58 protein-coding genes, 1 riboswitch and 1 other annotated feature are annotated in these 57,414 nt (G+C 40.6%); of the genes, 22 read left to right on the forward strand and 36 right to left on the reverse strand.

Annotated elements, in window-relative coordinates; genetic code table 11:
- Window positions 1-56: 56 nt before the first annotated feature.
- From B7E06_RS15535 to B7E06_RS15555, 5 genes are all read right to left on the reverse strand, one after another.
- Window positions 57-1,193, reverse strand: coding sequence for a bifunctional cystathionine gamma-lyase/homocysteine desulfhydrase (locus B7E06_RS15535; RefSeq protein ID WP_082234849.1), 1,137 nt, complete (start codon window positions 1,191-1,193; stop codon window positions 57-59).
- Window positions 1,190-2,116: a PLP-dependent cysteine synthase family protein gene (locus tag B7E06_RS15540; protein WP_082234850.1), complete on the reverse strand. Its 927-nt coding sequence runs from the start codon at window positions 2,114-2,116 to the stop codon at window positions 1,190-1,192. Before B7E06_RS15540 ends, B7E06_RS15535 begins: the two co-directional genes overlap by 4 nt.
- A gap of 23 nt (window positions 2,117-2,139) precedes the next feature.
- Window positions 2,140-2,598, reverse strand: a complete 459-nt coding sequence (locus B7E06_RS15545) for an S-ribosylhomocysteine lyase (protein WP_082234851.1) — start codon at window positions 2,596-2,598, stop codon at window positions 2,140-2,142.
- A 3-nt stretch (window positions 2,599-2,601) separates the two neighbouring features.
- On the reverse strand, window positions 2,602-3,243 hold the full coding sequence (locus B7E06_RS15550) for a class I SAM-dependent DNA methyltransferase (protein ID WP_082234852.1): 642 nt from the start codon (window positions 3,241-3,243) through the stop codon (window positions 2,602-2,604).
- Between the two features lie 170 nt (window positions 3,244-3,413).
- Window positions 3,414-4,589 carry a DEAD/DEAH box helicase gene (locus B7E06_RS15555; protein ID WP_143414507.1) on the reverse strand — a complete coding sequence of 392 codons (1,176 nt, stop codon included), beginning with the start codon at window positions 4,587-4,589 and terminating at the stop codon, window positions 3,414-3,416.
- 101 nt (window positions 4,590-4,690) lie between these two features.
- Between B7E06_RS15555 and B7E06_RS15560 the strand changes: the two genes are divergently transcribed.
- Complete coding sequence (locus B7E06_RS15560; RefSeq protein ID WP_082234854.1) at window positions 4,691-5,878, forward strand: M14 family metallopeptidase; 1,188 nt, start codon at window positions 4,691-4,693, stop codon at window positions 5,876-5,878.
- A 42-nt stretch (window positions 5,879-5,920) separates the two neighbouring features.
- On the opposite strand, the gene B7E06_RS15565 is transcribed toward B7E06_RS15560, so the two are convergent.
- From B7E06_RS15565 to B7E06_RS15585, 5 genes are all read right to left on the reverse strand, one after another.
- The gene (locus B7E06_RS15565; RefSeq protein ID WP_082234855.1) at window positions 5,921-6,271 is read right to left on the reverse strand and encodes a hypothetical protein; all 351 of its coding nucleotides are present in this window, start codon (window positions 6,269-6,271) and stop codon (window positions 5,921-5,923) included.
- Between the two features lie 576 nt (window positions 6,272-6,847).
- Entirely contained in the window at window positions 6,848-8,017 is a 1,170-nt protein-coding gene (locus tag B7E06_RS15570; protein ID WP_082234856.1) for an acetyl-CoA C-acyltransferase, read from the reverse strand.
- A 275-nt stretch (window positions 8,018-8,292) separates the two neighbouring features.
- A complete protein-coding gene (gene argH / locus B7E06_RS15575; RefSeq protein WP_082234857.1) occupies window positions 8,293-9,666 on the reverse strand; it encodes an argininosuccinate lyase in 1,374 nt (457 codons plus the stop codon).
- Window positions 9,659-10,894 (reverse strand): argininosuccinate synthase, encoded by a 1,236-nt coding sequence (locus B7E06_RS15580; protein ID WP_082234858.1) that lies wholly within the window; start codon window positions 10,892-10,894, stop codon window positions 9,659-9,661. Before B7E06_RS15580 ends, argH begins: the two co-directional genes overlap by 8 nt.
- Before the next feature lie 50 nt (window positions 10,895-10,944).
- Window positions 10,945-11,162 (reverse strand) — a binding site (T-box leader).
- Between the two features lie 176 nt (window positions 11,163-11,338).
- Window positions 11,339-11,668, reverse strand: a complete 330-nt coding sequence (locus B7E06_RS15585) for a four-helix bundle copper-binding protein (protein ID WP_082234859.1) — start codon at window positions 11,666-11,668, stop codon at window positions 11,339-11,341.
- Window positions 11,669-12,417: 749 nt separating this feature from the next.
- On the opposite strand from B7E06_RS15585, the gene B7E06_RS15590 reads away from it, so the two are divergent.
- Window positions 12,418-13,860 carry an MDR family MFS transporter gene (locus tag B7E06_RS15590; protein ID WP_082234860.1) on the forward strand — a complete coding sequence of 481 codons (1,443 nt, stop codon included), beginning with the start codon at window positions 12,418-12,420 and terminating at the stop codon, window positions 13,858-13,860.
- 28 nt (window positions 13,861-13,888) lie between these two features.
- Here B7E06_RS15590 and B7E06_RS15595 read toward each other — a convergent pair whose 3' ends face one another.
- The 7 genes from B7E06_RS15595 to B7E06_RS15625 form a co-directional block, all read right to left on the reverse strand.
- Window positions 13,889-14,104, reverse strand: coding sequence for a hypothetical protein (locus tag B7E06_RS15595; protein WP_082234861.1), 216 nt, complete (start codon window positions 14,102-14,104; stop codon window positions 13,889-13,891).
- An 89-nt stretch (window positions 14,105-14,193) separates the two neighbouring features.
- Window positions 14,194-15,003, reverse strand: a complete 810-nt coding sequence (locus B7E06_RS15600; RefSeq protein WP_179134066.1) for a multinuclear nonheme iron-dependent oxidase — start codon at window positions 15,001-15,003, stop codon at window positions 14,194-14,196.
- Between the two features lie 33 nt (window positions 15,004-15,036).
- The gene (locus tag B7E06_RS15605) at window positions 15,037-15,753 is read right to left on the reverse strand and encodes a metallophosphoesterase family protein (RefSeq protein WP_082234863.1); all 717 of its coding nucleotides are present in this window, start codon (window positions 15,751-15,753) and stop codon (window positions 15,037-15,039) included.
- 879 nt (window positions 15,754-16,632) lie between these two features.
- Entirely contained in the window at window positions 16,633-17,760 is a 1,128-nt protein-coding gene (locus B7E06_RS15610) for a mannitol-1-phosphate 5-dehydrogenase (RefSeq protein WP_082234864.1), read from the reverse strand.
- A 1-nt stretch (window position 17,761) separates the two neighbouring features.
- Window positions 17,762-18,199, reverse strand: coding sequence for a PTS mannitol transporter subunit IIA (locus B7E06_RS15615; protein WP_179134141.1), 438 nt, complete (start codon window positions 18,197-18,199; stop codon window positions 17,762-17,764).
- A 2-nt stretch (window positions 18,200-18,201) separates the two neighbouring features.
- The gene (locus B7E06_RS15620) at window positions 18,202-20,313 is read right to left on the reverse strand and encodes a BglG family transcription antiterminator (protein ID WP_179134067.1); all 2,112 of its coding nucleotides are present in this window, start codon (window positions 20,311-20,313) and stop codon (window positions 18,202-18,204) included.
- 161 nt (window positions 20,314-20,474) lie between these two features.
- A complete protein-coding gene (locus B7E06_RS15625; RefSeq protein WP_281249109.1) occupies window positions 20,475-22,283 on the reverse strand; it encodes a PTS mannitol transporter subunit IIBC in 1,809 nt (602 codons plus the stop codon).
- A gap of 489 nt (window positions 22,284-22,772) precedes the next feature.
- Here B7E06_RS15625 and ectA point away from each other — a divergent pair, with 489 nt between their 5' ends.
- From ectA to B7E06_RS15645, 4 genes are all read left to right on the forward strand, one after another.
- Entirely contained in the window at window positions 22,773-23,333 is a 561-nt protein-coding gene (gene ectA, locus B7E06_RS15630; protein ID WP_082234867.1) for a diaminobutyrate acetyltransferase, read from the forward strand.
- A gap of 38 nt (window positions 23,334-23,371) precedes the next feature.
- A complete protein-coding gene (gene ectB, locus B7E06_RS15635; RefSeq protein ID WP_082234868.1) occupies window positions 23,372-24,652 on the forward strand; it encodes a diaminobutyrate--2-oxoglutarate transaminase in 1,281 nt (426 codons plus the stop codon).
- An 84-nt stretch (window positions 24,653-24,736) separates the two neighbouring features.
- Window positions 24,737-25,129, forward strand: coding sequence for an ectoine synthase (locus B7E06_RS15640; RefSeq protein WP_082234869.1), 393 nt, complete (start codon window positions 24,737-24,739; stop codon window positions 25,127-25,129).
- A gap of 164 nt (window positions 25,130-25,293) precedes the next feature.
- Complete coding sequence (locus B7E06_RS15645; protein ID WP_082234870.1) at window positions 25,294-25,713, forward strand: VOC family protein; 420 nt, start codon at window positions 25,294-25,296, stop codon at window positions 25,711-25,713.
- A 2-nt stretch (window positions 25,714-25,715) separates the two neighbouring features.
- Here the strand turns inward: B7E06_RS15645 and B7E06_RS22135 are convergent, their stop codons facing one another.
- The 4 genes from B7E06_RS22135 to B7E06_RS22430 form a co-directional block, all read right to left on the reverse strand.
- A complete protein-coding gene (locus tag B7E06_RS22135) occupies window positions 25,716-25,808 on the reverse strand; it encodes a putative holin-like toxin (protein WP_245807755.1) in 93 nt (30 codons plus the stop codon).
- 317 nt (window positions 25,809-26,125) lie between these two features.
- The gene (locus B7E06_RS15650; protein ID WP_082234871.1) at window positions 26,126-26,257 is read right to left on the reverse strand and encodes a YpzI family protein; all 132 of its coding nucleotides are present in this window, start codon (window positions 26,255-26,257) and stop codon (window positions 26,126-26,128) included.
- Window positions 26,258-26,361: 104 nt separating this feature from the next.
- Window positions 26,362-27,048, reverse strand: a complete 687-nt coding sequence (locus B7E06_RS15655) for a Dph6-related ATP pyrophosphatase (protein WP_082234872.1) — start codon at window positions 27,046-27,048, stop codon at window positions 26,362-26,364.
- Between the two features lie 339 nt (window positions 27,049-27,387).
- Entirely contained in the window at window positions 27,388-27,465 is a 78-nt protein-coding gene (locus B7E06_RS22430; protein ID WP_371809626.1) for a putative holin-like toxin, read from the reverse strand.
- Between the two features lie 381 nt (window positions 27,466-27,846).
- Window positions 27,847-27,952: riboswitch (TPP riboswitch) on the forward strand.
- 99 nt (window positions 27,953-28,051) lie between these two features.
- Here B7E06_RS22430 and B7E06_RS15660 point away from each other — a divergent pair.
- Genes B7E06_RS15660 through B7E06_RS15675 form a run of 4 tightly spaced genes read left to right on the forward strand, consistent with a single transcriptional unit; the run spans window position 28,052 to window position 31,615 of the window.
- A complete protein-coding gene (locus tag B7E06_RS15660; protein WP_082234873.1) occupies window positions 28,052-28,651 on the forward strand; it encodes a YkoF family thiamine/hydroxymethylpyrimidine-binding protein in 600 nt (199 codons plus the stop codon).
- Window positions 28,652-29,230, forward strand: coding sequence for an ECF transporter S component (locus B7E06_RS15665; protein WP_082234874.1), 579 nt, complete (start codon window positions 28,652-28,654; stop codon window positions 29,228-29,230). It begins immediately after the preceding gene.
- Window positions 29,227-30,849 carry an ABC transporter ATP-binding protein gene (locus B7E06_RS15670; protein WP_082234875.1) on the forward strand — a complete coding sequence of 541 codons (1,623 nt, stop codon included), beginning with the start codon at window positions 29,227-29,229 and terminating at the stop codon, window positions 30,847-30,849. Before B7E06_RS15665 ends, B7E06_RS15670 begins: the two co-directional genes overlap by 4 nt.
- Complete coding sequence (locus tag B7E06_RS15675) at window positions 30,836-31,615, forward strand: energy-coupling factor transporter transmembrane component T family protein (protein ID WP_082234876.1); 780 nt, start codon at window positions 30,836-30,838, stop codon at window positions 31,613-31,615. The genes B7E06_RS15670 and B7E06_RS15675 overlap by 14 nt, the downstream gene beginning before the upstream one ends.
- Before the next feature lie 25 nt (window positions 31,616-31,640).
- On the opposite strand, the gene B7E06_RS15680 is transcribed toward B7E06_RS15675, so the two are convergent.
- Complete coding sequence (locus tag B7E06_RS15680; protein ID WP_082234877.1) at window positions 31,641-32,540, reverse strand: NAD(P)/FAD-dependent oxidoreductase; 900 nt, start codon at window positions 32,538-32,540, stop codon at window positions 31,641-31,643.
- A 222-nt stretch (window positions 32,541-32,762) separates the two neighbouring features.
- Between B7E06_RS15680 and B7E06_RS15685 the strand changes: the two genes are divergently transcribed.
- From B7E06_RS15685 to B7E06_RS15705, 5 genes are all read left to right on the forward strand, one after another.
- Window positions 32,763-33,395 (forward strand): response regulator, encoded by a 633-nt coding sequence (locus tag B7E06_RS15685; protein ID WP_082234878.1) that lies wholly within the window; start codon window positions 32,763-32,765, stop codon window positions 33,393-33,395.
- 190 nt (window positions 33,396-33,585) lie between these two features.
- Window positions 33,586-34,416: a hypothetical protein gene (locus B7E06_RS21915; RefSeq protein WP_082234879.1), complete on the forward strand. Its 831-nt coding sequence runs from the start codon at window positions 33,586-33,588 to the stop codon at window positions 34,414-34,416.
- A complete protein-coding gene (gene sipW, locus B7E06_RS15695; RefSeq protein WP_425432202.1) occupies window positions 34,400-34,951 on the forward strand; it encodes a signal peptidase I SipW in 552 nt (183 codons plus the stop codon). Before B7E06_RS21915 ends, sipW begins: the two co-directional genes overlap by 17 nt.
- Before the next feature lie 60 nt (window positions 34,952-35,011).
- Window positions 35,012-35,608 (forward strand): CalY family protein, encoded by a 597-nt coding sequence (locus tag B7E06_RS15700; protein ID WP_082234880.1) that lies wholly within the window; start codon window positions 35,012-35,014, stop codon window positions 35,606-35,608.
- A 39-nt stretch (window positions 35,609-35,647) separates the two neighbouring features.
- Window positions 35,648-37,300, forward strand: coding sequence for a M4 family metallopeptidase (locus tag B7E06_RS15705; protein WP_082234881.1), 1,653 nt, complete (start codon window positions 35,648-35,650; stop codon window positions 37,298-37,300).
- 53 nt (window positions 37,301-37,353) lie between these two features.
- On the opposite strand, the gene B7E06_RS15710 is transcribed toward B7E06_RS15705, so the two are convergent.
- Window positions 37,354-38,208: an AraC family transcriptional regulator gene (locus tag B7E06_RS15710; RefSeq protein ID WP_082234882.1), complete on the reverse strand. Its 855-nt coding sequence runs from the start codon at window positions 38,206-38,208 to the stop codon at window positions 37,354-37,356.
- Window positions 38,209-39,094: 886 nt separating this feature from the next.
- Window positions 39,095-39,739, reverse strand: a complete 645-nt coding sequence (locus B7E06_RS15715) for a FusB/FusC family EF-G-binding protein (RefSeq protein ID WP_082234883.1) — start codon at window positions 39,737-39,739, stop codon at window positions 39,095-39,097.
- Between the two features lie 133 nt (window positions 39,740-39,872).
- Between B7E06_RS15715 and B7E06_RS15720 the strand changes: the two genes are divergently transcribed.
- Window positions 39,873-40,451 carry a DNA-3-methyladenine glycosylase gene (locus B7E06_RS15720; RefSeq protein WP_082234884.1) on the forward strand — a complete coding sequence of 193 codons (579 nt, stop codon included), beginning with the start codon at window positions 39,873-39,875 and terminating at the stop codon, window positions 40,449-40,451.
- Here the strand turns inward: B7E06_RS15720 and B7E06_RS15725 are convergent.
- Together B7E06_RS15725 and B7E06_RS15730 are read right to left on the reverse strand one after the other, a co-directional pair.
- Complete coding sequence (locus B7E06_RS15725) at window positions 40,443-41,504, reverse strand: NAD(P)H-dependent flavin oxidoreductase (RefSeq protein ID WP_082234885.1); 1,062 nt, start codon at window positions 41,502-41,504, stop codon at window positions 40,443-40,445. The genes B7E06_RS15720 and B7E06_RS15725 overlap by 9 nt on opposite strands.
- Window positions 41,505-41,517: 13 nt before the next feature.
- Entirely contained in the window at window positions 41,518-41,889 is a 372-nt protein-coding gene (locus tag B7E06_RS15730) for a VOC family protein (protein WP_082234886.1), read from the reverse strand.
- A gap of 164 nt (window positions 41,890-42,053) precedes the next feature.
- Between B7E06_RS15730 and B7E06_RS15735 the strand changes: the two genes are divergently transcribed.
- Window positions 42,054-43,274, forward strand: coding sequence for a dicarboxylate/amino acid:cation symporter (locus tag B7E06_RS15735; protein WP_082234887.1), 1,221 nt, complete (start codon window positions 42,054-42,056; stop codon window positions 43,272-43,274).
- Between the two features lie 276 nt (window positions 43,275-43,550).
- Window positions 43,551-45,071, forward strand: a complete 1,521-nt coding sequence (locus B7E06_RS15740; protein WP_082234888.1) for an AbgT family transporter — start codon at window positions 43,551-43,553, stop codon at window positions 45,069-45,071.
- 108 nt (window positions 45,072-45,179) lie between these two features.
- Here B7E06_RS15740 and B7E06_RS22260 read toward each other — a convergent pair whose 3' ends face one another.
- Window positions 45,180-45,314, reverse strand: a complete 135-nt coding sequence (locus B7E06_RS22260) for a hypothetical protein (protein ID WP_281249110.1) — start codon at window positions 45,312-45,314, stop codon at window positions 45,180-45,182.
- Window positions 45,315-45,387: 73 nt separating this feature from the next.
- Between B7E06_RS22260 and B7E06_RS15745 the strand changes: the two genes are divergently transcribed.
- Window positions 45,388-46,164, forward strand: a complete 777-nt coding sequence (locus B7E06_RS15745) for a TatD family hydrolase (protein WP_082234889.1) — start codon at window positions 45,388-45,390, stop codon at window positions 46,162-46,164.
- A 26-nt stretch (window positions 46,165-46,190) separates the two neighbouring features.
- Here B7E06_RS15745 and B7E06_RS15750 read toward each other — a convergent pair whose 3' ends face one another.
- From B7E06_RS15750 to cidR, 6 genes are all read right to left on the reverse strand, one after another.
- A complete protein-coding gene (locus B7E06_RS15750) occupies window positions 46,191-47,237 on the reverse strand; it encodes an ABC transporter substrate-binding protein (RefSeq protein WP_425432229.1) in 1,047 nt (348 codons plus the stop codon).
- Window positions 47,238-47,288: 51 nt separating this feature from the next.
- Window positions 47,289-48,062, reverse strand: a complete 774-nt coding sequence (locus tag B7E06_RS15755) for an ABC transporter ATP-binding protein (protein WP_082234891.1) — start codon at window positions 48,060-48,062, stop codon at window positions 47,289-47,291.
- Between the two features lie 19 nt (window positions 48,063-48,081).
- The gene (locus B7E06_RS15760) at window positions 48,082-48,888 is read right to left on the reverse strand and encodes an ABC transporter permease (protein ID WP_082234892.1); all 807 of its coding nucleotides are present in this window, start codon (window positions 48,886-48,888) and stop codon (window positions 48,082-48,084) included.
- A 156-nt stretch (window positions 48,889-49,044) separates the two neighbouring features.
- Entirely contained in the window at window positions 49,045-49,419 is a 375-nt protein-coding gene (locus tag B7E06_RS15765) for a hypothetical protein (RefSeq protein ID WP_082234893.1), read from the reverse strand.
- The gene (locus B7E06_RS15770) at window positions 49,419-49,952 is read right to left on the reverse strand and encodes an acyl-CoA thioesterase (RefSeq protein WP_082234894.1); all 534 of its coding nucleotides are present in this window, start codon (window positions 49,950-49,952) and stop codon (window positions 49,419-49,421) included. Before B7E06_RS15770 ends, B7E06_RS15765 begins: the two co-directional genes overlap by 1 nt.
- A gap of 399 nt (window positions 49,953-50,351) precedes the next feature.
- Entirely contained in the window at window positions 50,352-51,239 is an 888-nt protein-coding gene (gene cidR, locus B7E06_RS15775; RefSeq protein ID WP_082234895.1) for a cidABC operon transcriptional activator CidR, read from the reverse strand.
- Window positions 51,240-51,456: 217 nt separating this feature from the next.
- Here cidR and B7E06_RS15780 point away from each other — a divergent pair, with 217 nt between their 5' ends.
- The gene (locus B7E06_RS15780; protein ID WP_143414508.1) at window positions 51,457-52,572 is read left to right on the forward strand and encodes a DUF2515 family protein; all 1,116 of its coding nucleotides are present in this window, start codon (window positions 51,457-51,459) and stop codon (window positions 52,570-52,572) included.
- A gap of 92 nt (window positions 52,573-52,664) precedes the next feature.
- Window positions 52,665-53,855 carry a cytochrome P450 family protein gene (locus tag B7E06_RS15785; RefSeq protein WP_082234896.1) on the forward strand — a complete coding sequence of 397 codons (1,191 nt, stop codon included), beginning with the start codon at window positions 52,665-52,667 and terminating at the stop codon, window positions 53,853-53,855.
- 33 nt (window positions 53,856-53,888) lie between these two features.
- Here B7E06_RS15785 and B7E06_RS15790 read toward each other — a convergent pair whose 3' ends face one another.
- From B7E06_RS15790 to rpsN, 3 genes are read right to left on the reverse strand one after another with little or no spacing between them, the layout of a single operon-like run.
- The gene (locus tag B7E06_RS15790; RefSeq protein ID WP_082234897.1) at window positions 53,889-55,079 is read right to left on the reverse strand and encodes a GTP-binding protein; all 1,191 of its coding nucleotides are present in this window, start codon (window positions 55,077-55,079) and stop codon (window positions 53,889-53,891) included.
- Window positions 55,048-56,256, reverse strand: coding sequence for an FAD/NAD(P)-binding protein (locus B7E06_RS15795; RefSeq protein WP_179134068.1), 1,209 nt, complete (start codon window positions 56,254-56,256; stop codon window positions 55,048-55,050). The genes B7E06_RS15790 and B7E06_RS15795 overlap by 32 nt, the downstream gene beginning before the upstream one ends.
- A 25-nt stretch (window positions 56,257-56,281) precedes the next feature.
- The gene (rpsN, locus tag B7E06_RS15800) at window positions 56,282-56,551 is read right to left on the reverse strand and encodes a 30S ribosomal protein S14 (protein ID WP_082234899.1); all 270 of its coding nucleotides are present in this window, start codon (window positions 56,549-56,551) and stop codon (window positions 56,282-56,284) included.
- A 202-nt stretch (window positions 56,552-56,753) separates the two neighbouring features.
- On the opposite strand from rpsN, the gene B7E06_RS15805 reads away from it, so the two are divergent.
- Entirely contained in the window at window positions 56,754-57,131 is a 378-nt protein-coding gene (locus B7E06_RS15805) for a DUF2512 family protein (protein WP_082234900.1), read from the forward strand.
- The last annotated feature ends 283 nt before the right edge of the window (window positions 57,132-57,414 follow it).

Raw genomic sequence — 57,414 nt, forward strand, 5'->3', positions numbered from 1 at the left:
AAAAAAAAAAAAAAAAAAAAAAAAATACGGAAGTCGAGTAACTCTCGACAACCGTATTACTTTCTTAATGCTTCCAGAAAATCTTCTTTTAAATCTTCAATATCCTCAAGTCCAATGGAAACACGCACGAGCCCATCAGAAATTCCGAGTTCTGCTCTGCGATCTGCTGGTATGGACGCATGAGTCATCATGGCAGGGACCGATATTAAGCTTTCCACAGCTCCAAGACTTTCTGCCAGAGTGAAATACTTAACATTTCGCAGTACCTTATCTGCTTTTTCCCCGCTTCCTACGTCAAAGGAAATCATGCCGCCATTTCCTTTTGCCTGCTTCTTATGAACTTCATGACCGGCGTGAGATTCAAGTCCTGGATAGTAAATGTTTGTAATCTCAGGCAGTCCTTCTAAAAATTCTACAAACTGCTTTGTATTACTTTCAATTTCTTCCATACGCACCCCAAGCGTTTTAATTCCACGCATTAACAGCCAGGAATCTTGCGGCCCTAAAATGCCCCCTGAAGAATTCAATACGAAATGTACATCTTCAGCCAGCTGCTTTGAATTAACAACAACTAAGCCTGCAACCACATCGCTGTGGCCTCCAAGATATTTAGTCGCACTATGAAGCACCACGTCAGCTCCAAAATCTATTGGATTCTGCCAATAAGGTGTGCTGAATGTATTGTCGACAATGAAGGTTAAGTCTTTAGACTTTGCCAGCTCTGAAACTTTATTCATGTCGGTTATTTTTAATAACGGATTTGTCGGTGTTTCTACATAAATTGCTTTCGTCCGGTCATTAACCGCGGCTTCGATGTTTTCAATATGGCTCGTGTCTACAAAGCTTGCTTCAATGCCAAAACGGTTCATCACTTTAGATACAAGCCTGTAGCTGCCCCCATATACATCATCAGTAAAAACTATATGATCTCCTTGATTATATGTCATTAATACAGCAGTAATGGCTGCCATACCGGAGCCGAAAGCAAAGCCTGCATAACCGCCCTCCAGCTCTTTAATTAATTCTTCTAAAGCAAACCGCGTAGGGTTTCCCGTTCGTGAATATTCATAACCAGAGTGTTTGCCCACACCTTCCTGTTTGTACGTACTTACTTGATAAATTGGGACAGAAACAGCTCCTGTCTTTTCATCTCCTGTAATGCCTCCATGAATTAGCTGGGTTTTCTTCCTCATTTTATTTCCTCCTCGTAAATACCCTGACTGATATATCGTTCACTGCTGTCTGGAAAAATGGTAACAATTTTTGTTCCCGGCTCCGCTGACTCCGCTTCCCTCATCGCAGCTTCAAAGGCTGCGCCAGAAGAGCTAGCCACAAGAAGCCCCTCATGCAGCGCAAGTTTTTTAAGCCTGGAGAAAGCGATTTCATCAGTTATCGTATGAATGGAATCAAAGTATCGCTTATCCATATACTCCGGCAAAAACTCCATTCCTATGCCTTCCGTCCGGTGTGGACCTGATTTGCCTCCATTTAAGATAGAGCCTTGAGGTTCCACGATTACTGTTTTTATCTTTGGATTTTTTTCTTTTAAGAATTGAGACGTTCCCATAAAAGTACCGCCTGTACCGCCGCCCGCAACAAAAATATCCACTTCCCCATCCATGTCTTCATAAATTTCCGGTCCAAGAGTCTCATAGTATGCGGCAGGATTTGCAGAGTTTGAAAATTGCTGAGGACTATAAGAGTTTTCGATATCTCTCTGTAATTCCTTAGCTTTTTCAATAGCTCCTTTCATTCCTAATGATGTTTTTGTATTAACAATTTGGGCGCCCAGGGCTTTCATCAGCGTTTGTTTTTCCTGACTGAACTTTTGGGGAACAACAAAGATTACGCGATAGCCTTTACCGACTGCTGCCATTGCAAGACCGATGCCAGTGTTGCCGGCCGTTGGTTCAATAATAGTGCCGCCAGGCTTTAGTAATCCTTTCGTTTCAGCATCTTCAATCAGTTTTAAACCCAGACGGTCTTTAATACTTCCGCCTGGGTTCATAAATTCAAGCTTTGCAAAAATCCGTGCATTGTTTGGAATCGCTATATGACTGATTTCAATCATCGGCGTCCTTCCAATTAAGGATTGAACACTCTTCACGTATCCCATTGTGCTTTCCTCACCTTCTGCAGTTAGAAAACTTCAGTCCATTCATTACGTTTATCAAGAAGTTCTTGAGCAAGTTCTTTTGCTCCTTCAAGGCTGTGGCTGGCTGCAAAACCGCACTGCACCTCATTACAGGCCGGCACTTCATCAGCTTTAAGTACGTCCTGTAATGTTTTTTCCAACACCTCTAATACATTTTCATAACTATCGTCATTGAGAACAGCCAAGTAAAAACCTGTCTGGCACCCCATCGGTCCTATATCAATGATCCGGTCATGGTGATCCCGGCTCTTTTCAGCCATTAAGTGCTCAAGAGAATGCAGAGACGGCATTTGCATATGCTCTTTGTTAGGCTGTTTTAAACGGATGTCATATTTGTAAATTTTATCGCCATGTTCGCCTTCCGTCACGCCTACTAAGCGTACATAAGGTGCTTTGACTTTCGTGTGGTCAAGATTAAAGCTTTCTACGTTCATTTTTGGCATACATCATTCTCCTTTTTTAGCATGAATTAACCAGGCAAATTTGTTCAACTGCTTAAATGAAACTACATAGCCTAATTGTAGAAACATCTGCTCTAAATCTTCAAGAAAAGGATAGTACTCCTCCCGAAGATCCTGTGCTAGATTCAGGTGTCCTTGATCCTCAGCTTCCTGAATTAATTGCTGCTTATATGCTTCATCTTTAAACAGGGTATCTATAAAAATTACTTCTCCATCTGCTTCCAGTTTATCATAATATTGCTTAAGCGCTAAGCGTTTCTCCTGGTCATTTAAGTGATGAAATGCAAATGAACTGACTACAGAACGAACCGGTGTCTGCAAAGACGGAAAATTAATAAAGTCTCCGCGATAAATAGCAGCTTCAGGGCATTTAACAAGAGCTATCTTCCGCATTTCATCAGAAGGCTCGATCCCGATCACCACTTTATTTTGATCTGTCATTTTTTTTGTTAAATTAGCCGTGCCTACTCCAAATTCGAGGACTGGGGATATAGCTATGTCCGCTAGCTCCTGAAGCATCTGCTCGTATCCTGCGAACACTTCTTTATATTCGGGATCACTTCCGTTTACCGTATCATCATATGAGCTCGCCCATTGATTAAAAAGATCCACAAATTCTATTCCCATCTTCATTCATCCCCTCATTATTCATAATTCCTATAAGGTTACTTGGAATTATATTATTACTTTATCATATAAGAAATAATTGCACAACGTTCTTGATTTTTTCTCTTATCATTTAAATGAAACCTCATGAATTAAAAAAGCTGCCGAAACTTATGCTCGGCAGCTTTTTTTCATCTCTTTTTCCGTTTAGTATATCGTTTTTCCTTAACAACTGGTTCCGTCTCACGTTTTCCAGGAGCCAACGTTTTCAGTGAACGACGCTGTAATTTCTCTCCAATTCTTTTCTCAATAAGCTCTAAAGCCTGCATATCTTTGGGAGCAGCAAAAGTGATTGCCAGTCCTTTTCCCCCGGCCCGGCCGGTTCGGCCGATACGATGAATGTAGCTTTCAGAATCCTGTGGGATATCATAATTAAAGACATGAGTGACTCCTTCGACATCAAGCCCTCTTGCGGCTACATCCGTGGCCACTAGATATTGAATCTGAGCTTCTCTGAAACTTTTCATTACTTTCTCCCGCTTGTTCTGCGACAAATCTCCATGTAGTTCATCCACGTTAAAGCCAGCACTCTTTAATGCTCCATATAACTTACTGGCCCTTCGTTTCGTACGGCAGAAAATCACAGCTAAAAACGGACGATGTTCTTTCATAATTTCAATAAGCATCTCTTGTTTAGCCCGGTCTGTTGTTTTATAAAGCAGCTGTTTAATTTCAGATAAGGTTACCGCTTCTGATTTTATTTGAATACGAAGAGGTTTTTTCAAATATTTTTTCGCTAGCTTATTTACTTTAGGAGAAATTGTAGCGGAAAAGGCGCCTGTTTGGCGGCTGGAAGGAGTATATGATAATATATTTTCCACTTCAGGGAGAAAACCTGTCTCCAGCATTTGGTCAGCTTCATCAAGAATCACATATTTCACTTTAGATAAATCTACGGTTTCTCTATTTAAGTGATCCAACAGTCTGCCAGGTGTAGCGATAATGATATGAGGGTGACCTTCAAGTTTTTTTATTTGTCGATTTACATCCTGTCCCCCATAGACAGATAGAACCTGAGTTTCTTCTGAAACAAGTTTTTCGAGTTCCGTAGTTATCTGTAAAGCAAGCTCACGGGTTGGAGTAATGATTAAACCTTGGACATATTTTTCGGAGCTTTCTACCTCTTGTAAAAGAGGTAATAAAAAAGCGAGCGTCTTCCCCGTACCTGTCTGCGCCTGTGCTACGATATCTTTTCCTTCAAGCAGGGCAGGAATTGCCTCCACCTGTATGTCAGTAGGGGCTGCAATGTTCTGTTCTTTCAATTTTTCAATAAAAAACGGGGACACCCCGAGCTCTTTAAAATTCATTATTAGTTAATACCTGCTTTCTTTTGATTTGAAGATTAGAAACATTTTTAATAATGCCTGGCCATATAGTATTGTAAACGACTATAAGGAGGCAGAAATTCATGGAAATCCTTATACGGCCGGGAGATTCCTTATGGTCTTATGCCCGTGCTTTTAATGTTCCATTACCTCTCATTATTCATTCTAATCCTACATTAAACCCTAATGCCTTGTCGACTGGTCAAGCTGTTCAAATACCAGGATACCGTTTACGGTCCTATACAATTAAAAATGGAGACAGCTTTTATAAGATTGCCACTCAAAACCGAGTTTCCATTGATACGTTGCTGTTGGCCAACCCTGAAGTAAATTTTAATGACCTGCAGATTGGTCAGACGATAGAGGTTCCATTTCGTGTAACGAGCACAATCATTAATCCCAGGCAAAATTATGATTCCACCATTCTAACGACTGACATTGCCGCATTATCGAAGCTGTACCCCTTCCTAAGACGACGTTCAATTGGTACAAGTGTCATGGGCAAAGAATTAATTGAATTCCAGATTGGGAATGGCAGCAAACTCGTTCATTGGAACGGCTCCTTTCACGCCAATGAATGGATAACTACTGCTGTTATAATGCAGTTTGTAAACGAATATCTCCTGTCATTAACGAACAACGAAGTTATCCGGGGCCGCCGTATGCTTCCCTTTTACAATGACGTAACTTTGTCAATTGTACCGATGGTTGATCCCGATGGAGTTGATCTTGTATTAAACGGGCCACCAGCAGGAAGCTATGGGGAAGAAGCATTGAGAATTAATCGGGGAAGCACTGAATTCAATGGCTGGAAAGCTAACATCCGCGGAGTAGATCTTAACAAACAATTCCCGGCTAAATGGGAATTGGAAGCTGAACGCAAACCTAAAGAACCTGCTCCAAGAGATTTTCCAGGGTACGAACCGCTTACCGAGCCTGAATCTATTGCCATGGCTGAGCTTGCAGGCGAATTAGATTTCGAAAAAATGCTGGCTTTTCATACACAAGGGGAGGTTATATTTTGGGGATTTGAAGGCCTGGAGCCTCCACGATCACGAGCTATTGTCAATGAATTTTCAAGAGTCAGCGGATATGAGCCAATCCGGTATGTAGATAGCTTTGCCGGGTACAAAGACTGGTTTATTCAAGATTTCAGAGAACCTGGTTTTACCGTTGAACTTGGTCAGGGGATGAACCCGCTGCCAATCAGCCAGTTTGATGAAATTTATCAAAAAACGCTGGGTATATTTCTTGCCAGTATGTACATGTGATATATAAACCAAAAACAGGGCCGTCATTATGACAGCCCTGTTTTAAATATCGTCCTGATTCATATGTGCCTTATTTTCTTTAAGAATTGTCAAAGCTTCTTTATAATTTTCTTCTGCAACATCAAACTGAAGAAGCTGGGTTAAATGTCCGGCTTCCTCCTCTATATCTTCTTTTTGGCTGTCTTTTTTAGGGTTAAGGAAATCTGTAAAACCGGCTACTCCTGTAACTGCTGAAGTTCCGCTTTGATTAAGCACAGGGACAACTCCTGTTACATTTCTTCCTTCGGGGATAGCTTCAACTATATCATTTTCAACAGGCATTTTCTGAAGGGCAGCGCGTGCGCCTTCGGCATCGTTTTCATTTTTGAAATAGGCTTCTACATGCTTCTTCATCGTAAGTTCCCTCTCCTTTTAGAATTCTTTGAGATATTTTCACTATTCCCCAAATGACCTTAAATATAACAATGTTAAAGTATCATGAGAAAATAGTTCTGTTTATCCTAAGGAAGAAGCACCGGGCCTGGAGAGGATTCTTTGATTCTCAGAAATATGAGCTTCCTGTTCCGTTTGCCTGAATATAGAGAACCGTGCCTGGGGAAAGACTCGCTTTCCATGGGCGAACGGTGAGCTTCCTCAGGCAAAGCCTTCCGGGATCTCACCCTGTTCTATCCTCCCATAGGAGTCTCGCCGTTTCCCCCGGCCCTTTATGGTTTTAAGAGTAACGGAACCTTACGAAAGCGAGCTTAAAGATCTTTCACACTGGATTTTTAGCGTTCCGTTTCCACTCCTAAAGATAAAGAGGCTGGGAAATGGCGAGACTCCTGCAGGGAGATAGAACCAAGGTGAGATCCGCGAGTGGAACGAGCTAGCTCACCGGCTCTCCTCTAAAAAGCGATTGATTCCTAAGGTTCGAATCTTTTCTAACTGAGGCAGCGGCTTCTTTTTTCTTAGAAAAAGTTCACTTACAAATCAGACCCATTCCGCCGGAACTTCTATGAGGATCGCATATCCTTGGCCGCCGCCTCCACATAGGGAAGCGATGCCTCTTCCTCCGCCGCGGCGTTTTAATGCATGAATAAGGGTTAGCATCAACCGGAATCCTGTTCCGCCAAGCGGGTGTCCAATGGCAATCGCTCCGCCGTTTATGTTTACTTTATCAGGCTCCAGCTCCAATTCGTTCATACTCGCGATCGCCACACTGGCAAAAGCTTCATTTATTTCAAATAGGTCAATGTCATCTTTTGTTAACCCATGTCCTCTTAGGATTTTATTGATAGCATCAGCCGGCTTGGTGTGAAGACTAGCATCTGGACCGGCTGTTTCCGACCAGCCAATTATTCTGGCAAGGGGTGTCTTCCCTATCTTCTCTGCATATCTCTCTGTCGAAACCAGGCCTATGCTTGCTCCATCAGACATCTGGGAGGCATTTCCTGCAGTGATTGTGCCGCCTTTTCTAAATGCAGGTTTCAGAGAGTTTAACTTTTCAATAGTAGAACCGGCCCGTACTCCTTCATCATGTCTGAGCTCTTCCCGGCCATTGAAAACAGGAACAATCTCATCATCCAGCCAGCCTTCTTCTTGAGCCTTTGCTGCTTTTAAATGGGAATTTAACGCGAATTTATCCTGTTCCTCTCTATTAATAGAGAAACTTTCATTCTGTTCATCAGTTAAGAGGCCCATGGACTGGTCACTTAAAGAACACCAAAGTCCATCATTTATGAGAGAGTCGGTCATTTCTAAAGAGCCTGCCCCTGCACCATTGCGAAGGGACGCTACATGGGGAGCATTCGTCATTGAATCAAATCCACCGGTTACGTATAATTCTCCTTCATCCAATTGAATTCTTCTTGTCGCATCAATAACCGTGGCGAGACCTCCAAGGCAGACATTATTAATGGTAATGGCCGGAACTTCAAGTGAAATTCCTGATTTTACAGCTACGTTTCTTGCTGGATTCTGGCCCTGACCAGCTTGAATGACTTGAGCTAGTATTACCCCGCTTGCATCCTTTGTTTCTGGTACGCGTTCTACAAGTTCTTTTGCAGCGTATACGCCTAAATCTTTTGCGTTTAACTTTGTAAATCCCCCTTTCCACTTTCCAAAAGGGGTGCGGACTCCATCTAATATAACAGCATTCATTTTGACATGCCTCCTTTAGCATTAAGCTTCATAGCGAATGCACTATAAATTAAGAAAGCCTCTTTCCAAAATGGAAAGAGGCAGAAGATCTCATCTGTTGGACGTATATCTGTCGAAAAGAGCACCTCGTCCAAAGACCGGCTGCCGGGCGTCAAAGGGACAAGTCCCCCAGCCTGCTCTCTATAAGAAAGTGCTATTGCCGTTATGAAGTTACTTGCATACTACAAATAATCAATTCTAAAGTCAACTACTTTCAGAAAATTCCGCTGATATACCTAGGAAAGGTGATTCTTTGCAAGTGAGAGCTGTTCTTTCACCTGCTCAAACCCTGTACCGCCTTCACTGGCTCTCGCAGCTACTACGTGATCCGGCGCCAGTTTTTCATAAATGTCTTCTTCAAAAAGCTCAGAAAACTGCTTATACTCATCGAGCGTTAAATCAAGCAGAAACTTTTCCTGGTTGATTGCGTATAAAACAACTTGACCGATTACTGAATGGGCATCCCTGAAAGGCAGCCCTTTTACAGCTAAATAGTCAGCAATATCTGTCGCGTTTGAATAGTCTTCATTTACGGCCTGGCGCATATTGGCACTTTTCACTTCCATCGTAGAGAGCATTGGCGCTAATAAGGACAGAGCCCCATCAAGCGTATCTACCGTATCAAACATGCCCTCTTTGTCTTCCTGCATATCTTTATTGTAAGCGAGCGGAAGACCTTTAAGGAGTGTTAACAGACCCATTAAATTGCCATAAATGCGTCCCGTTTTTCCGCGGAGAAGTTCAGGCACGTCTGGATTTTTCTTCTGCGGCATTATGCTTGAGCCTGTACAAAACGCATCATCCAGTTCTATAAAATTAAATTCCTGACTGCTCCAAAGAATCAACTCTTCTGACAGTCTTGAAATATGTGTAATTAAGATAGATGAAATTGATAAGAATTCCAGAATAAAATCACGGTCACTGACCGCATCTAGCGAATTAGGATACACATGCTCAAACCCTAGTGTTTCAGCCGCCATTTTTCTATCAATTGGATAAGGTGTACCTGCAAGCGCAGCTGCTCCTAAAGGAGACCAGTCAATTCGTTTTAAACTATCCTTTAAACGTTCTTTATCCCGCTCAAACATCCAGAAGTATGCAAGTAAATGGTGGGCGAACGATACAGGCTGAGCCCTTTGAAGATGCGTATATCCCGGTATAATCGTTTCTACGTGCTGTTCTGCCTGTTCTGTCAGAGATTTCTGCACAGCTTCCACTAATTGAATAAAGTGCTGTGTTTTTTCCTTTAGATACAGGTGCATATCTGTGGCCACCTGATCGTTGCGGCTTCTTCCGGTATGAAGTTTTCCACCGACAGGACCTATCTCATCAATCAGCAGTTTTTCGATATTCATATGGATATCTTCATCTGCGACGGAAAACTCTACTTCACCGTTTTCAATTTTCTGTTGAATTTTGTGCAGGCCTTCAGTAATTTGAGCAGCCTCATTTTCATCAATGATCTTGCATTTCCCCAGCATATCCACATGAGCCAGACTGCCTTTAATATCTTGTAGAGCTAATTTAACATCAAAGCCGATCGAAGAAGTATATTCTTCGACCAGCTTATCTGTTGGTTTTGTAAATCTTCCGCCCCAAAGCTTACTCATTCACACTCACCGGCACTTTCTTAGCTGCAATTGGTTTTTTATGCACATCTGCATTTACTTTCGTTGGAAGTCCCCAAAGCTTAATGAAGCCTACAGCTGCATTGTGATCAAATGCATCGTTCTTAGAATACGTAGATAGTTCTTCGTTATAAAGGCTGACAGGAGATTTTTTGCCTGTCACATTGTAATGACCTTTGAACAGCTTCACTTTAACTGTTCCGGTTACTACTTTCTGTGTTTCTTCAACAAATGCCTGCAAAGCCGGCTGAAGCGGTGAATACCATAGGCCATCATAGATCATTTTCGCCATCTGCTGTTCCACATTCACTTTATATTGAGAAACTTCTCTGGTTAATGTCAAGAACTCAAGCTCTTTGTGAGCATTGATTAAAATCATCGCCCCCGGGTTTTCATAAACTTCTCTTGATTTAATACCGACAAGACGGTTTTCTGTATGGTCTATACGTCCAACGCCATGGATACCGCCAAGTTCATTTAGTTTTTCAATCAATGGCACAATGTCCATCTGTTTTCCATCAATCGCTACAGGTATGCCTTCATTAAATTCAATTTCAATAGTATCTGGTGTATCAGGAGTCTTTTCTATTGGATTCGTCCAGGCATAAGCAGCTTCAGGAGCTTCCTGCCACGGATCCTCAAGAACACCCGCTTCACATGCACGGCCCCAGATGTTGGCATCGATTGAAAATGGATTATCTAAATTAACAGGAACCGGGATCCCTTTCTCTTCTGCATATTTAATCTGCTCATCACGGGTCATACCCCATTCTCTTACAGGTGCAATGATCTCAAGGTCAGGATTCAATGCTTGGATCGATACTTCAAATCTTACTTGATCATTCCCTTTTCCTGTACAGCCATGCGCAACAGCCACTGCTCCTTCCTGCTCTGCAACCTCAACGAGCAGTTTAGAGATAAGAGGACGGGAAAGTGCTGAAGATAAAGGATATTTCCCTTCATATAATGCGTTCGCTTTAAGTGCAGGCATTAAATAGTTCTCTGCCAGCATTTCCTTTGCATCTACCATGATTGCCTTAATAGCACCCACATCCAGTGCTTTTTGGCGAATCGCTTCAAGATCTTTCCCTTCGCCTACATCTAATCCCAGAGCAATTACATCGTATCCGTATTTTTCCTGAATCCATTTTACTGAAATTGATGTGTCCAATCCGCCTGAATATGCTAATACTACTTTAGGTTTTGCCATAATAAATGCCTCCTTATTATTGTCCATCAAAAAGTCCGCCTCTTTTGGATAAAAGAGACGGACTTGTTATTCTGTCCGCGGTACCACTCTATTTGCCTATGGTTTATAGGCCGCCTTAAATACTGATAACGGGAGGTCCCGGTCCGGGCTACTTTATTCACCCAAACTTCTCGGAAGTGCGTTTCGATATGTTTCAAATACCAGGCTCCCACCCGCCCTGGTTCGCTGAGATTCTCAACATGTCTACTCTCTTCGTCGTTGAATTCATTTATCGTTTCTGTATTTTTATTATTAATTGTTTATAATTATACATGGATATGAAAAGAAGTCAACGGTTGTGTGTAAATTTTTTTCTAGAAAAAATTGCTCCTTCTATCTTCCCTGTTTATCCAAATTTGTAAAATAAAAAAACACCCGACCAGGTCGGGTGTTTCGGTAAATCCTTTATGAGACTAGCTTTCTGCATTCTTCTGCACAGGCAAAGCATGCGTCCGCACATTTCTTACAATGGTCGTGATCATGCTTGTTGCATTCTTCCCCACAGGCTTCACAGATTTTAGCACAGGCTTCTGCTAACTCTGAGACAAATGGAGTTCCTCTTGTGAGTGCTTGTTCGAAAAATCCACACATATCAGCACATTCACGATCAGTCCTAATACATTCTGCCATCATTTTGACATCCTCTTCTTGCAGGCAGGCATTATAGCAGTGGTTACAAGCCTCCATACATTCATGCAATTTTTCAATAGTTGATTGGTATTCCTGATGCGACATTTAAACCCCTCCCAGGTAAAGTATTTTACATTCCTCTCTACCCAGGTAGTCCAGTCACTTAAACATATTGTATGCTGAATATTTTTATAATTTATTATCTATAACAAAAAACTTTGCTTGTTTGTTTCAGTGTCTTACATACTCCCTTATGCAAATTTTGTAGATATTTTTGTTGTTTAAAATTATGCAGAAAACGGTATTAAGTAAACTATAGAAAGAAAAAATTATTTAGGAGGCGAATACGAATGAAAATTACTGCCGGCAGCTGGAGAATGCTTTCCACACAAGAAAAGCTATATATCCTTCGTAAAATTAGTCATTTCCCTCACCTGCTAGAAGCTAAATAAATTTTCCAGGAAAGGAAGTTGTCGCTTATTACTTTACAGGAAAATAGGCAGTGGAAGATGATTTTACCGATAAACATATAATTTTAATTCAGTTGAAGTAGATATATACTTAATTTCTATTAAATCATCTTCCTTATTTATACACTCATCCTACTACTCCCTTTATATATTTCCTCTGAATACTTCCCCATGCATTAAATAGATCCGCCGGAGAAGCTGTATCCGGCGGATTTTTTATTTGTCTGCACCGTCTCTTATTTTCCATTATTTTTTATTAGAAAATTTGTTTTTTTTCAAAGCATCTTAGTTGTATGCCTGCCCTGTTAAGGAGTATAATCATTCCTTAGTTATTAAGCGTGTATTCCAGGATTTGTGATGCATATAGAAAGGGGGAAACCGCTGATGCCGCAAAATTATAATAAAGTCCTCATTGCCGCACTTCTGATTGCTGGATCGTTTATTACTATTTTAAACCAGACACTGATGATTACGGCTATTCCTCCTATTATGGAAGAAATGAATATTTCAGCTAATACAGGTCAGTGGCTGACTACAGTGTTTATGCTGGTGAATGGCATTATGATTCCAATCAGTGCTTTTCTAATAGAAAGATTTACAACAAGGCAGCTATTTATTACGGCCATGGGCATCTTTGCTTTTGGAACTGTTGTGGGAGGACTGGCTCCTAATTTTGAATTTCTGCTGGCAGGACGAGTTATTCAGTCTGCAGGTGCCGGTGTTATGCTTCCTTTAATGCAGACTGTTTTTCTGCTGATTTTCCCTGTAGAAAAACGCGGGGCAGCTATGGGCTATATCGGACTGGTTATCTCTTTCGCTCCAGCAATCGGGCCAGCTTTATCAGGATGGGTAACAGCAAACTACAGCTGGAGATTCCTTTTCTGGTTTATTTTCCCATTAGCTATCATTATGATTTTCGTTGCCTTTTATATTTTAAGAAACGTAACAGAGCTGAAAAATCCTAAAGTGGATCCTGTGTCTATCATTTTGTCTTCTCTCGGTTTTGGCAGCCTGCTTTACGGTTTTACAAGTGCCGGTAATAATGGCTGGGCCAGTCCAGTAACTATCGGGGTTCTTATTTTTGCAGCCCTTACATTAATAGTTTTCATTACAAGGCAGCTTAAAATGGAACACCCGATGCTTGAATTCCGTGTCTTTAAGCTTGGCACGTTTACCATTACTACGATTATTGGAATGGTCGGCTTTATGGGATTAATCGGGGCAGAAACTCTTATCCCGCTATATATGCAGAATATGAGAGACTTCACAGCAATGGAATCTGGACTCGTACTACTCCCAGGTGCGCTGATTTCTGGCTTTATGTCTCCGATTACGGGAAGAATTTTTGATAGAATTGGTGCAAGGCTGCTAGCCATTGTCGGCCTTTCTATTATGACAGCAGCATCTTTAGGGCTTGCTTTTCTATCGGCTGAAACTTCCCTCATGTTCTTAACAGTTATGTACGCCATCCGGATGTTCGGTTTTGCCATGGTGATGATGCCTGTAACAACAGCAGGATTAAATCAGCTTCCGCCAAAACTAATCCCGCACGGTGCAGCTATGAGCAACACGATGCGCCAAATTGCAGCTTCTGTAGGAACAGCGATTCTAGTTACAGTAATGACCACAACAGCTCAGACAGCTGATCAGCGTCCAACCATTCCACACCCTGAAATTCACGGCGTGAATGTCGCATTTCTCGTTATAACAGCATTGTCGTTTATAGCGTTAATTCTATCCATCTTTGTAAAAAGGACATATCCGCCTACGGATGAAGAGTGGGAGGCTCAATCTGAACAAAAAGAAGCACTTAAACGGAACGGCTAAAGCCGACCGTTAAGTGCTTTTTATATTATTAATTGTCTTGATCTTCCTCCTGGTCATCTTCATTATCCTCTGCACCATTTCCTCCATCACCTTCGTCGGATTGATCTCCGTCATAATTTTCTTCGTTCATATCGTCATTCATTTCCTGATCCTCATTTTCCTGCTGTTCATCTTCTCCCCCGCAAGCGCTAAGAAGAGATAAAGCAAAAATCGAGATACCCAGTTTATATATCCATTTTTTCAAAAATAATCCTCCTCATTAAATGATATATAATTAAAGGTACCCGACTCATTTAAAGGTAAATCTGTCTATTTTTTAAAAATTTGTTAATTTCATTCCTTTACTAATTGATACAGCTTAGGAGTCTGCTCTCTTATAATCTCCGCATTTGTTCGCCATTCGAAAATAGGTCCTACTCCTCCATATTCAAAAGAAGCCACCCATGGTTCGCGCCACATCCCTTGTTTAATATTTTGGAGTACCCATTCAGCTAACTTCCAATCTTTATGACTCATCGGCATACTGTCCCTGAACTTCCCGTCTTTTTTTTGAATACCGGTGATATGCAGCTCTTTCAATTGATTTACAGGGAATCTGCTTAAATATTGATAAACATCTTCTCCTGTATAAAAACAGGTCATTTGGGCGTGGGCAATATCAAGCAGCAGACCACACCCGGTTTCCTCCACCACCTTAGTAATTACATTCGGATCAATAATAGCCCGCTGCATGTCACTTTTTTCGTCCCGATAAACGACGTTTTCCAAAATAACACGATCTTTCCCATATTTTTGAGTAACTTCAAAGATATCTTCAATTACCGGCTCCATAATTTTAATAATCTCATCAGACTTACTTGTATTGACAGCCAGACTGGGAAAGTGCTCCGAGTAGGCGACGAGATGTAAATTAATATAAGGAGTGGCTGTAACTTTTAATAGTTGATCAATGTTTTTCCAGTTCACGGAATCCACCGTCCTAGCCCCTGCATTTAAATCAAAATGGATATAAGCCGGCTTTGAGAGCTCTGCTTCTTTAATAAGCTCCCTGTCAAAATCAGGACATTTAAAAAGATCTATTTCAATCTGCTGACGATCCACAAGCTTTTTGGCTTCTGGAGAATAATTAATCGCAAACTTCATAAGCTCTTCCTCTCCCATGGGCGATTCGCGGCCCTAGTTTTTAGAGTAGCGATACTTTGCATACAAAAGCTCCTGCTCATATTTATCCAGTTCCGGCATTCCAGCTTCACGGGCAATTTGCAGTTCTGCTTCTTTGTCGTATGGAACGCGGATGAATTGGATAGCGATATTCGGCCTTGAAGCATCCACGATCGCATAAGATGCTGCGGTCAAATCAAGTGAATTGCCGACACTTCCTACATTACATAGAACCCCCTGCTTATAAGTCTGTAATAAAGTGGTATGTATATCTCCGTAAAACACAGCAGCGGGCGGAACGGTGTCTCCAGTATGAGGGCTGTTATCAAACATAGAGAGTCTTTTTTCAAGAGAATGATGAGGTAAAATTCGCTCAAATTCACTTCTTGGTGAAGCATGAAAAAAACGAAGCAACTGGCCATTCAATTCTATATCAATGTGGAACGGCAAGGATGATAAATAGGAATAATCCTCCTCGGTTAAACGGTCCTTAAACCATTGGATAAATGAATTGGGTGCAGGATTTTGAATAAATACATCCCAGTTCCCGCGAATGACTTTTTCGCAGTGCTGCTTAATCAGCTGTATACATTCTGAACCTTGAGGTCCTTTGCCGATCAAATCACCTAAACAGAAGATTCTCTCGACTTGTCTGGAGTGGATATCATTTAGAACTTCCTGTAGAGCTGTTTTGTTTCCGTGTATATCAGAAATTACTGCAATTTTAGTCACTGACACTCCACCTTATCTTTCTCATTATATTTATATATTCTCATAAGAATGTATTGTATCCTAGTGGGATGGTAAAAAATGTGTTTTTTATCGGGGCTAAAACCTAAAAATCTCACCCTTGTTCTGGGCTCCTATAAGGCTTCTTAGATGAAAAAGAATTCTGTTCCGTTTGCCTGAATATGGAGAACCGGGCCGGGGGAAACAACTCGCTTTCCATGGGCGAACGGTGAGCTTCCTCGGGCTTTTAGCCCTCCGGGATCTCACCATGTTCTATCCTCCCATAGGAGTCTCAAGAGTCTCTCCGTTTCCCCCGGCCCTTCGCGTTTATTAGGAGTAACGGAACATTGAGTAAGAAAAAGTCACTTCCTTAATAGCGATTACTGAAATTACAGCGTTCCGTTTATACCTCCAATGGTAAAGAGGATGGGAAATGGCGAGACTCCTGCAGGGAGATAGAGCCCGGGTGAGATCCGCGAGTGAAACGAGCTAGCTCACCGGCTCCCCGCGGAAAGCGAGTTATTTCCCAGTCGCTTTTCTCTTCCTACAGTTAACGGAACAGCCTTTCCCTTCCTCCATAATTTAGAACAAAGGAAAAAGTGTGACTCCTACAGGGATATAGAGCAAGGGTGAGATCCGTGAGTGGAACGAGCTAGCTCATCGGCTCTCCGCGAAAAGCGAGTTATTTCCCAGCCGCTTTTCTCTTCCTACAGTTAACGGAACAGTCTTTTCCTTCCTAAATAATTTAAAACAAAGGAAAAGGTGGGACTTCTGCAGGGAGATAGAGCAAGGATGAGATCCATGAGTGGAATGGGCTAGGTCACCGGCTCCCTGCTTAAAAGTAAAGTAAAAAAAGTGAGCCATTTCGGCTCACTTTTGTTTTCATAAATGCTTCTCTACCAATTTAATTAACGGATGCCCGTCTGATAGTTTTGCAATTTCTTTTAATGTTGCAATGGCTCCATCATTTTCCACTCGTTTTTGCAGTTCTTGGGCTTCTTCATCTTCTGATTCATTAAACTCAAGGGCAGCTGCAATTATTTCCGGAAGATAAACAGGCTCTTCATCCAGCCATTCTAAATAATCAGCAGCAGGGAGAATGAGACGATCCTGCGGTCCAAGTTTTCTAATCGGTCCTCTTCCCACCCGGGCCACTTCATCTGTCATACTTGGATTTGAAAAGCGTTCCATGATTTTAGCGATGTAAGCATTATGTTCCTCTTCATTGAACTTATACTTGGCTACAAGTACAGCTCCCGTCTCCTGAAGGGTCCCGCGTACTTTTTCGACCACTTTTTCATCCTGCATCGCCTGCTGAATAGTATCATAACCATATCTACGACCAATATATGCCGCAGCTGCATGGCCTGTATTTACGGTAAAAAGCTTACGCTCAATAAAAGGAGTTAAATCCTCCACATAGGTTAAGCCTTCAATCGCTGGACGTTCTCCTTTAATTTCCGCAGTTTCTACTACCCACTCATAAAAAGGCTCCACTTCTACTGTCAGCGGATCCTCGTGATGCTGAATGGGTACGATGCGATCTACTCCGGCATTCGGAAAGCCTGCCAGACGATTTAAGGAGGCTGTTTCATCTAGTTGTTCTTCTACTTTTTCCTTTAATAGTGAACTACCACCTATCATGTTTTCACAAGCAATAATATTAATAGGGGAATCGTTCGCAACAAATCGCCGTTCTAGTGCCGTTGCAAGTAGTGGGGCAATTTTTGGCAGGATATGCGGGCCGATAGCTGTTGTCACAAGATCGGCAGTTTTAATGGCTTCAATTACCTGCTCCTCCTGTGTCATACTATTCAGTCCGGATACATTTTTCACTTGCAGCTTTTGGTTTCCCCCGGCAAGAATCACTTCGTATTCGTTTTTTTCATTTAAGGCTTGAATAATTTGCTCATTTACATCGACAAAAATAGTTTCATAACCAGCCTGGTCTAGTAAAGCTCCGATAAATCCGCGGCCGATATTACCTGCTCCAAAGTGAACAGCCAGCATGCTAGTTCACCTCACTGAAAATAGCTAAGACTTCTTCTTCAGTTTCTGCTGAAAGGATTTTATCAATGTTTTCTTCTTCTGAACATACGATGGCGATTTGAGAAAGGATTTCTAAATGATCATTGCCTTTACCGGCAATTCCAATCATTAGTTTCACAATATTCCCATCCCCAAAATCAACGCCATCCGGTACTGTAACAACCGCAATCCCCGTTTCATTAACAGCTTTCTTCGCATCTTCAGTTCCGTGCGGGATTGCAACAAAATTCCCCATAAAGGTTGAGGTGATTTCTTCGCGTTTCAGCATTTCGTCGATATAGCTTTCCTCTACGTAGCCATGGTCTTTTAAAACAGCTCCCACGTAGCGGATGGCGTCTTCTTTACCGCTGAAGCTTTCATTTAGTTTTACATTGTCAGTTGTTAGAATATTTGTCATTATCATCAATCTCCCTTTAGATTTATTTTTATTCTAAGAAAATAATGAAGCTGGTTGGATAAATAATGAAGGATTTTATCCTGATCCTTTGAGTCCAATATCTCTATAGCCTTTGAATCCTCTACAATTAATGAACTAAGGAAACTGAGAACTTCCAATCCTTCTTTATAAAAATCTTTTGGTGCAAGCATTAGCAGCATAGTTGTCATTTCCATTTCTTCCTGATCCATGCTCATAATTTTCACCGGTTTATCGAGAAGATGAACAGTAAACGACGGCTGTTTTACTTGATTTGTCCGAGTATGGTAGAGTGCAATGCCTGTCCCCGGAATACCCAGACCGCCCAGTTTCTCTCGTTCGGCCAGTTCTTTTTTCACTTCAAAGGCCTCTTTAATAATTTCCCTGCTTTGAAGTTCATTAACCGCCGGCTCCACAACTTCTATCCCGGCATATTGGAGATATTCAACAGATAAAGAGTCAAGCAGCTGTTGGACAGCAGTTACATAGCGTTGAATCGCCTGTACAGATGCCTGAATGGTCGTAACCGTTTCATCCGTACCAGGGAGGTCATGTACACTTTCCTTCTGGCTATCCGTTTGTTTTGTGACCTTCAACCGCCGAATAGCATGCTCAATCTTTTGAATATCTTTTCCCGGAAGCATCGGACTCACTTGAATATAATTCGTGAAGTCGACGAGACCGATTGTGGAAACAACTAAATCATATTTTGAACGGTCAATATCCTTCAAATCAAACAGAGAGACATGGTCAACCTCTTCAATTTCCTTAAATTCCTGATTCAGTTTTGCTGCAAGGATTTTTGCTGTTCCTATACCGCTTGAGCAGACAACTAATACGCGGACTCCTTGTATTTGCTCATCATTTAATAGAGCTGAAGCAAAGTGCATAACAAGATATGCGGTTTCTTCTTTTGGAAACTGAAATTCAGGAAAGACATGTTTGACGGCGTCCTCGACTATTCGAAATAGATCCCTGTAGTCTGTCTCAATCTGATCCATTAAAGGGTTCTGAATATCCATCTGCTGCTGAATACGATAGATGCTCGGTTTTAAATGAACGACTAAATCATTTAGCAAATGCGATGAATCATGAAGGTTTACACCAATCTCTTTTGAAATAAAGTCAATCAGCTGCTTAGCCTTAAAAGCCACACTTAAGCTTGTTGATTCAAGAAAAGAGTCCTGATTATAGCGAATTTTCGCACCCATAAGGTGCATCGTAATATATCCTGTTTCTGCCTCTGGAATCTTCAACTCAAAGGTGGATTCCAGCTGATCGATTAAACGGCTGGCCAGTGAAAATTCTTTTGTCTGCCTTAGCTGTGATAAATAGTTCTCGTCAATTTCAATAATTTCGCCCTGCTGAATCCGCTCTAACGCCAATGCTAAGTGAATGACAAGTCCAATATAGGCACTGTCAGCTAAGTCATAAGTTAAAGAAGATCGAATTTGTTCCACACTTCTTTCAATCAGCATCAGCTTCTCTTTATCTACAAGCCCGAGCAGCTGATCAGATACAGTATCAACGGTTTCCGCAGAAGAATTCCCCAGGTTTTCACGTAAAATTTTTATAAAATCCAATTCATCCATATGGTGCATAATAAGAAAACTTATCGCTTCACGGATTTTACTTTCATTCCCCTGAACTTCAACACCATAGCCGCGTTTTCGAAGAAGAGTGAGATGGAAGCCGTATAAATCATCTTCAATTTTATCTAAATCATTGCTGATCGTGGCGACAGTTACACCTAGTTCATTCGCAAGTGTGAAGAGCTTTACAGGTTCCCTGGCTTCCAAGAGCCTTGATAGAATAATGACGTGCCTTTCTTCAGATGTGTAATCAGAAGGCATCTGCTGACGGAGAGTTTCCAGCAGCTTCTTTCGGTTTTCTTGAGCTCCTTGAACTTCCAGTCCGCTCCCGGTCTTTTTCTCAAGATGCAGATCAAAGGATGTAAGAATATTTTCTACTCCTTTAATGTCGCGGTGAATAGTTCTTGTACTTACATCAAGTTCTTCGGCAATTTCCTTCACAGTTACCGTCTCATCCGTGCCAAACAGATAATCGATAATTTTTCTTTCTCTTGCTGTCATATACATTGGCTTCCACCTCCTCTTCATAGATTTATACTTGTAGTTTATACATTCATCATATGACTTTATCCTTTTGCCCTCAATGATAAGTAAAGCAAATTCTTTCAATACTGATGGTGACAATTTTTAATAGAAAAGGCCTGAGATAGATTTCAGGCCTTTTCGTTTTATTTATCTTCCTTTAATTCTTCTACGAGTTCCTCATATTTAGGGCTGTTTAAGAAGTTATCTACAGAAATATGATAAGCTCCTGGAACTTTTTGAATCGCACGCTCTGTTAAATCTTTATGAGTAATTACGACATCTACATCGGAAGGAAGGTCATTGATGGCCATATTAGTGACATTAATATCAATTCCTGCTTTTTTGAACTTATTCTTCAGTAAAGAGGACCCCATGGCACTTGACCCCATTCCTGCATCACAGGCAAAAATAATCTTTTCCACCTTTTCTCTGTTTAAAGCAGGCACTTCATCTGTAGAACGTTGCGTCGACTGTGTCCCTGCTCCTTCTTCCTGATCATCTTCCTTTAGTTCAGCTACCAGCTCATCATATTTTGGACTATTAAGGAAATTATCAACCGAAATATGGTGGGCATCTGGAACTCTTTGAATCGCACGTTCTGTTAAATCTTTATGAGTAATTACGACATCTACATCAGATGGAAGGTCATTAATGGCCATATTAGTGACATTAATATCAATTCCTGCTTTTTTGAATTTATTCTTCAGTAAAGAGGACCCCATGGCACTTGACCCCATTCCTGCATCACAGGCAAAAATGATCTTTTCCACCTTTTCTCTGTTTAAAGCAGGTACTACATCTGTAGAGGTTTGGGTCGGCTGAGTTTCTTTTTCTTCTGTTAAATTTCCAGACACACTGCTCTTCTTACCTTTCATGCTTTCCATTCTAGCCGTAGCCTCTGTTAAATCTCCTTCTTCCTCCTGTTTGCTCATTTTCAGAATAAGAGAAGCTACAATGAAGGAAACAGCTGTTGCAATAATTACACCCAGCAGAACACCTACATAATTACCACGTGGCGTCAGGGCAAGATAAGCAAAAATACTACCCGGAGATGGTGTCGCGCTCAGCCCCACACCAAAGGCTGCAAAAGTCGCCGTACCACTCACACCACCGGCAATAGCTGCTAAGATTAAAGCTGGCTTAGACAAAACATAAGGGAAGTAAATTTCATGAATACCACCTAAGAAATGAATAATGGCTGCTCCAGGAGCTGTTTGCTTGGATACGCCTTTCCCAAATACCATAAAAGCAAGCAGTATTCCAAGACCCGGACCAGGGTTGGACTCCAGCATGAACAGAATAGACTGTCCCATCTCTTGCTGCTGGCTCGCACCAATAGGATTTAAAATCCCGTGGTTAATCGCATTGTTTAAGAAAAGAACTTTTGCCGGTTCGATGAAGATATTAACGAGCGGCAGAAGTCCAGTATTTATTAAGAATTCCACACCAGCTGCTAATGCTCTGGTAAGTCCAGATATTACCGGACCTGCAACATAATAAGAAATGATTGTAAGAATAGACCCTAAAATACCTGCAGAAAAGTTATTGACAAGCATTTCAAAGCCTTGGCGGATACGGCCTTCAATAAGCTTGTCAAACTGCTTGATCGCATAACCGCCGATCGGCCCCATTACCATAGCTCCAAGGAACATCGGAGAATCTGCAGAGACAATAACACCCATTACAGCTATCGCTCCAACTACTCCGCCTCGCAGCCCGTGTACTAAACGTCCGCCTGTAAAAGCGATAAGAATTGGCAGAAGATAGAATAAAATCGGTTCTACCATTTCGGCTAAGTTTGCATTAGGCAGCCACCCTGTTTCAATAAATAATGCAGTAATAATACCCCAGGCTATAAAGGCGGCAATGTTCGGCATAATCATTCCGCTTAAAAAACTACCGAACTTCTGCACTCTTGCCCTCATTCCGGACTTTTTCTCTTGTTCAGCCAAGTTAACCACTCCTCATTTTTATTTTTTCTCTTTAATTTAATGATAAAGCGGTTACACCCCCTACACAATATAATCTAAATGCATGTTTGGCACAGGAGATGTTGCCAAAAGTTAAATAGAGAATGCTCCAACTTTTGGTCCTAAAGTATGTTTTTTCAGCTTTTTCTGGAAAAATCCTTCAAATCCTTGTTGTATCAGGGCTGAACGAAGGATTTGAAAAGAATGAAATTTCCTAATTTCTTGAAATCTCCTGAAAACACTACTATTTATAAGCAAACTAAACAATGCTCCCACTTAGTGGGTGTCATCCGCACTCTTTAAGCTTTATCACGTTTAATCAACTTTAGAATGGTTTGATAATATTCATCTGCACCCCTATTATAAAAATATTGGTTATTCCCATTTTGATTAAAAGGCGTGATGAGCGCATTTATAGGATTTTTTTTTATAAAACAGGGTATTGGATAGTAAACGTTTGATCCATTCCCAATGGGAATAAAAAAACTAAAGGAGGACGTTATCATTAAAACGATAGAAACGGGTACAACCGCAACGATTCAAAAGACTGATAGCTTAACCTTCGAAAAACCCTCAGTAGAAGACGGTTCCGCAATGTGGGAGCTTGTTAATAACTCATCCCTCGATCAAAATTCACCTTATAAATATATAATGATGTGTGAATTCTTTTCGGAGACTTGTATCGTGGCAAAAGAGGATGACAAAGTTGTAGGATTTGTTACAGCGTTTATCCCGCCGGAAAAAGAGGACGTATTATTTATCTGGCAGGTAGGGACAGATGAGTCTCAGAGAGGAAAAGGAATAGCCTCCAGACTTTTAAACGGACTTCTGGAACGAGAAAGCTGTAAAGATGTGAAATATGTAGAAGCGACGGTAACACCGTCCAATAAAGCTTCTCAATCCTTATTCCAAAAACTTGCTCGTCATAATAACACGCAATGCAAGGTTTCTGACTGTTTTGGGGAAGAACTTTTCCCTGGCGAAGGTCATGAAGAAGAACTGACATATCGCGTCGGACCCCTTACTAAATAAACTGCTATTTTTCTACTAACCGAGGAGGATTTTAAGAAATGAATAACGATCTTAGTGTATTTGAACAGTTAGAATCAGAGGTTCGCTCGTACTGCCGCAGCTTTCCGACGATGTTTACAAAAGCCCAGGGCTATAAAATGTGGGACGTTGACGGAAAAGAATACCTCGACTTCTTCAGTGGGGCAGGAGCGTTAAACTATGGCCACAATGATCCCAATATGAAGCAGAAGCTGATTGAATATATTACAAACGATGGAATTACTCACAGTCTGGATATGGCTTCGACAGCTAAAAAAGACTTCTTAAATAAGCTAAATGACGCGATCTTAAAACCCCGTGATATGGAATATAAAGTAATGTTTCCTGGACCAACAGGAACGAACACGGTGGAAAGTGCTCTGAAGCTTGCCCGGAAAGTGACAGGTCGAACCGAAGTAATCAGCTTTACCAATGGTTTTCACGGGATGACCATTGGGGCTCTTTCAGTAACTGGAAACTCCTTTAAACGTAAAGGAGCCGGTATTCCGCTTCATCACACGACAACGATGCCTTATGACAATTATATCGATGAAAGTTCTGATTCTCTTGATTATTTGGAGCGCTATCTTGAAGACGGCGGCAGCGGTGTAGAAATCCCGGCAGCTGTTATTCTTGAAACCGTCCAGGGAGAAGGCGGACTGAATACCGCAAGCTTTGAATGGCTGAAAAAATTGGAAACCCTCTGTAAGCGTTGGGGCATCTTTCTGATCATTGATGATGTGCAGGCCGGTGTTGGACGTACAGGTACGTTCTTCAGCTTTGAACCTGCAGGAATCAAACCAGACATCATTTGCCTTTCTAAATCAATCGGCGGCTACGGCCTTCCGTTTGCCATTACGCTTATTAAGCCCGAACATGATGTATGGGCTCCAGGCGAACATAACGGAACATTCCGCGGAAACAACATGGCTTTTGTTACGGCAACTGAAGCTCTGAAATACTGGGAAGATCCAAGCTTTGAGAAAAGCATTCAGGAAAAAGCTGAAAAAATCACGGCTTTCCTTGAAGACCTTATAGAAAAGTATCCGGAAATGAAAGGATACCGCAAAGGACGCGGAATTATGCAGGGGATTTGCTCAGAAGTAGAAGGATTCTCTGATAAAGTAGCAGCACGCGCGTTTGAACATGGATTAATTATGGAAACTGCCGGTGCGGACGATGAAGTCTTCAAACTCTTCCCGCCGATCAACATTGATAATGAAGCTCTTGAAGAAGGATTTAAAATTATTGAAGAATCCGTAAAATCTGTCGCAAAAGAAAACGATCTTGTTACTTCATAACAACTGATATGGGGGAACCCTACTTTCTCCATACATTCAACAATAATCACACAATACAACATTATTAAATTGGAGGACTCAAACATGAAAGTAGTTAAACTAGATGATGTACTCGGAACAGAAAATGAAGTAAAAGGTGAAAACTGGACATCCCGCCGCCTTCTCCTTAAGAAGGACGGAATGGGCTATTCCGTACACGATACAACAATTAAAGCAGGCACTGAAACTCACATCTGGTATCAAAATCACCTTGAAGCGGTTTACTGCATTGAAGGTGATGGTGAAGTTGAAACTTTGAAAGATGGAAAAGTATGGCCGATCAAAGCTAATGAAATTTATGCACTTGATCAAAATGATGAGCACATGCTGCGTGCTAATACGGATATGCGCATGGTCTGCGTATTCAACCCGCCGATCACTGGTAAAGAAACACACGACGAAAATGGTGTATACCCGATTGTTGAAGATGATGAATAATAGTTAATTATCAAAATGGCTGACGATTTCTCTCGTCAGCCTTTTAATATATAAATCTAACCCTCCGCCGATCAGCCTCTCTTCCCCCTTCAGCAAATTTTCTTCTTTAATTAAAGGATTTTTAGGCTCTTCGCAGAAATCTTTAAGAAAAGGAGTGATGCCCCATGTTTCAAGTAGGCAGTATATTTATTCCTGTAACTCAATTAGAAATTTCAAAACAATGGTATAAAAAAAACTTTGGATTAATTCTTGTAGATGAATGGACCGATGGCGCAGGATATGTTTTCTCTTCTGGTTCAACGTCTATCAATTTGATACAAGTAACTAATCCCCAGCCTTCAGAGTTTCAAATAAATCAGGAAAAGAAAAACGTGTACTTTAATCTGACCGTCCATGATATTGAGCAAGCCTGGCAGAACTTTAAAAATAACGGAGCGACACCAACAGACATCCACAACACAAACACGATGAAGAGTTTTGATATTATTGATCCTGATGGAAACGTCCTCAGTATTATTCAAGAAAAACTTCACTCCCCTTTTCACAAAAATCAAATTAAGGAGCGACAGGAAGTGAAGTTTTAAGATTACTCTTCATCACGATCCTGGAATTTCAAAATAACGATCACAAGCATACTGAAATTAATCATAAGTGACAAAGCTTCAAACACATTCATCATATGAAATCCCCCTTGTAACTTAGCTTTTCCAGTTCCAGGATTGTCCTATACAAAAAAATTATCACCTTCTGCAAGTTCAAGTAAGAATTTTTTCATACGGAATTATAGGGGCCCCCTGTTATTATGTAGAGCAAAAAAGTGACTGGATAATCACTCGCTTTTTGCGGGGACCCGGCCTCAGGAAGCTCACCGTTTTCCCATGAAAAGCGATTCGCCTTACCTGGCCCGTCTCTGTATTCATGAAAACGGCACCGTATCCTATAACCGGAGTAGAAAAAGGAAAACTCTCATCTGCCAATAAGCAGATGAGAGTTTTTTTATCGGTTTCTTTTACGAGCTTCTTCCGGTCCTTCAAGCTTTGTTGATCCTGGATAGCTCAAGTCTTGATCACGATCAGACTCTACTCTCCCTGACTCTCTTAGCTTTTTTTCCTGTCTGTCTTTACCCATAGCAATCGTCCCTCCCTTCTCCATTAGTATGAAGAAGGCATTAACATTTATCCTATGTCAAATATAAAAAGTGTCTCAAATCAACATCTGCAAAAGAAAAATTTCTAATAAGAATTAGCATTTCCATTTGGAAGAATTTCTATGTGAGCAAATCGTCCATTCAATGTTTTAAATCGTCTGCCTGTATTATACAAAACAGGGTACTGGAAAATTGGGCCATCATAAACAAATGTATGAAACTCTCCATTCTCCCCGCATGGATCAATTCCACTTGGAAGTGTGTCAACAAATGATTTCGAGAACAACTGGCCTGCTTTGTCTGCGGGAAGTTTTTCAGTATCAACCGTTGTAATTACAGCTTTAAATCCTGCTTCGATAAATTTGCTGGCTGTCGTTTTCGTATCCAACTTCCATAATGGATAATATCCATTCATTCCCGTTTTCTTAAGCAAATCGTCTCTGTATGCTTTAATATCTTCTAAATATAAATCCGCATATGCAATCGTAAATATTCCCGAAGCCTTAAATCTTTTAAACTTTTGATTCATGACCCTTTCATATGTAGAATTATCCGCCTGCTCTTCAATAACTGCCTCATTTAACGGAAGTCCGATCGATTGAGCCTGTTGGTAAATCATCTCTCTGTCCACCTCGTGAATGGGAAGCTTTCCTGTCCTGGAAGAGGTTGTAGAAAACAATCCTTTCACATGATATTGATTGTCTTGCATACATTTATAAAGAGCATAAGCACTGTCCTTGCCGCCGCTCCAGGAAGAAATTAAAGGAATCATTTTACAGCCACCTTTTAAAAAGTTATCGTTTAACCTGTCTCTAAAAAGGTTATAAGTAATAATAGCTTTAAATATGAGATACTCAACTATAAAATATTTTGTCTGGTAAAAATTTGAGGAAATGAGAAATACCTTGTCGAATTAGTTCGGTCGTAACCTTGGAAGTTGTGAGTAAATAGTCTAAATTGACTGTTTATAGGTCAAAACAGATCAATATATTTTCAGAAGTAGGTCGGCGGCTACTTGATATCATGTTGTATTAAAGATATAATTATTAATGTAAAAAAAACCAAGGTGCCCCAACACCTTGGATTTAAAATCAGAATGAGGCTGAGTATTTTATTGTTTATTGTGTATTAAAACCGCTATCAGCATCCCAAAGCTTAACATTACGCTTATTGCTTCAAACGGACTCACGGGCCATCACCTCCCTGCAAGAGGTTTTACTCATTCTGATACAGGTCCTGCGTTTTGAGTATACCATAAGTTCATTATAGTATGTACAATTTTTTCCATTTTTCTGAAAATTGATCGTAAAGTATTGGTCTATTATTACTAAGCGCAGGATAATGCTGACGGCTGAGCCGTCTTTTTTTGTGTTTTCTTTTCATTTTCTCTTATAAATCTACAAATTCCCTTAACTGATCGCTCAAATAATCGGTTTACTTCTTTTTATATAGCAGCCTGCAAGACATCGGGTTTTATTTCCAGATTGTGAAGTTTTCCATTTTTACATTTACAAACGGTAAGGATTCAGCTAGGATATCATTAAAGCATTATAAAAACTGCATAAGGAAGAATTAGCACTAGGGGAGCTGCCATAGCGCGGCTGAGAAGAGGATGACTCTGACCCTTTGTACCCGATCTGGATAATACCAGCGTGGGGAAGTGCAGTCAGCCGAATCACCTTTTTAAGGTATTTGAAACTTCTTTTCAGATGAGATGACTGCATTCCCATAGGGATGCAGTTTTTTTGTGCTTATCATTAAAGGAGGTTTTTATTATGAACGACCATTGTGGAGGTTTACGTATTGCCGGATGTTCCTTTTCGGTCCATCCGATGGCAGACCAGTTTGTGGAGTACATTGTGGAAAGTTTAGAGAAGGTCGATACGACTAAGGTATGGTTGAAGACAGATGAGGTGACAACTACAATTAGAGGTCGAATCGAGCATGTTTTTGACGTGGCCAAAGCCATCCTGCTGACAGTTGCCCAAACTGGCATACATGCCGCTTTCCAGGGTACGTTTTCCATAGGCTGTCCCGGTGATTCATCTGGTGATGTCTATATGGCTGAAACGGCTGACCGAATAAACGCCCCTTCTGTCCAATCGATCCAACAAAACATTGCGGCAAAATTTTCTCTCTATCCAATGGGAGGTGGCTCCTATATGGAGACAATCTACCGAGAAATTGAGAGAATGAAAACGAGAGGCGTTGCCGTATCATCGGCTCATTATTCTACACGTCTTGACGGGGATACGCATGCAATCTTTACCGGGCTTGAGGATGTATTCCGAGAAACTGAAAAAAGCGGGTCTTCTCACACCGTGATGACCGTAACAATTTCAGCAAACAGTCCCTCTTCAAAGGAGGAGCACTAAATGAAAAACTGGAAGCTGAAGGAAATCGTTGTTCTTTCTGTACTTGCTGTTGTCTTTGGTGTTGTGTACTTAGCTTTCATGCCCATTGGACAAATTCTTGTCGGTTTTTTCGGTCCGATTGGATATGATTTAATCTTTGGAATCTGGTTTATTGTCTCTATTATTGCGGCTTATATTTTAAGAAGACCGGGTGCTGCCTTTTTATCTGAAACGGTAGCAGCTACAGTGGAGGTTCTTCTTGGGAACGCTCTCGGACCCCTTCTTATTCTTACAGGTATGATTCAAGGGGCAGGAGCTGAAGCGGCTTTTGCCATCACCCGTTATAGAAAGTACAACCTTATAGTTCTTATGCTTGCCGGAGTACTTGCTGCCATTTTCAGCTTTGTCTGGGGATACTTTCGCTCTGGCTACGCTGCGCTCGATCCATCTTACGTAACCGCCATGTTAGCAGTACGCATGATCAGCGGGGCGATAATTGCCGGTATATTTGGAAAAGTCTTAAGTGATTCTTTAGCTAAAACTGGGGTGCTCTCAAGCTTCCCGCTTGGAAAAGAATTAAGGAGGAAAAAAGCGGCATGAAGCCAATAATAGAAGCTCAGAATCTTACCCTTCATTATGAAGAAACTGAAAAGCCTGTGTTTAAAGATTTAAGCTTGAAAATTTTCAAAGGTGAAACCTTGCTTATTCTCGGGCCAAGCGGTTCTGGGAAAAGTTCCCTTATCCAATGCTTAAACGGCCTCTATCCTGAAGAACTAGATGGAACGATGGAAGGGACAGTAAAAATTTTCCACAAGTTCACCACGGAATACACTTCAGGAGAATTAAGCCGCTATGTCGGTATCGTTTTTCAAGATCCTGAAACCCAATTCTGCATGCTGACCGTTGAGGATGAGATGGCATTTGGACTGGAGAACCTTCAAGTACCACAGGAACAGATGGAATCCATTATCGAAACCTATCTAGACTTAGTCGGCCTTCTCGCTTTTAAACAAGCAAATATTACTGAACTTTCTGGAGGACAGAAACAAAAGCTGGCACTGGCCTGTGTCCTTGCAATGAAACCGTCTGTCCTTATCCTAGATGAGCCAACAGCAAATTTGGATCCGACAGCTACAACTGACTTTGTTAATGTACTCACTCGTATCCAGGAGAAGCTGGGTATTACCCTCGTTGTTATTGAGCATCAGCTGGATGAATGGATCCACATCATTCACAGAGTATATGTGATGCAAAAGGACGGACAGACTTTGTATGAAGGCCCTCTTAATGAGGGCGTATTGCTTCATTCCAGTCAGTGGCAGTCAGAAGGGATTTGGATGCCGTACGCCACTCGTTTGGCTTTAAAGAAAGATATTCTTCCCCTGCCGTTAACCTTAGAAGAGCTGGCTCCCAGGCTTAATGAAAAACAAAACAGAATTGAACACACTTATAAAAAAGGCTCGCTCCTTATGGAAGCGAATGAAATTCAATGGAAGGATGTCATTACGGAATTAGACTTTCAAATCGGTAAAGGTGAATTCATTGCGATCTTAGGAGCTAATGGAAGTGGAAAAACCTCACTCTCTCGTTTATTGGCTAATATTACAGTACCAGACCATGGAGAAGTGAAGCTTTTAAACAAAAAGCTTAAAAGCTGGAATGAAGCGGATTTACGCGAGCATATAGGATATGTGTTTCAAAACCCTGAACATCAATTTATAACGGATAGTGTATATGACGAAGTAGCCTTTAGTTTAAGGCTGGATGGTAAATCCGAACAAGAAATAGATGAGATTGTGTTAAATACATTAAAAGAATGTTTGCTGGACGGCCTTCAGCACCGCCATCCTTTTACATTAAGCCAGGGACAAAAGCGCCGTTTAAGTGTTGCCGTTATGATTGTTAAACAGCAATCTATCCTAATTTTGGATGAGCCTACATTCGGCCAGGATGCTGCTTCGACCGAAACACTTATGACCTGCCTTTCGGAAAAGTTTAAACAGGGAACGACAATTGTGATGATTACCCACGATATGGAGCTTGTCGATCAGTATGCCACTAGAGCGGTTGTTATGGGGAATGGCAGAATTGTCTTCGATGAAAGTCCACAGGAGCTTTGGAAGCGGCAACACCTTAAGGATTATCATCTTGACCTTCCTCCCCGTGTAAAATTAAACCAATTTATAAAGCAAGGGGACTTTCGTTATGTATCTTCATAATATGAATCCCACCGTTAAAGCCTTAACTATTGTGGGTCTCGTCATCTTTTTAGCCTTACTGTTTGACCCGATTACTCCCTTATTGTATTTGCTATGGACACTGTCTATCACTTTATTGTTAGGCTCTTTTAAAAAGAAATACTACTTTTTTTACTTTATACCATTCCTTATATTTGCCCTAGGCACACTTTGGACGACTCTTATCTTTGCTGACGTTCCCCATCCGCCTAATGAACAATTAACTGTTTTTGGGTTCAATTTCCCTAAAGAAGACGTTACTATTGCGCTTTCTTTATCTTTAAGAATTCTGGCTTTTGCTGCTTTATCTCTACTTTTTATCTTTACCACAAATATGATAGATTTTATTTTAAGTTTAATTCAGCAGTTGAAGCTGCCTCCTAAACTTGCTTATGGAATTTTAGCAGGCTATCGTTTCCTTCCTATGATGAAGAGCGAATTTCAGCAGATAAAAACGGCTCATCGGATAAGAGGTATGAATCAAGCTTCTACTTTTAAAGAGAAGCTTGCCCAGTATAAGCGATTCATTATTCCACTGTTAGCAGGTGCCATCCGAAAAGCCGAACGAACTGCTGTAGCCATGGAATCCAAAGGGTTTACCGGCAGCCGTGACAGAACTTACTATAGAGAATTTAAAATCAGCAAGGCTGATTGGATCTTTCCGATCGTGATGTTTAGTGTTCTCGGCTTTCTCGTATTTATAGCTGCACAGTTTGGATATTTCTCCTGGTACAGCGGACAGCTTTAGTGAAGAGGAGACTCTCTCTCCTCTTCTACTTTAATTGAAATAGACTTTTGTGGATATGAATGGCCGCCTGTGCTCCTTCTCCCATTGCGACTGTGACAAGCTCCGAATGGGCAGTTATATCCCCCGCAGCCCACAGATTATTTACCGAGGTCATTTTTGTATGGGGATCTGTTTTTAAATGATTATTTTTGAATGTTTTTGCCCCTAATGTCTTAGCTAATTCCGAATGTACTGTATTACCGCCAAAAGCTGCGAACGCTTTCTCCCCTTCAATTAACCCGCCATCTGTTAACAAGACGCCGTGAAAAATACCTTCTTCCTGGATGATCTGCCTGATCCTCTTCTTTTCAACTGGTATGGCTGCCTTCTTTAATTTTTTCTTGATCTTCCCAGAAATTCTTTGACCATTATTATTAATGTAAGTAATATCCGAACTCCAATAAAGCAGGGCTAATGCCATATTTGCTCCCTTATCTCCAGATCCCATCACGATCGTCTTTTTATCTTTTACTTCGTAACCATCACAATCTGGGCAAATGTATACAGAAAGACCGAGACAGGGTTCAAGCCCAGGGAATGGCGGAATATTATCTTTTATTCCAGTCGCCAGAAGCAATGTTCTTCCAGCGAAACTCCCTCCAAACTGAGTATGAACTATAAATTCTTTTTTATCCTTATGTACATGTGTCACTTTCTCTTCTAGAAAAGAAATGCCATAAACTTCTGCTTGTTTGCGACCTGCTTCTCTTAAAAACATACCGCTTACTCCTTTTTCAAACCCCAGAATATTATTATACTCGCGGCAGCGGTTTGATCGTCCATTATTAGAGTCAATAACAAGTACCTTTCTCTTATAGCGTCCGAGAAGAATAGAAGCCTGAAGCCCTGCAATTCCTCCGCCAATAATGATGCAATCATAAGTCATAAATAAACACTCCCATATCTCTTTCTTTTACTTTCCCTCTTTCCCATAAAATTCATACAGAATGACTAATTTTGACTTATTTTGTCGCATGACAATATTCCTATTAAAATAGATTTGATTCTTTATTAATGGTAAAATATGTATCATACATAAAGATTAGGATAGGTTTTATTAATTAATTGTCAGGAGTGGTTAAATTACTAATAGGAGGTTAATATGTAAATGATTCGGGTTATGGTAGTTGACGATCATACTGTACTAAGGGACGGAATATCACATGTAATTAATTTAGACAGCAATATGAAAGTTGTAGAGTCTGCCAGTACTATTGAAGAAGCTATTAAGAAAACCGAAGCCAGTCTTCCTGATGTAATCCTTGCAGACATTCATCTTCAAGATGAAAGCGGGCTTGACCTTACTGTTTTTTTAAAAAAGAAATTTCCACATATTAAAATCCTGATTCTTACTGTAGAAGATAATGAGCATTACCTTAAGCAGGCATTGGATGCAGGGGCTGAAGGTTATTTACTAAAAGACACTTCAAGCGATGAACTTATCTACGGCATTCAAAATATTTATAAAGGAAACTGTGTGATTCCCCCATCTATGACCAAAGAATTTCTTCACAGCAGATATCACCCGGGAAGATCTTCTCAAGAGATACTGACACCAAGGGAAAAAGAAGTATTAAGAGAGCTCGCCAAAGGCTTTACGAATAAAGAAATCGGCCGAATGCTTTATATAAGTGACAAAACTGTTAAAATTCACATAAGCAATATATATAAGAAACTTAAAGTCAGCAGCCGATCACAGGCAATCGTATATGCTGTTCAAAAAAATTGGATCATCGCTTAACAAAAAAACCCTCTAATTTAGAGGGTTTTTTTAGTTTGCAATTTAGAAGGTCCTATATCGTATAGGCCACATGGAGTAACTCATTCTCATTCTTTTTTCTTGTCACTTTACTCCTCATGGCTAATACAAAATCTTTCATTTTTTAACGATAATTGACATAGACACTTCCGCTAGAGAAAGGAGATATTCAGTGTTTAAAAGCAAGTTACACCCTCTCATTTATTCAGCTTCCCTCCTGTTTTTCACGGTAGGGTTATTGGCTCAACTCACCTCTAATACAGAAGCAGTATTTGTCGCGACGGAAGAAAAAGAGATAAACCTTCATACTTCTCCTGTTTTTGAGAGCGGGATGAATGAACGGATAAAAAACCTTGAAAAGCTTTATGAGCACATTTCTGCAGACTATGATCATCTATTAAATATTCCAGTACAACATCCCTCTCAAGATCAATATGAGGAAGCGATAGAAACTGGAAACCAACAGCGACAGCATCTAAAGACAGATATGGAAGAATTTCAAATTAAATATGAAAAGACCCTATCTTTTTTAAAAGAAAACAGATCAGATTCTCTTTCTTTTATAGAAGAAGGCCTGCAGCAAGCATATGACTTACATAAGAAATTTAAGAAGATTGACATAAAAAAGGTGGATGAACATTTACAGCTTCTTGAAGATGACTTTGAGAATTGGCAAACAGAGCAGCGTAAAGAAATAAAGGAGAAAGAAGTAGAGCAGGAAAAAGAGAAAGAGAAAGAAAAAGAGCAAAAAGAAAAGAAAAAAACCTCTACTTCAGCTGATGTTAAGAAACCAAAACAAACAGAAGAAACTAAAAAAGAGGAGGAATATTCTTCGGAAAAGGATGTTCAAAAACAGGACGATCAGAAATCAGTCGAAACAACTCCGTCCGATTCTGCTGAAGATACCGAAAAACAAAGTGAAAATGAAGAAATAAAGGTTTCTTCAACAGATACTGAAACCGAAAATTATAAAGGAGATGAAAAGGTTGAAGAGAATGTTTAAATTTTTCCAAAAAGCTCTTTCTCTAGCAGGCTGCCTGCTTGTAATATGTCTTGCTGTGTTAGTCATAGCTGTAAAGGCCAGCGGCGGCGAGCCGACTATTCTTAATCATCAGTTTAAATCCGTTTTATCTGGATCGATGGAACCTGAATTTTCTACCGGTTCCATAATCTCTGTGAAGCTTACGGAAGATCCGACTGGCTATCAAAAAGGTGATGTTATTACGTTTATCGATAAAGATGAAAACATCGTTACTCACCGGGTGACTGAAGTAGAACAAACCAAACAGGATACCATCTACAGGACGAAAGGTGATAACAATGACGGTGTAGATCTTGATCCCGTTTTATCCGAAAATGTGATCGGGCATTACACAGGCTTTGCTATTCCATATGCCGGTTATCTATTAAGCTACGCCGGGTCAAAGCTTGGATCAGCGCTTCTCTTGTTTATTCCTGGTCTCATTCTCTTCACCTCTGCTTTATTTACATTCAGAGGTGTAGCGAGAGATTTAAAAAGTCAGGAAAAAGCAGCGTAACTCGTGTGTCACTTCTTATGCTTCTGCATAAGAGTCCATTATATATAAGGAGGAATTTAGATGGGATTTATGAAGAAATTAAGCGGAGGATTGGTGACAGCGTCGCTGGGACTATCACTTATGGGAGGAGGTACATATGCATATTTTAGTGACGAAGAAACAACTAGTAACACATTTGGAATGGGAACTCTTGATGTCTCTGTAAACCCTCAGGTAATTGTAGATATTACAGACTTAAAGCCTGGAGACTCAGTATTGAAAGAATTTAAATTAGCAAATGAAGGAACATTGGACATTAAGTCTATTAGTCTATTAACGGATTATCAAGTAGTCGATGCAAAAGGCAATAACGGCGGAGATGACCTTGGGGATCACATTCGCGTAAATTTCCTTTGGAACTGGGATAAGGAAAGTGAACCTGTATTTCAAACAACGTTAAGTGAATTACAGGCGATGGATCCGGATGTAGTAGCAAAAGATATTTTCGATCCTCTATGGGAGCAGCGCGGAGGCCTGGATGTAGGTATGGAGAATACGCTTTGGGTAGAATTTGAATTTGTAGACAGCGGGGAAGATCAAAATATCTTTCAAGGCGATGACATGAACCTTGAGTGGACATTTAATGCGAAGCAAACAGATGGCAATGATTACGAATAAGGGTTTAAAGCCTGTATTATATAAAGGAGGACATCTTTAATGAAGAAAAAAATCTTTTCGTCAGCCGCGGCATTAGCCATTGCCCTTGGCGGACTGAGCACAGTCCACGCGGATGAAAATCAAATCAAGATAAATGATAAATATAACACACCTTCTTATATCATTGAGAAGTGGGAAATGCCTCCAAAGCTGACCCTTTCTAAGAAAAAGGTAACTGAAGAGGAGATCGCCTTATCTTACCTTGAGTATCAAAAAGATAAATTGAAACTAAAAGGAAATATGAAAAACCATTTTAAAGTTGTGGACACTCAGAAAGATAAAGAAACCGGCACCTCTCACCTACGCTTAGTCGAACACCAAAATGGTGTCCCTATTTATGGTTCTGAACAGACTATCTCTATCACTGATAACCAAGAAGTCACTGCCTTTTTTGGCGAGGTGGTTCCGCAAGAACATAAAGAAAATCTAGACACTTCTCCTTCTATCGATGCAGCTCAGGCAGAAAGTAAAGTCAATCAAGCTATTGAAGATAAGATTGGGGAAGTTAAAGCGTATGATGCTGATCCAAAAGCTGAATTGTACCTATTTGATAAAGAGGGAGACTTCCACTTAACCTATTTAGTGAAAGCTTCCACATCTAACCCAGCTCCTGGGTATTGGCACTATTTTGTTGATGCCAGCAATGGAGAGATCATTGAAAGCTTCAATGCAATTGATAATGTAACAGCTTTTGGAGAAGGTGTTCTTGGAGATAAGAAGAAATTTGAAGTAACAAAAGACAATAACAGCTATTACTTATACGACGGCACAAGAGGCGATGGCATCCATACATTTAACGCTCTTAATCTAGATCCAAATTTATTTAATTTACTTTCACAGATCTTCGGCTATCACGGAGATGAGATTACAAGTAATCACAAGTTCTTCTCTGATCCGGCTGCTGTTGATGCTCAGGCTCATGCTGCAGATGTATATGACTATTATGAGGAGACCTTTAACAGAGATTCTTTTGATGATGAGGGAGCACGGCTGATTTCTTCCGTACATGTAGGAGACGGTTGGAATAATGCTGCTTGGAACGGCGTTCAAATGATGTATGGGGACGGAGATGGAGATACATTCATTCCTTTCTCAGGAGCATTGGATGTTATCGGACATGAGTTAACACACGCAGTTACCGACCGCTCTGCGGACCTCGTCTACCAGTACGAGCCAGGAGCTCTGAATGAATCTTTTTCTGATATTCTTGGAGCAATGGTTGACCGTGATGACTGGTTGATGGGTGAGGATATTTATACACCGGACATAGAAGGGGATGCGCTGCGTTCATTGGAAGACCCTGCTTCTATTCCAAATCCTTTAAACCCTGAAGAAGGGTATCCAGATCACTATAGCAAGCTATATACCGGAGAGCTTGACAACGGTGGTGTTCACGTAAACTCCAGTATTAACAATAAAGCCGCTCACCTGCTTTCCGAAGGCGGTACTCATTATGATGTAGAAGTAGAAGGAATTGGCCGAAAAGCAACAGAACAAATTTACTACCGGGCCCTTACGAAATATTTAACACCCACTTCTGATTTCAGCATGATGAGACAAGCTGCCATCCAGTCTGCAATTGATATATATGGAGAAAACTCTCAGCAGACAATCTCTGTTAAACAGGCATACGATGCAGTGGGCGTAAAATAATATACAACTAAATCCCCGAAGAACAATGGCTCTTCGGGGATTACTCTGTAAAGCTATTTAACAGGGATCCAAATCTCTGAATAATAATCCTCACTGTAAGGATCTCCGTCTCCATATACTTCAAGCTCCGGAGAAGGTGCGTGTTCATAACCACTGGATGGAAACCACTCAGAGTATATTTGCTTCCATACCTTCTGAATGGCATGTGGCATGGCACCGTGAACACTAAATACCGCCCATTTTGCTGCTGGAATCTGTCTTGTCTCATACCCTTTTGCATCGTTATGATCAGATGTTACAGCTATCCAATATTCCATCTTCTCACCTTCAGGTTCTCCTACACAAACTCCGAGACAACCTTCGATTTTCTGATTGCTTAAGCTCATGATATCATCAGTGGTACCATTTGCATTTACTTCTTCCCACATTTTAGAAATACCCTGTTCGTTCTCACCATTAATTAAAGAAAACTGTTGTTTCACCCCAACGACTTGCAGTTCTTCTTTCTCAACCATTCGATACTGCATCGGCTCTGCTCCTTTCAAATTCACCTGGATGACCAAGCGGTTATAAGAGGTCAGCTTTCCAGCAAATAACCGGGCTTCTTTCGGCGATACCCCGTGCTGCCTGCGGAAAGCTTTAGTAAATGCTTCAGGAGTTTCATAGCCATACTTAAAGGCAACATCGATTACTTTAGCGTTGGAACGGGAGAGCTCATGTGCGGCCAAGGTTAATCTTCTTCGTCTTAAGTACTCCCCTGCTGAGGTATCTGTCAGGATGGTAAAGGAACGCTGAAAATGATAGGGAGACATGCAGGCTTCTTCTGCAATATCGGAGATTGAAATCGAATTCATCAGGTTCTTTTCCATATAATCAATCGCTTTTTGTAATGATTTAACCATTGTCATATGACTCACTCCTTAATTTCAACTTTATCAGGTGATTCTCAAGGTTTCCTGTCTATTTATGCTTAATGAGAACAGGTTTCTTTCTTGGGGTATCGGTGAGCTAGCTCGTTTTTGCGGGGAGTCGATGAGGCTAGCTCGTTCCACTCGGGGATCTTATCTTGGCTCTTCTCTGTGCAGGAGTCGAACCGTTATTTCCTTATACCTTATAAGTTTGAATAGAGAATGGTTCGTTATCAAGTTTGAAAAAACGGCTGGGAAATAGCTACTTCTTATTTTTGAGAAGTGGAAAGACGGTTCCGTTTACTTTATAAAGTGGAACGAGGGTTGGAAATAGCTCGCTTTCCGCGGGGAGCCGGTGAGCTAGCTCGTTACACTCGCGGATCTCACCTTGGCTCTATCTCCCTGCAGGAGTCTCGCCATTTCCCACCCTCTTTACCAGTGGTGGTGAAAACGAAACACTAAATTTGGAGAAAGATCCTCTACCTTAGTCTTCTTACGTTAAAGTTCCGTTATTCTAACAAACGCAAAGGGCCGGGGGAAACGGCGAGACTCCTATGGGAGAAGAGAACAGGGTGAGATCCCGGAAGGCTTTAGCCTGAGGAAGCTCAGCGTTCGCCCATGGAAAGCGAGTCTTTCCCCAGACCCGGGTCTCTACATTAAAATAAACGGAACCGACAGCATTGTACTCTAGGATAGAGAACTGAGCGAGAATCCCGGAAGGCTTTTGCCTGAGGAAGCTCACCGATCGCCCATGGAAAGCGAGTCTTTCCCCAGGCCCGGGTCTCTTTATTCAAGCAAACGGATTAGGGCTCTTAATAAAAGAAATCTTTGAGACAATCTTCGCAAAGCAAAAGATTAAATAATAAAAGTCTAAAAAAGCGCCTTTTTAAAAAGACGCTTCTTTCATACGATGTACAAACTGATGAAGATTATGAAGACTTGATATGTTTTGGTTACAGACCATGCTGTCCTGACAGATATAATTGCCTCTTTTTAGAAGATGATCTCCTGACGATTTAATCTTTGCAGAAAACAGACCGACTTTTTCATGGCTATTACAAATCGTACAAATATTTTCCTGATAACTGCTTGAAAAGCTTCCTTCCAAACCGTGCCAATCTCCTTCAATGAAGGTGACTAAATACTTCCGTTTTGCACCATAGTCATTCCACCCAATATAGCTTATATCTCTTAGATCTATGCCTTCTAGTACGGGTATTTTTAACTTTTTCACCTTTGGAAACAGGTTTTTCAATTTATCCTCACTTACTTGAGGAAAAGGAATGACGTGAGCACGCAGCTGGGATAGAAAGAAAACAGCATCTGCCTGATCGACGATTTCCTTACTTTTATTTAAAAGCGCTGCCTGATGATCATGGAGCTTAGGAAAAACATTTTTTACTTTTTCTTCGGTTAAGGAGCTCATAGCCTCCAGAACGCCTGAATCGTTAACAGTAGTATGAGCGTTGATCAGATGGTTAATCTGTTCTTTGATGTAATTAAACTGGTCACTTCTGATAAAGGGTTCCATACCTTTACCCCCTTCCTTCTCCTATTGTAAACGATTCTTTCATATTCATTAATAAAAAATTCAGTTCATTTCCTGCATGTCCCATCAAGTGATATACTTCCTGAATAAGAATATATAAAAAGGAGATTCTCTTATGAGCATTTTACCTAAAGAATTTTATGAGCAGCCAACGTTGGAGCTGGCCCGGTCATTACTAGGGTGCGAGCTGATAAAGGAAACAAAGGATGGTACAGCTTCTGGCTATATCGTAGAGACAGAAGCCTATATGGGACCAGAAGATCAGGCGGCCCACAGTTTTAACAACCTTAGAACAAAACGTACGGAGGTTATGTTTGGCCCGGCTGGTAATGCTTACACATATGTCATGCATACCCACTGCCTTGTAAATGTAGTAAGCGGCCCTGTCGACAAGCCCGAGGCTGTACTTATCCGTGCCGTTGAGCCGGCTCAAGGTATTGATTTAATGTATGAAAGAAGAGGAGATAAAAAAGAGAAGGATTTAACGAATGGACCAGGAAAGCTGACAAAAGCTCTTGGTATTTCTCAAGAAGACTACGGTCATTCGTTAAATATTCCTCCCCTTTATATAAAAGAAGGTTATAAACCTATCGAAATTTCTCAAGGCAGCCGAATCGGGATTGATAACTCTGGTGAAGCACGGCATTATCCGTGGCGATTCTGGGTGAGTGAGAATAAGTTTGTTTCAAGATAAGTGTTTGATCGCATCTTCTCTTTCAGCCATAACCTGCTCAATAATAGCGGCTGCTGAAAGATGTCTGCTTAACCGGGGGCTCTGGCCCGACCATAAGGACATATAATCTGGTTTATTTTGAGCCGCGGCTTCTTTTCGTATCTCTTTTGTTAAAGAATTTTGCAATGGATAAGGAGGTGTGTCTACACTTTGCATTTCACGAGTGAACTGGTTTTCAATGCCCCTTGCAGGCTTTCCGCTAAATGCTGATGTAATGACTGTTTGGTCTTCAGCTGTATGTAAAATGGCTTCTTTATGAAGACTTTTTGCCCCGCTTTCAACACTTGTCACAAATGCTGTACCCATTTGAACCCCTTGTGCTCCGAGAACTTGTGCAGCCAGCAGACCTCTACCGTCCATAATTCCTCCTGCTGCAATGACGGGAATTTGGACTTTATCCACGACCTGAGGCACTAATGACATCATCCCTATCATTCCTTTTTCAAAAGAATCTTTAAATGTTCCCCGATGCCCGCCAGCTTCACTTCCCTGTGCGGTAACAGCATCCACCCCATTTTCCTCATTAATGAGAGCTTCCTCCACAGTGGTTGCTGTGCCTATGACGATAATTCCTTGCTTTTTCAGCTCACGCACAATATCTCTGTCCGGTACGCCAAAAGTAAAGCTGCATACAGGCACCTGATGCTTTATAATCAATTCCAGCTGACGATTAAATTCATTGGGAAGGGAAGGAAGTTCATTTTTTTCGATATTTAATTCTTTACGATAAGGCGCCAGCTTTTCAGTTGCTTCTTTTAATTCTTTTTCATTTATTTCCGGCCGCTCTGGAATAAATAAGTTCACACCATATGGAGAAGTGGTTAAGTCCTTAATTTCATTTAACATCTTTTCCAATGCATCAGCATTCATGTAACCGGCACCTATAGTGCCTAGTGCGCCCGCTTTTGATACCCCAGCTACTAAGTCAGATGTTGTAATCCCGCCAGCCATTCCGGCCTGTACAATTGGATGCTTAATGCCCGTCATTTTCGTAAAATCATTAGGGTTCCCCATAAAAGACCTCCTCCTATTTGTTAAACTCAATAAGATTTCCGTCAGGATCGCTGATAAAGACCTGGTGCCAATCAGTTTTATTATTCGGCTTGTTCACAAATTTAATGTTCTGCTCCTGAAGTCTTTCAATGACTTTGTGAATATCGGCTGCACGGATCGCAAAATGACCGTCCCGACTGTCAATCTCGGTTGTTCCACGTAAAGTATTTCCCTCTTCATGAACGATAAGATGCAGCTGGGTATTCCCGATCTGATACCATGCTCCTGGAAAACCAAAGTCCGGACGTTCCCCGCTTTCTTCGAAGCCCAGTTTTTCCCCATAAAATTGTTTAGCCCGTTCAATATCGGTAACTAAAATGGAAACGTGATGCAATCCTTCATACATAACACAAAACTCCTTTCTAAATCTATTACTCTCAGGTTACTATATATTAGCTTTCAATACGTGTAAAAAGCATTCTTTTTGACACACTATGGAGAATTAATATAGTGTAAGTAAAGTTAAAACTAAGTAAAACAATTGGAATTAATATAGAGGAGGTTTTGTTAATGAAAAAGATTGCAGCTGGATACATTAAAGCTTCGCTCATTAAGAAGATCACGATTGCCTTAATAATCGGTGTGCTTACTGGCCTGTTTTTCGGTGAAAATGCAGCTGTCTTATCACCGCTAGGAGACTTACTGCTTCGTCTACTGCAGTTTATTATTCTGCCGCTTATTCTTTTCACCTTAATTATTGGTGTAAACCAGACAAGCCTTCAAAACCTTGGAAGAATGGGCGGGAAAACGTTTCTCTACTATTTAGCAACATCGGCGCTTGCCATTCTCGTTGGCATCAGCATAGCAAGCCTCTTTAATCCAGGGTCCGGAGTAAGTTTAAGAGGAAATGAAAGCTTTGAGTCTCCCGAAAACCCCGGTGTAGTTCAGGTTTTACTCAACATCGTACCTGATAATATGATCACGGCTTTTTCTGAATTAAATTTACTGGGTATTATTTTCACAGCTCTAGTCTTTGGTTTAGCCGTTTCTTATTTACGCAATTCACCGGATCAGAAAGAGCTGGGAGAACGGCTTTATAACATATTTCATGCCCTTAATGAAGCAACTTTAGCAGTAATGAAAGGCATCCTTCAGTATGTACCTATTGGTGTGTTTGCCATAATTGCCGATGTGGTCGGCAGTCAGGGAGCTTCTAACTTATTAGAACTTGGCAGCTTTATCGGAGTATTATATGCTGCACTCTTCGTCCAGCTTTGTTTATATACAGTGGCTCTTTTGCTGGTCAGGATAAGACCTGGCACTTTCTTTAAAGAAGCAAGAACACCTATGGCAACGGCATTTGTTACCCAGAGCAGTTCTGGCACGCTGCCACTCACATTAAATGCCGCACGAAATTTAGGGTTAAATCAAAGTTTATATGGCTTCAGCCTTCCATTTGGTGCAACTATTAATATGGACGGAGCCGCTATACGAATCGCAGTTTCCGCGGTATTTGCCGCTAATATTATAAATGAACCTCTCAGCTTTGCAGCAATCCTGCAAGTTGTGATTATCGGTACTCTTGCTTCTGTAGGAACAGCAGGAGTACCTGGGGCCGGGATTATAATGATTGCAACGGTTTTTACCCAGCTGGGACTGCCGATGGAGGCTGTTGCACTACTAACAGCTGTTGATGTCCTCGTCGGTATGGGTTGTACGGCACTCAATGTAACAGGAGATCTTGTTGGGACCTCTCTCATTAATAAAACTGAAAAAAATACAGCTTCGTAAAAAGTAAAGCTTGCAGAGAAATCTGTAAGCTTTACTTTTTATTTATAATTCATCTAAAAAAAATACTATGCTCCCCTTTCCATGAAAACCCTTTCATACCAGTATCGACAAGAGATGACAAAATATTTTCACTTGTACAACTTTTTACAAACCTATTTAATTTATTTTATTTTCTTTTATAATGACTTACACGGAGTTTACAATGTAAATTTTGTTTACAATTTTCAGAAATCTTAAATTATTGTTAAAGTTTCTGTCAGGGAAGGAGTCGAAATAATGGAAAAGAAACGTCGAGGACTTTTTCAGCGTTTTCTTGATGGGATTGAATTCTTAGGAAATAAACTCCCGCATCCTATTACGCTATTTGCTATTTTAGCATTACTTGTTGTATTTGTATCCGCAATTGTTTCAGCTACAGGAGTTTCGGTTGATCATCCTGGTGAAGATGGAGGAACAGTTGGGGTTAAAAACCTGTTAAGTGGTGAAGGTATTCAGTATATCTTTGAAAGCATGGTCGATAATTTCATTGGATTTGCTCCTTTGGGTGTAGTTCTAGCGACGATGCTGGGGATTGGTATCGCTGAAAGAACAGGATTAATCAGTGCCTGCCTTCGAGGATTTGTATTATCTGTACCAAGAAGTCTTGTAACTTTAGGTTTAGTATTCGCAGGGATTATGTCCAGCGTTGCTTCTGATGCTGGTTATGTAGTCCTTCCTCCTCTTGGCGCTGTGATATTTGCAGCTCTTGGAAGACATCCTCTTGCTGGATTAGCCGCCGCTTTTGCCGGTGTATCTGCCGGGTTTAGTGCTAACCTTTTCCTATCTGCTACAGACCCAATGCTTGGAGAATTAACAATTGATGCAGCTGCTGTAATAGACCCTGCCTATGCGGAAGGTATGAACATTGCGATGAACTATTACTTTATTATTGCATCAGTATTTCTTCTTACCATTGTAGGGGCTTTGGTTACTGAGAAGATTGTTGAACCTCGTCTTGGTAAATACAAAGGCGACAATACAGAAGATTTAAAAGGACTTGAACCCATTGAAAGAAAAGGTTTGATTTGGTCAGGTATTTCCCTCCTTATCGCAGCGGCTGCCTTCTCATTACTAATCCTGCCGCCTGATGCAGTGATGAGAGGAGAAGATGGAGCTATTGTGCAATCACCTTTCATGAGTTCACTCGTACCGATTATAGCGATCTTATTCTTTATCCCAGGACTTGTATACGGTAAAGTTACAAAAACAATCCGTAACGATAAAGATGTAGCTGATCAGCTTTCCGATACTATGGCTTCCATGGGAATGTTTATTGTACTTGCCTTCACGGCCGGTCAATTTGTTGCTTACTTCACCGAGTCTAACATGGGTATTGTACTAGGAGTATTTGGCGCTGAATTCCTGGAATCTATTAATCTCTCAGGAATCCCACTAATTATTGCCTTTATGCTTGTAGCTGGTTTTATCAACTTATTTATTGGTAGTGCCTCAGCTAAATGGGCAATGATGGCTCCCGTGTTTGTACCAATTATGATGCAGCTTGGCTATTCACCTGAGCTCACTCAAATGGCTTATCGTGTAGCTGATTCATCTACAAACATCATTACACCGCTCATGACCTATTTTGCGATCATTATCGCATTTGCTCAGAAGTATGATAAAAAAATGGGTATTGGAACTATGATTTCTGTAATGTTCCCTTATTCCATCATATTCTTCGTTACATGGGGACTGCTCCTCATCGTGTGGATGCTCTTTGGCATAAATCTTGGACCAGGATCTCCAATCCATTATTAATATAAACGCCTTATCCTTTTTTGTAAGGATAAGGCGTTTATTTTTTTACCTCTTAAGCCAAAATTAGGGGAATACTAATGAACTACTCTTCCAAAAGAGAGTTCTCTCCTATTTTGTGCGTTTACCCTGTTCCCCTTTTTGACGTTTTAAGGCATTTATATCTTCTTTGCTTTTGTTTTTTGCTTTTTTACCCATAGGATCTCCTCCTTTATTAGTAGTTTGAGCTTTTTTATTAATAAACATGTCTATTTATTGAATTCTAAAATATGGTATGTCATGCTCTAAAAAAAGAAAAATATGTGAAAAGGGGACTAAGATGAAATTTCCGATTATCGATGCCCACATTCATTTTGATATGTATGAAAAGCATGAAAGGCAGCAAATAATTGAGGACCTCTTGAAGGAAAAGATCGAAGCGATGATTTCTGTATCCAATAACTATACCTCTGCTGTTGAAAACCTGCGCCTGAATAAAACCTACCCTCAAATAAAACCGGCTGCCGGGTATCACCCTGAACAGCCGCTTCCTTCAAAGAAAGAAACAGCGGATATTGTAGATCTTATTTTTAAAGAAAAGGATAACTTTTATGCAATTGGAGAAGTCGGGCTTCCTTATTATTTACGGAAAAAAGGCAAAGTTTCCAATTTGAAAGAGTATATAAATATGTTAGAGACCTATATAGACTTAGCAAAACAGCTGGATAAACCCATCATTTGCCATGCCGTATACGAAGATGCAAACATTGTACTAGACCTATTAAAAAAGCATTCTGTGGAAAAAGCTCATTTCCATTGGTTTAAAGGTTCCGACCATACACTTGAACAAATAAGAAAAGCGGGTTATTTCATTTCAGTTACTCCGGACTCCTGTTATGAAAAGGAAATCCAGCACATCGTCTCTAAGTTCCCGCTTGAATATTTGATGGTGGAAACAGACGGACCCTGGCCTTTTAAAGGGGAGTTCGAGAAGGAACTTACCCATCCCCGCATGATTCATGAATCGATTCAAATCATCAGTAATATAAAACAGCTGGAACCGAGCGATGTTTATAATAGACTGCTGAAAAACACAAAAAAATTTTATCAATGTTAAAAAGCCGCTGAACCAGCGGCTTTATGCTACTCTTCATATTCACCGATAACTTCAACGGCTTTTTCAGTAATCGACGTATCAATTGATTTTTCAAAATCAAACTCGCCGCGGGTTGCCCCATTTTTCTCATACATTTCATACTGTTTCTTAATATCATCTATAAACATTTTCCCATCAGGATCTAAACCAGTGACGGATACCTTTTCCCAAACAGAAGGATCTTTTAATGCGGTATGTTTCGTCATGATCTCAATAATTTCTTCTTTTCCTTCTCCTTTATTAAAAGCATCATTATAATCACGAACACCTTTTAAATAAGCCGCCATAAACCTTAAGGAAACATCCTCTTCTTTTTCTAAAAACACCGGAGAAGCAAGCACCATTGCAATTTGAGCATTAGGTGCAAAGTCTGTCGCATCCTTGAAGCGAGTATGAATCCCTTTTTCAACACCCTGTGTAATTAACGGTTCAATTTGAAGAGCCGCATCTATCGTGCCATTTCCCATCGCAGCCAGCATGTTTCCAAAGTCAGACATAAGCACAAATTCCACATCATCCTCCGACAAACCGGCATGTTTAAGCATCTCATGATAAATATAATCATCCACCGCGTTCTTTGAAGAAACGGCTATTTTCCTGCCCTTTAAATCTGAATAGTCCTTAATCTCATCTTCAAGGCCTTTGCGGATCACAAAAGAAAAATAGGATTTGCCTTTCACATAATGCCCTTTATCGGCTACTATTTTTACATCAATTCCCTGAGCAATCGCATTAAAGAATGAACTTGTAGAGATACCTCCGGCAATGTCCACCTCCCCAGCTGCCAGTGCTGGAAGCATATCATCACTGTTGGCAAACTGAGTAAATTCTACGTCTATGTTATAATCCTCAAAATACCCTTTTTCTTTAGCAATATAAAAACCGGCCCCAGATGCAGCGCCATCCTCTGCAATCAACACCTTCGTTTTCTTGCTTAAAGGAGCTAAATCGCCAGTTGGCGGGTCACCACTCACTTCTTTTACTTCCTTCTCTTCCCCCTTACAGCCTGCCAGTAAAAGAATTAATAAAACCATCGGGATGAAAAACAGTTTAGTCAGCTTTTTCACATTCATCCATCACCTTTCTTACACTCTAGAGCCTTGAACTTCTTCCTGAAGATGTTTCCAGATTTCCACAAAGTGCTCCGCCATCACAGGATCTGCCCGCACCTGTTCCATAGTTCTCGGTCTTGGTAAGTCGATTACTTTCTCATCAATTATTCTTCCGGGCTGGGAGGTCATCAGCAGAATTCTGTCACTAAGCAGCAAAGCTTCATCAATGCTGTGTGTAATGAACAAGACCGTCTTTTTTGTCTCAGACCAAATATTTAGAAGCTCTTCCTGAAGAATAAATTTATTCTGTTCATCCAGAGCAGCAAAGGGTTCATCCATTAATAATATTTCAGGATCATTTGCAAATGCCCGGGCAATACTTACTCGCTGTTTCATTCCTCCTGAAAGCTCTTTAGGATACAGCTTTGCAAAGTTAGTAAGTCCGACTTTTTCTAAATAATAATCTGTTCGCTCTTTTATAACTTTCTTCGGAAGATGTCTCATTTTCAATCCAAATGCTACATTTTCTTCAACCGTCAGCCACGGAATAACGCCCCGTTCCTGAAAAACCATGGACTGCAGCGGACGATCTTGATTTCCTGTAGCAATTGTAAAATCACCCGTACTTGGAGTTTCCAAATCGGCTAGAATCCGAAGCAATGTCGTTTTTCCGCATCCGCTTGGGCCGACTAAACAAACAAACTCTCCGTCTTCTATATTTAACGAAATGTTTTGCAATGCCGTAACACTGCTGCCTTTTTTATAAAAAACCTTCGTCAGATCGTTAATTGAGATTTTATTCCCCATAAACTCCCCCCCTTTATAACTAACGCCAAGGAATTAGCTTCTTCTGAAAACCTCGCAGGATCAATGAAAACAAGTAGCCAAAAAATGAAATCAGCACTAATCCTACATACATTTCCTGAAGAAGAAAGGCTTTGTACGAGGTCCATATCAAGTAGCCAATCCCGGAGGTAGCTCCCATCATTTCAGCAGCTACAATCGTTAGAAGCGCAATTGCCTGCCCCATCTGTATGCCTTCAAGCATGACGGGAAGCGACCCTGGAAGAGCGATCTTAAAGAAAAAGTTTTTTGAATCTGCTCCATAGTTTTTTGCCACATCAAGATAGATACGGTCAATATTCACAACGCCTGCAACTGTATTAATGACCACAGGGAAAAACACACTGCCCGCAATAGTAACAATTTTTGAAACTTCTCCAACTCCAAAGAGAATCAATATAATTGGCAATAAAGCTAATGTAGGTATCGGCATCAAAGCCATAATTAAAGGCGAGAAAAAATGACGCACAGGGGAATAAAGCCCCATGACCAGTCCAATGGCTATTGCCGGAATAACGCCAAGCAGAAAACCGGCGAAAATACGGAATAAAGAAATACCTATATGACTGAACAGCTCACCACTTGTCCCCATCACTAAAAATGTTCGAATAATATCCGTCGGCGGTGGAAAAAACCGCGCATCTACCAGCCCGGTACGAGATAAAAATTCCCAGAGCATCAAAATAAAGATCGGCGATGATATTGTAAGTATTTGCTTTAAACGGCTCTTCAGCTGCCTTTTTTTCCACTCCTCCCGTTCGACTACAACCGGATTTTGTGTATATTCCATCCTTCACCACCTCTTTTGACAACATATGTGACTGCGCCTAGATGTGTGAAAGGATCGAATTATTCCCAACAAAAAAAGACTGCCTGCGGGAGAAAGTCTTTTTTTGATAGGAAGCTTATCAGCTCTTAATTCGCAGCTGAAGCCTAAGTATTCCAGTCATTTTATAAAAGTAGATCCTTGAATTAATTCCGGCTTGGCTCCCAGAATTAGAAGAAATATCTTCGATTCGCCTACCTTGCTATTTCTTCTCAGCAGCTCCTTCACTTCGTTAATATCTTCATGTTCTTTAAGCTGCTGAACTTCTTTCTGATACAAATCTAAAATAGAATCTCTAACAAATTTCGGTTTATATTCAGGGAGTTCTTCATCCATCAAAAGGGAGCCCATATATCCATATTTGAGCTGCATCTGCCTTGTCAAACTAACGACATGTGTCAGCTGTTCATACAGATCCTCATTATTACTTCTCAGTTCTTCAATATCTTCTTTAGCTTTCCGAACATCATTTAGGCCCGCCATAACTTGTGCCATTACGCATACACTCCCTTTTCCCAAGGTTTTTCTAATGCAATGATTTCAGTTAATTGTTTGCTGTGCTTTCTTCTGCTTCTTCTTGTTTCAGCACGCTCTTTTCCTGATTCATATAGGAATTTCTCTTCTTCCGTTTCAGGAACAATTTCCGGCACCTTGACCGGCTTTTTGTTTTCATCTAAAGCCACAAAGGTTAAAAAGGCGGTAGCAGCCATACGGCGTTCACCAGTGATCATGTCTTCCGCGATAACTTTGCAAAAGATTTCCATTGATTTGTTGCCCGTATAGGAGACAAATGATTCGACGCAGACAGAATCTGTCTGGTGGATCGGGTAAAGAAAATCAATAGAATCTGTGGAGGCTGTCACGCATTCTTTCACTCTGGCATGTCTGCGGGCGGATAATGTAGCATTATTATCAAGTTTCTTCATAAGAACTCCGCCGAACAATGTATTATAATTATTTAAATCATTAATCATGACTTGGTCTGTATTTACAATCAGGCTTTCTTTCGGGCTTTTTGTTTCTGTCATAACCTGTTTCAACTCCGTTTCAAAATATGATTCTACTTAAGTGTAAAACTCACTTTCCAGCATGTGAAATAGTTATTTCTCATTGGTTATATAGATAAAATCTATGCAAATGCTTTCATTCATGCTCTGTGGGAATGATGTTATCTAAAATCGTCCATAAAAAAAACTCCTCATTCATGAGGAGTTTTCATCTGCAGGTGGATAATGAACCGACTTTGGGTGTTGTTATTTCCTCTTTATGAAAAGGGCAAAGCCTGTGCTTTTTACTTTGAACAGAACTAAGAGGTGGGAAAACAGCATGCTGGAGGGTCAGCATACTGCTCTAATGGAATTAGCCTCTACTTACGTTCCGTACTCTAAATAAACATAAAGGGTCGGGGGCGAGACTTCTAAGGAAGCTCAAGAGTTATCCATTGTTAAACGATCCTGCATGAATTTCAACCATTCCTTCGTAGCATAGGATAAATAGTAATTCTTTTTCCAGATGATCGCTAAATCCCATTCTATTGCAGGCTTAATCACCTTTATGGTACGTACTTCTTCTTTAAGGAGCATGGCCACACTATAAGGAAGAATAGATATACCCAGTCCAGTAGCTATCATTTTCCCTATAAAGTCCCACTGCGAACTTTCTGAAATTACATTTGGAAGAAAACCGGCTTCTTTACACGCCTCTCGAATTCGGTCATTTAAAGCAAAATCCTTGTTAAACATAATGAACCATTCATTTTTTAACTCTTCAAGCTTTAATTGTTTCCGCTCAGCAAGTGAATGGGACGGAGGAAGAACCACTCTTAGTTCTTCCTTCATAAATGAGAAATAATGAAACTCATCTTCTGTCGGCAGTACTGTAATGCCGACGTCCAGTTGATCATCCATGATATTCTCCTCGATTTTTTTCGCTCCATTTTCTACAAGTTGGAAGGTAATGTTAGGGTATAGCTGATGAAAATCACCGAGCAGCCTGATAAAAACTTCAGCATCCATAATGGGAGGGAGACCGATACGAATATGACCTTTCTGGAGTCCTAGTAAATCATCCAATTCCGTCTGCAAATTAGAAAATGCTTTATCAATAGTTTGAGCCTGGTCTAAAATAACACGTCCTGCATCAGTTAAAATAAGCTGCCTTTTTGATCTTTCAAATAATTCAACACCTAATTCTTCTTCTAAATTCTTAATCATCTTACTTATCGTCGGCTGTGTCACAAAAAGGCTTTCTGCAGCCCTTGTAAAGCTATTATGCCTCGCTACTTCTAAAAAATATTTTAAATGCCTGATATCCATTTTCGTATTCCCGCCTTAATTTATTATTTTTTGATCATAACATAATAAATTTCATATAGATCTAAGGAACATTTAAATCTTCTGTCTATGTTCACCAGCCGCATAAGATATACCGAGGAGTAAATACTAATCATGCAATTATTTTCCATTTTACATGATTTATTTATCTGTACAATAAACTTTCTGTTATAAGCGTCAAAATAAGGGGGAAAACCGCATGTTTAAGCCAACCAGGAAGCATATGAGGGACTTGGGCAGACAGATTAAGCACGCCTTCCCTCTTAGAGAGCTCAGCAGCGAAGACGAAAAACTTATCAAAGAAATTAGAAATCATACAAGGAGTAAAAATCAAAACAATATTACGAGAACTCAAGCCTACTTTGACTTTTATAAAAAAAATCCAGAAATTCACTGGGCACTGCTGGCCCACCTCGTGTCCAGAAATGCAGGCTGGAACATGACAGACATAAAAGGCGAATATCTGCCAAAAATGCTTACCTATAAAGAACAAGTGGACTTCTTTGCGTTTATTGAAAGAGGAAACTGGCTGATCTTCCAGGACGCCTATCCTCAGCTGCTTCTATACGAAGAAAGTAAAAAACAAAATCGCCCCTTATTTCACCTGCTTTCTAGGCTTCATGTATCAAAATTTATGAAACCCTTTTGGGATAGTTTTTGGAAAGATCATTCCAGTCAAGAACTCACCTTTGCCTTAATTATTAATGAACAGCAATACATCGAAGAACGGGTGGTTCAGAATAATCAATATAAACAAACCGTATTAAACACCACCCTGTTTAAGCTGCAGGATGTATTTGACTTTAACCATATTTTGTTTCCATATATGACTCCACTGCAGAAGAAGACAAAAGTAGTCGGCGGCACTGTCCATCATTTTTCCTCCGTCGAAGACCGGATTGTATTTGGCAAAGGACTGTATGACCTGCTTTTCTCCATTCAGAGCAGACTGCAGCAAATCGTCTCATGGGCCGAATCTAATCCCCACACCGCATCACGCAAGGATTTCTGGCCCCGGCTTTTTAATGATATAAAAGAAAGCGCGCCAGGTCAGGTTCATGAATTAAAGGGCAGTCCATGTTCCATGACAGATCCTGCAGCCAGAATATACAGTCCTAAGCTTACGGACGTGTGGGAAGACTGGATTCACCAGCCGGCTGAGTCTGGCGACTGGTGCAGCAATAAAAAGATGCTTCAACATATCAAAAAACCGATTAAAGTATTGAATGAAGATATTCAGGAGATATATTGTAAAACGATTGAAGAGCTTGAACTCGCGGCATTCGCAAAAAATAAATTTTTCCATAAAAAATAAAATTCATATCTCAATTATTTGTGTAAAATTTTCCATTCCTTTATGCTGAAAATTGAACGACTGTTCACATTCCAGTATAGGAGGAACTTGATATGGCGAGTACAGAAACCGTTTACCAGTCGAATTTTAAAAAAGGTGCATATCCTTTTTTTGAAAACCTGAGGAAGCAACAGCCGGTATTTCCCTTATCCGAACAATTCCAACAGACGACATGGCTGATCACGAAGTATGAGGACGTGAAAGAACTTTTAAAAAGCCAGAGCTTTATTAAAGATATGAGTAAACTTTCGCCGTCTACAACTAACGAAACTGATGGGGTTTCTGCTATTTTTCAAAATATGATGCTCGATGCTGATCCACCTGATCATACAAGACTTCGAAAGCTTGTCCAGCCTTACTTTAATCCAAAATCGATTAAACAGCTGGAATCAAGAATTTCGGAAATTACTGAAGACCTGATCCAGGAAATGAAAAGCAAATCTGGGCCCGTGGACCTTGTGGATGATTTCGCTTTTCCTCTTCCGATCATTGTCATTTGTGAATTACTAGGGGTTCCTTCTAAAGACCGCAATAAATTTAGAAAGTGGTCCAATACCATTATTGCAGCAGCTGATGAATTTGAAGAAGACTTTATTGGGGATGTGGAAGCCTTTCTTGCTTATTTAAAAGAGCTGTTTGATGAGCGCAGAGCCTCACCAGGTGATGACCTGATTTCCAGCCTTCTTCAAGCAGAGGAAGAAGGCGAACAGCTGAGCAGGAATGAACTCTATTCTATGATGGTTCTATTAATTATTGCAGGTCATGAAACGACAGTAAACCTAATTGCTAATACAATGCTAGCTCTATTTGAAAATCCGGAAGAGCTTGAAAAATTGAAAGCTGATCCTTCTTTAGTACCTTCTGCAATCGAAGAAGGTCTAAGATATTACAGTCCCGTAGATTTCTCCACAGCACGCTGGGCCGAAGAGGATCTAACTTTTAAAGGCCATACCATCAAAAGAGGCGATACAGTATTGGCTTCTTTAAGTTCAGCTAATCGCGACGAAGAAAAGTTTGAGAACGCCGATCAATTTAATATTACCCGCACACCAAACTCCCATGTCGCTTTTGGCTACGGCATTCATTTTTGTCTGGGTGCCCCTTTAGCAAGGCTGGAAGGTAAAGTCGGGATAGAGAAATTGTTAGAAGCATTTCCTAATATAAAACTGAACAGTGAGCAGCCTGAATGGCGGCCTGTATTTTTATTGAGAGGCTTAGACCATCTTTTTGTAGACCTTAAATAACATAAGCCCCTGATTTTTTTCAGGGGCTTCTTTTTAATGAGCATGGACGTGAAAGTCAGGGAGCGGATCTTTAAATGTATTCCACGATTTCTTCATTTCTTCCTCTGTTAATAAACAGTCATCTAATTGATTTATGATTTCTGTTTTATTCATGTGAATACCTATAAATACAAGCTCTATTTCTCGGTCTCCGTGTTCAGGACTCCAATTTTTTCTTAACTCAGGGTCTTCTTTAAAAATCGCCTCCTGGTCACTTTTCGAATAAGCGGCTACCCATTGTCCTGCACCTTCTATCATGAGGGACGTACCTGCCTGAGAAAGTAAGCCAGCGACATCATTTCTTGTGGCTAACCAAAAAAATCCTTTAGCCCTTATCACTTCCTCCGGCCAGTTCCCTTCCAGCCATTCCATAAATCTTTCTGGATGAAATGGCTTTCTGCGCCTATATACGAATGAGGTGACTCCATATTCCTCACTTTCAGGTACATGTTCTTCATTCAATTCTTTAATCCAGCCAGCTCCTTGACTCGCCTTTTCAAAATTAAACAACTCAGTATTTAACAATTTAACAGCCGGCACATCTCCAAAAGTCGATTCAATGATATGGGCACTGGGATTTAGCTGTTTTAGCAGTGATTTAAGCTCCAGTTTTTCCTTACTGTTTATTAAATCTACCTTGTTAAGAATAAGAACATTAGCAAATTCAATCTGGTCAATCAGCAGGTCGATTACTTCTCTCATATCTTCTGAATCTGCTGCTTGGTCTCTATCAAGAAGACATTCACCGGCTCCATAATCAGCCCAGAAGCGATTTCCATCAACAACTGTGACCATCGTATCTAATCGGCAGCTATCCATTAAATTAATCCCTAAACTCTCATCCATATAGGTAAAACTTTGAGCTACTGGAATAGGCTCGGAAATTCCCGTTGATTCGATAACAATGTAGTCGATATCCAGGGAAGCCAGCTTTTCAACTTCTTTTATTAAGTCTTCTCTTAACGTACAGCAAATACAGCCGTTTTGCAGTTCAACTAACTTTTCTTCTGTCCGGCTGAATCCTCCCTGTTTAATCATACTGGCATCAATGTTTACCTCACTCATATCATTGACAATCACTGCGACCTTTTTATTTTCTTTATTGTTTAGAAGATTATTTAATAGAGTCGTCTTGCCGGCCCCTAAGTATCCACTAAGAACGGTAACTGGCACTTTTTCTTTCACTTAATCTCTCCTCCAGTCTCTCTAGTATTCTTTGGGCCGCTTTACGTGCACCCGCTATATTTCTCGCTACTGGACCAATCTCTAATTCGGCCAAAGCACCTGATACAAACAAGCCATCTGCCCATTCTAATTCTTTACTTACTACAGGGAATCCACATGGAGCACATGGAAGCTGATTTTTCCGGATCACTTCTTCCACTAACCCTTTACCAGGCAGACAAGAAGCTGCACCCGTTGCTAACAGCAGCGATCCAGCCGAAAACTTTCCTTGCTTTTTCAGCTGTAGTTTAATTTTCCCTTCATGCACATCTGCTGTCATAATGTCATCTGTAATAATTTCGATCTTTCCTTCTGCTTCTCTGCGCTTTAACAGACTATAAAGACTTTGAGTAACAGATCCTCGGTTTCTTGCCTTAGTTATCACCTTGCGCCTTTCCTGATAACTATTAATTCTCTCATATTGATTTAAAAATTTTGGACCTAGCCAGCCGGGATCACTATCAAAATCTTTTACTCGAAACGGATGGCGCTTAATTAAATAAACGGGCTCACTACTATGATGAGCCTGTTTTAAAGCTAAATGTACGGCAGTAGTACCTGCGCCTGTAATAGCTGCCGGACTGGCTCCATGAAATGCTTCCATACCGCGTTCACTAAAAACGTGACTGATTAAGTCTGGAGCCTCTTTTACTAAAGGCTCAGCCCAACCAGGATAATAGGGCTGATCATTCACTCCAAGCGCAAGAACGACTTGTTTTGAAACAACCTTCCTGTTAGATGAAGTAGTTATACTCCATAGATTCCCATTCTTGTCCAGCGACTCAGCCCAAGCCGTCTCCCAGCAGTTCTCTAGTCCGGCAATTTCAAATATTTCCATACAGTGATCGTTAAACATATCGAGTTTAGGACGCTTATAATAGCCTTTAAACCCACCGGCATAGTCACTGGTTTTAGCAAAGCTTTTCAGGTGATACGGGTCAGGATGCAAATGGCGAACAGAAGGTGATCTTAAGTAATCCATTCCAACTCTTTGTGTCAGCCTCTTCCACTTCTCTAAAGGTTCTGGAAAAGGATCAATAATGAGAAGATCATTCTTATTGACTTTTCCGCTTAAAAGCAGATGAGCTGCTATTGTACAGCCTTGTATACCTCCTCCTATAATCACCCATTGATACACAGTGAGTCCCTCCCCTTCCTGCACATTACCAGCTTGATTTTTTCACACCTGGCAGCTGTCCTTTATGAGCTAATTCTCTAAAAGCAATTCGTGACATATTGAATTTCCGCATATAACCCCTCGGTCGTCCTGTTAGCTCACAACGGCTACTTAGACGTGTTGGAGACGAATCCCTTGGTAATTTTCTAAGAGCCTCATAATCTCCTTTCTCTTTTAATTCTTTTCTTAAAGCAGCGTACTTCTTTACTAACTCTTGTCTTTTTTTCTCTTTTACAACTTTAGACTTTTTAGCCATTTCTATATCCTCCTTTATACAAGTAATGATGACGCTTCAAGTGCAAAAATAAACACATTAAATAGTAATAGTTACGATTTATGATTATATACAAAGTTTATTAATTTGTAAACCGGAACCTTAAAAGAGGTTTATGATGTCCAAAAAAAGGAAATATTTTTATAACATTATATTAGAAAGGTAATTAGCGGGAGGTGAGCAAATGGTACATGGAAAGGCATTAGCTATTAAAGGAGTTATGACAATTGTAGGCCTTTATTTAGTTTTAGGAATTGGTTACGGAGTATCTTTTCTCGGTGTCTTACTTCTAAGTATCGTTCAAGGAGCCCTATCATATGTGGCAGGAGATTTGTTTATTTTACCAAGGTTTAAAAACATAATGGCGACTTTTTCGGATTTTTGTTTAACCTTCTTATTAGTAATAGCCAGCGGATCGTTATTCTTTTCTTTAGAAGGATCCTTATGGATGGCAGCTTTAATCGCAAGTGTGGTTATCGCCGCAGCCGAATATGGCTTCCACTTATACCTCGCTACCAACGTCCTTCCTGCAAACAATCGAGTGCGGGCGGAGGTTTATTAATAGATGAACAAGCGGAGTTTCCCTTGGACTCCGCTTGTAATATGTTCTGGCTTATTTTGAAGGTTCTCCTCTCTTTCGATGGTACTCTTTTCCTTTTCGGCGCTTCTTCCTTCGCTTTCGATGGTTCTCCCCCGCCTTTCAGCGCTTCTGCCTTCTTTCGACGCTCCTCCTTTCTCTTTCAGCACTTCCTCCTTCGCTTTTGACGGGGCTTCTCCGCCTTTCAGCGCTTACCCTCTCTTTCAGCACTGCTAAAATAAATAAAAAAGCAGCCCTTTTCTCAAAG

Origin of the sequence: Halobacillus massiliensis (assembly GCF_900166625.1) — a bacterium.
Taxonomy (GTDB): Bacteria; Bacillota; Bacilli; order Bacillales; family Halobacillaceae; genus Halobacillus_A; species Halobacillus_A massiliensis.

Bases quoted from the DNA above. Each gene is read 5' to 3' on its own strand.
- B7E06_RS15550 (WP_082234852.1), bottom strand. From the start codon at position 3,243: ATGGGAATAGAATTTGTGGATCTTTTTAATCAATGGGCGAGCTCATAT.
- ectA (WP_082234867.1), top strand. From the start codon at position 22,773: ATGGGAATAAAAAAACTAAAGGAGGACGTTATCATTAAAACGATAGAA.
- B7E06_RS15620 (WP_179134067.1), bottom strand. From the start codon at position 20,313: ATGTATATGACAGCAAGAGAAAGAAAAATTATCGATTATCTGTTTGGC.
- B7E06_RS22135 (WP_245807755.1), bottom strand. From the start codon at position 25,808: ATGATGAATGTGTTTGAAGCTTTGTCACTTATGATTAATTTCAGTATG.
- B7E06_RS15565 (WP_082234855.1), bottom strand. From the start codon at position 6,271: ATGAAGAAGCATGTAGAAGCCTATTTCAAAAATGAAAACGATGCCGAA.
- B7E06_RS15755 (WP_082234891.1), bottom strand. From the start codon at position 48,062: ATGGGGAATAAAATCTCAATTAACGATCTGACGAAGGTTTTTTATAAA.
- B7E06_RS15560 (WP_082234854.1), top strand. From the start codon at position 4,691: ATGGAAATCCTTATACGGCCGGGAGATTCCTTATGGTCTTATGCCCGT.
- B7E06_RS15665 (WP_082234874.1), top strand. From the start codon at position 28,652: ATGAAAAACTGGAAGCTGAAGGAAATCGTTGTTCTTTCTGTACTTGCT.
- B7E06_RS15735 (WP_082234887.1), top strand. From the start codon at position 42,054: ATGAAAAAGATTGCAGCTGGATACATTAAAGCTTCGCTCATTAAGAAG.
- B7E06_RS15745 (WP_082234889.1), top strand. From the start codon at position 45,388: ATGAAATTTCCGATTATCGATGCCCACATTCATTTTGATATGTATGAA.
- B7E06_RS15535 (WP_082234849.1), bottom strand. From the start codon at position 1,193: ATGAGGAAGAAAACCCAGCTAATTCATGGAGGCATTACAGGAGATGAA.
- B7E06_RS15640 (WP_082234869.1), top strand. From the start codon at position 24,737: ATGAAAGTAGTTAAACTAGATGATGTACTCGGAACAGAAAATGAAGTA.
- B7E06_RS15700 (WP_082234880.1), top strand. From the start codon at position 35,012: ATGGGATTTATGAAGAAATTAAGCGGAGGATTGGTGACAGCGTCGCTG.
- B7E06_RS15585 (WP_082234859.1), bottom strand. From the start codon at position 11,668: ATGTCGCATCAGGAATACCAATCAACTATTGAAAAATTGCATGAATGT.
- B7E06_RS15750 (WP_425432229.1), bottom strand. From the start codon at position 47,237: ATGGTTTTATTAATTCTTTTACTGGCAGGCTGTAAGGGGGAAGAGAAG.
- B7E06_RS15785 (WP_082234896.1), top strand. From the start codon at position 52,665: ATGGCGAGTACAGAAACCGTTTACCAGTCGAATTTTAAAAAAGGTGCA.
- B7E06_RS15600 (WP_179134066.1), bottom strand. From the start codon at position 15,003: ATGAAGTTTGCGATTAATTATTCTCCAGAAGCCAAAAAGCTTGTGGAT.
- B7E06_RS15590 (WP_082234860.1), top strand. From the start codon at position 12,418: ATGCCGCAAAATTATAATAAAGTCCTCATTGCCGCACTTCTGATTGCT.
- rpsN (WP_082234899.1), bottom strand. From the start codon at position 56,551: ATGGCTAAAAAGTCTAAAGTTGTAAAAGAGAAAAAAAGACAAGAGTTA.
- B7E06_RS15580 (WP_082234858.1), bottom strand. From the start codon at position 10,894: ATGGCAAAACCTAAAGTAGTATTAGCATATTCAGGCGGATTGGACACA.
- B7E06_RS15780 (WP_143414508.1), top strand. From the start codon at position 51,457: ATGTTTAAGCCAACCAGGAAGCATATGAGGGACTTGGGCAGACAGATT.
- B7E06_RS15675 (WP_082234876.1), top strand. From the start codon at position 30,836: ATGTATCTTCATAATATGAATCCCACCGTTAAAGCCTTAACTATTGTG.
- cidR (WP_082234895.1), bottom strand. From the start codon at position 51,239: ATGGATATCAGGCATTTAAAATATTTTTTAGAAGTAGCGAGGCATAAT.
- ectB (WP_082234868.1), top strand. From the start codon at position 23,372: ATGAATAACGATCTTAGTGTATTTGAACAGTTAGAATCAGAGGTTCGC.
- B7E06_RS15610 (WP_082234864.1), bottom strand. From the start codon at position 17,760: ATGCTGGCTGTTCACTTTGGAGCAGGTAATATCGGCCGCGGATTTATC.
- B7E06_RS15570 (WP_082234856.1), bottom strand. From the start codon at position 8,017: ATGAATGCTGTTATATTAGATGGAGTCCGCACCCCTTTTGGAAAGTGG.
- B7E06_RS15725 (WP_082234885.1), bottom strand. From the start codon at position 41,504: ATGGGGAACCCTAATGATTTTACGAAAATGACGGGCATTAAGCATCCA.
- B7E06_RS15720 (WP_082234884.1), top strand. From the start codon at position 39,873: ATGAGCATTTTACCTAAAGAATTTTATGAGCAGCCAACGTTGGAGCTG.
- B7E06_RS15715 (WP_082234883.1), bottom strand. From the start codon at position 39,739: ATGGAACCCTTTATCAGAAGTGACCAGTTTAATTACATCAAAGAACAG.
- B7E06_RS15765 (WP_082234893.1), bottom strand. From the start codon at position 49,419: ATGGCACAAGTTATGGCGGGCCTAAATGATGTTCGGAAAGCTAAAGAA.
- B7E06_RS15555 (WP_143414507.1), bottom strand. From the start codon at position 4,589: ATGAATTTTAAAGAGCTCGGGGTGTCCCCGTTTTTTATTGAAAAATTG.
- B7E06_RS15730 (WP_082234886.1), bottom strand. From the start codon at position 41,889: ATGTATGAAGGATTGCATCACGTTTCCATTTTAGTTACCGATATTGAA.
- B7E06_RS15685 (WP_082234878.1), top strand. From the start codon at position 32,763: ATGATTCGGGTTATGGTAGTTGACGATCATACTGTACTAAGGGACGGA.
- B7E06_RS15655 (WP_082234872.1), bottom strand. From the start codon at position 27,048: ATGATTCCTTTAATTTCTTCCTGGAGCGGCGGCAAGGACAGTGCTTAT.
- B7E06_RS15545 (WP_082234851.1), bottom strand. From the start codon at position 2,598: ATGCCAAAAATGAACGTAGAAAGCTTTAATCTTGACCACACGAAAGTC.
- B7E06_RS15770 (WP_082234894.1), bottom strand. From the start codon at position 49,952: ATGACAGAAACAAAAAGCCCGAAAGAAAGCCTGATTGTAAATACAGAC.
- argH (WP_082234857.1), bottom strand. From the start codon at position 9,666: ATGAGTAAGCTTTGGGGCGGAAGATTTACAAAACCAACAGATAAGCTG.
- B7E06_RS15740 (WP_082234888.1), top strand. From the start codon at position 43,551: ATGGAAAAGAAACGTCGAGGACTTTTTCAGCGTTTTCTTGATGGGATT.
- B7E06_RS15710 (WP_082234882.1), bottom strand. From the start codon at position 38,208: ATGACAATGGTTAAATCATTACAAAAAGCGATTGATTATATGGAAAAG.
- B7E06_RS22260 (WP_281249110.1), bottom strand. From the start codon at position 45,314: ATGTTTATTAATAAAAAAGCTCAAACTACTAATAAAGGAGGAGATCCT.
- B7E06_RS15670 (WP_082234875.1), top strand. From the start codon at position 29,227: ATGAAGCCAATAATAGAAGCTCAGAATCTTACCCTTCATTATGAAGAA.
- B7E06_RS15540 (WP_082234850.1), bottom strand. From the start codon at position 2,116: ATGGGATACGTGAAGAGTGTTCAATCCTTAATTGGAAGGACGCCGATG.
- B7E06_RS15760 (WP_082234892.1), bottom strand. From the start codon at position 48,888: ATGGAATATACACAAAATCCGGTTGTAGTCGAACGGGAGGAGTGGAAA.
- B7E06_RS15805 (WP_082234900.1), top strand. From the start codon at position 56,754: ATGGTACATGGAAAGGCATTAGCTATTAAAGGAGTTATGACAATTGTA.
- B7E06_RS15680 (WP_082234877.1), bottom strand. From the start codon at position 32,540: ATGACTTATGATTGCATCATTATTGGCGGAGGAATTGCAGGGCTTCAG.
- B7E06_RS15660 (WP_082234873.1), top strand. From the start codon at position 28,052: ATGAACGACCATTGTGGAGGTTTACGTATTGCCGGATGTTCCTTTTCG.
- B7E06_RS15645 (WP_082234870.1), top strand. From the start codon at position 25,294: ATGTTTCAAGTAGGCAGTATATTTATTCCTGTAACTCAATTAGAAATT.
- B7E06_RS15650 (WP_082234871.1), bottom strand. From the start codon at position 26,257: ATGGGTAAAGACAGACAGGAAAAAAAGCTAAGAGAGTCAGGGAGAGTA.
- B7E06_RS15705 (WP_082234881.1), top strand. From the start codon at position 35,648: ATGAAGAAAAAAATCTTTTCGTCAGCCGCGGCATTAGCCATTGCCCTT.